The organism is Streptomyces sp. col6 (assembly GCF_008042035.1).
Taxonomy (GTDB): domain Bacteria; phylum Actinomycetota; class Actinomycetes; order Streptomycetales; family Streptomycetaceae; genus Streptomyces.
The window spans coordinates 205,673-251,076 of sequence record NZ_RDBL01000013.1 but is presented as its reverse complement, the minus strand read 5'-3'; the positions used below and the strand labels follow the sequence as shown (position 1 = coordinate 251,076).

General features: G+C 71.2%; 35 protein-coding genes and 2 tRNA genes. 6 read left to right on the top strand and 31 right to left on the bottom strand.

Annotated features, from left to right (window positions below):
* Positions 1 to 55 precede the first annotated feature (55 nt).
* The gene (locus EAO73_RS17710; protein WP_147972517.1) at positions 56 to 2,053 is read left to right on the top strand and encodes a hypothetical protein; all 1,998 of its coding nucleotides are present in this window, start codon (positions 56 to 58) and stop codon (positions 2,051 to 2,053) included.
* 91 nt (positions 2,054 to 2,144) lie between these two features.
* Here EAO73_RS17710 and galE read toward each other — a convergent pair whose 3' ends face one another.
* Positions 2,145 to 3,116, bottom strand: a complete 972-nt coding sequence (galE, locus tag EAO73_RS17705; protein ID WP_147972516.1) for a UDP-glucose 4-epimerase GalE — start codon at positions 3,114 to 3,116, stop codon at positions 2,145 to 2,147.
* A 189-nt stretch (positions 3,117 to 3,305) separates the two neighbouring features.
* On the opposite strand from galE, the gene EAO73_RS17700 reads away from it, so the two are divergent.
* Positions 3,306 to 5,528 (top strand): bifunctional glycosyltransferase/CDP-glycerol:glycerophosphate glycerophosphotransferase, encoded by a 2,223-nt coding sequence (locus tag EAO73_RS17700; protein WP_147972515.1) that lies wholly within the window; start codon positions 3,306 to 3,308, stop codon positions 5,526 to 5,528.
* A 93-nt stretch (positions 5,529 to 5,621) separates the two neighbouring features.
* On the opposite strand, the gene obgE is transcribed toward EAO73_RS17700, so the two are convergent.
* The 20 genes from obgE to EAO73_RS17600 all read right to left on the bottom strand — a co-directional run bounded on the left by obgE (position 5,622) and on the right by EAO73_RS17600 (position 32,723).
* Positions 5,622 to 7,061 (bottom strand): GTPase ObgE, encoded by a 1,440-nt coding sequence (gene obgE, locus EAO73_RS17695; RefSeq protein ID WP_147972514.1) that lies wholly within the window; start codon positions 7,059 to 7,061, stop codon positions 5,622 to 5,624.
* Between the two features lie 138 nt (positions 7,062 to 7,199).
* Positions 7,200 to 7,457, bottom strand: a complete 258-nt coding sequence (gene rpmA / locus EAO73_RS17690) for a 50S ribosomal protein L27 (RefSeq protein ID WP_018103204.1) — start codon at positions 7,455 to 7,457, stop codon at positions 7,200 to 7,202.
* A gap of 14 nt (positions 7,458 to 7,471) precedes the next feature.
* Complete coding sequence (rplU, locus tag EAO73_RS17685; RefSeq protein WP_014045903.1) at positions 7,472 to 7,792, bottom strand: 50S ribosomal protein L21; 321 nt, start codon at positions 7,790 to 7,792, stop codon at positions 7,472 to 7,474.
* Between the two features lie 196 nt (positions 7,793 to 7,988).
* Positions 7,989 to 9,050, bottom strand: coding sequence for an iron-containing alcohol dehydrogenase family protein (locus EAO73_RS17680; RefSeq protein ID WP_147972513.1), 1,062 nt, complete (start codon positions 9,048 to 9,050; stop codon positions 7,989 to 7,991).
* Positions 9,038 to 9,790 carry a sugar phosphate nucleotidyltransferase gene (locus tag EAO73_RS17675; protein WP_147972512.1) on the bottom strand — a complete coding sequence of 251 codons (753 nt, stop codon included), beginning with the start codon at positions 9,788 to 9,790 and terminating at the stop codon, positions 9,038 to 9,040. Before EAO73_RS17675 ends, EAO73_RS17680 begins: the two co-directional genes overlap by 13 nt.
* 64 nt (positions 9,791 to 9,854) lie before the next feature.
* Complete coding sequence (gene galU / locus EAO73_RS17670; RefSeq protein ID WP_147972511.1) at positions 9,855 to 10,745, bottom strand: UTP--glucose-1-phosphate uridylyltransferase GalU; 891 nt, start codon at positions 10,743 to 10,745, stop codon at positions 9,855 to 9,857.
* A 102-nt stretch (positions 10,746 to 10,847) separates the two neighbouring features.
* A complete protein-coding gene (locus EAO73_RS17665; RefSeq protein WP_147972510.1) occupies positions 10,848 to 15,026 on the bottom strand; it encodes an Rne/Rng family ribonuclease in 4,179 nt (1,392 codons plus the stop codon).
* Positions 15,027 to 15,258: 232 nt separating this feature from the next.
* Positions 15,259 to 16,041: a TIGR03936 family radical SAM-associated protein gene (locus EAO73_RS17660; protein WP_147972509.1), complete on the bottom strand. Its 783-nt coding sequence runs from the start codon at positions 16,039 to 16,041 to the stop codon at positions 15,259 to 15,261.
* Positions 16,042 to 16,162: 121 nt separating this feature from the next.
* Positions 16,163 to 17,386: a hypothetical protein gene (locus EAO73_RS17655; RefSeq protein ID WP_147972508.1), complete on the bottom strand. Its 1,224-nt coding sequence runs from the start codon at positions 17,384 to 17,386 to the stop codon at positions 16,163 to 16,165.
* 88 nt (positions 17,387 to 17,474) lie between these two features.
* Complete coding sequence (locus tag EAO73_RS17650; RefSeq protein WP_147972507.1) at positions 17,475 to 19,400, bottom strand: TIGR03960 family B12-binding radical SAM protein; 1,926 nt, start codon at positions 19,398 to 19,400, stop codon at positions 17,475 to 17,477.
* Between the two features lie 82 nt (positions 19,401 to 19,482).
* A complete protein-coding gene (locus tag EAO73_RS17645; protein WP_147972506.1) occupies positions 19,483 to 20,997 on the bottom strand; it encodes a CYTH and CHAD domain-containing protein in 1,515 nt (504 codons plus the stop codon).
* A gap of 32 nt (positions 20,998 to 21,029) precedes the next feature.
* Positions 21,030 to 22,220: a rod shape-determining protein RodA gene (gene rodA / locus EAO73_RS17640; protein WP_147972505.1), complete on the bottom strand. Its 1,191-nt coding sequence runs from the start codon at positions 22,218 to 22,220 to the stop codon at positions 21,030 to 21,032.
* Positions 22,220 to 24,385: a penicillin-binding protein 2 gene (gene mrdA, locus EAO73_RS17635; protein ID WP_147972504.1), complete on the bottom strand. Its 2,166-nt coding sequence runs from the start codon at positions 24,383 to 24,385 to the stop codon at positions 22,220 to 22,222. The genes rodA and mrdA overlap by 1 nt, the downstream gene beginning before the upstream one ends.
* Positions 24,386 to 24,434: 49 nt before the next feature.
* Positions 24,435 to 25,100 carry a rod shape-determining protein MreD gene (gene mreD / locus EAO73_RS17630; protein WP_018103193.1) on the bottom strand — a complete coding sequence of 222 codons (666 nt, stop codon included), beginning with the start codon at positions 25,098 to 25,100 and terminating at the stop codon, positions 24,435 to 24,437.
* A gap of 11 nt (positions 25,101 to 25,111) precedes the next feature.
* Positions 25,112 to 26,140 carry a rod shape-determining protein MreC gene (gene mreC / locus EAO73_RS17625; protein ID WP_147972503.1) on the bottom strand — a complete coding sequence of 343 codons (1,029 nt, stop codon included), beginning with the start codon at positions 26,138 to 26,140 and terminating at the stop codon, positions 25,112 to 25,114.
* A gap of 99 nt (positions 26,141 to 26,239) precedes the next feature.
* On the bottom strand, positions 26,240 to 27,259 hold the full coding sequence (locus EAO73_RS17620; RefSeq protein ID WP_147972502.1) for a rod shape-determining protein: 1,020 nt from the start codon (positions 27,257 to 27,259) through the stop codon (positions 26,240 to 26,242).
* A gap of 294 nt (positions 27,260 to 27,553) precedes the next feature.
* Positions 27,554 to 27,967, bottom strand: a complete 414-nt coding sequence (ndk, locus tag EAO73_RS17615; protein ID WP_018518173.1) for a nucleoside-diphosphate kinase — start codon at positions 27,965 to 27,967, stop codon at positions 27,554 to 27,556.
* Positions 27,968 to 28,083: 116 nt separating this feature from the next.
* Complete coding sequence (locus EAO73_RS17610; protein WP_147972501.1) at positions 28,084 to 28,440, bottom strand: DUF4233 domain-containing protein; 357 nt, start codon at positions 28,438 to 28,440, stop codon at positions 28,084 to 28,086.
* Positions 28,441 to 28,443: 3 nt separating this feature from the next.
* Positions 28,444 to 29,964, bottom strand: a complete 1,521-nt coding sequence (gene folC, locus EAO73_RS17605) for a bifunctional tetrahydrofolate synthase/dihydrofolate synthase (RefSeq protein WP_147972500.1) — start codon at positions 29,962 to 29,964, stop codon at positions 28,444 to 28,446.
* Between the two features lie 110 nt (positions 29,965 to 30,074).
* Positions 30,075 to 32,723: a valine--tRNA ligase gene (locus EAO73_RS17600; RefSeq protein ID WP_147972499.1), complete on the bottom strand. Its 2,649-nt coding sequence runs from the start codon at positions 32,721 to 32,723 to the stop codon at positions 30,075 to 30,077.
* Between the two features lie 139 nt (positions 32,724 to 32,862).
* Here EAO73_RS17600 and EAO73_RS17595 point away from each other — a divergent pair, with 139 nt between their 5' ends.
* Positions 32,863 to 33,858, top strand: a complete 996-nt coding sequence (locus EAO73_RS17595; protein ID WP_147972498.1) for a hypothetical protein — start codon at positions 32,863 to 32,865, stop codon at positions 33,856 to 33,858.
* Between the two features lie 79 nt (positions 33,859 to 33,937).
* Here the strand turns inward: EAO73_RS17595 and clpX are convergent, their stop codons facing one another.
* From clpX to EAO73_RS17570, 5 genes are all read right to left on the bottom strand, one after another.
* Positions 33,938 to 35,236, bottom strand: a complete 1,299-nt coding sequence (clpX, locus tag EAO73_RS17590) for an ATP-dependent Clp protease ATP-binding subunit ClpX (protein WP_018103185.1) — start codon at positions 35,234 to 35,236, stop codon at positions 33,938 to 33,940.
* A 156-nt stretch (positions 35,237 to 35,392) separates the two neighbouring features.
* Positions 35,393 to 36,076, bottom strand: a complete 684-nt coding sequence (locus EAO73_RS17585) for an ATP-dependent Clp protease proteolytic subunit (RefSeq protein WP_018518168.1) — start codon at positions 36,074 to 36,076, stop codon at positions 35,393 to 35,395.
* Positions 36,077 to 36,153: 77 nt separating this feature from the next.
* Complete coding sequence (locus EAO73_RS17580; RefSeq protein WP_191134184.1) at positions 36,154 to 36,759, bottom strand: ATP-dependent Clp protease proteolytic subunit; 606 nt, start codon at positions 36,757 to 36,759, stop codon at positions 36,154 to 36,156.
* Between the two features lie 266 nt (positions 36,760 to 37,025).
* Positions 37,026 to 38,414, bottom strand: a complete 1,389-nt coding sequence (gene tig, locus EAO73_RS17575) for a trigger factor (RefSeq protein ID WP_147972496.1) — start codon at positions 38,412 to 38,414, stop codon at positions 37,026 to 37,028.
* Positions 38,415 to 38,565: 151 nt separating this feature from the next.
* Positions 38,566 to 38,642, bottom strand: a tRNA-Pro gene (locus EAO73_RS17570).
* Between the two features lie 154 nt (positions 38,643 to 38,796).
* Between EAO73_RS17570 and EAO73_RS17565 the strand changes: the two genes are divergently transcribed.
* A tRNA-Gly gene (locus tag EAO73_RS17565) sits at positions 38,797 to 38,870 on the top strand.
* A gap of 76 nt (positions 38,871 to 38,946) precedes the next feature.
* Here the strand turns inward: EAO73_RS17565 and EAO73_RS17560 are convergent.
* Entirely contained in the window at positions 38,947 to 39,141 is a 195-nt protein-coding gene (locus EAO73_RS17560) for a hypothetical protein (RefSeq protein WP_147972495.1), read from the bottom strand.
* 489 nt (positions 39,142 to 39,630) lie between these two features.
* Here EAO73_RS17560 and EAO73_RS17555 point away from each other — a divergent pair, with 489 nt between their 5' ends.
* Entirely contained in the window at positions 39,631 to 40,782 is a 1,152-nt protein-coding gene (locus EAO73_RS17555) for an acyltransferase family protein (protein WP_147972494.1), read from the top strand.
* Between the two features lie 68 nt (positions 40,783 to 40,850).
* Here the strand turns inward: EAO73_RS17555 and EAO73_RS17550 are convergent, their stop codons facing one another.
* Positions 40,851 to 41,336 (bottom strand): HD domain-containing protein, encoded by a 486-nt coding sequence (locus EAO73_RS17550; protein WP_147972493.1) that lies wholly within the window; start codon positions 41,334 to 41,336, stop codon positions 40,851 to 40,853.
* Between the two features lie 145 nt (positions 41,337 to 41,481).
* On the opposite strand from EAO73_RS17550, the gene EAO73_RS17545 reads away from it, so the two are divergent.
* The gene (locus EAO73_RS17545; RefSeq protein ID WP_147972492.1) at positions 41,482 to 42,666 is read left to right on the top strand and encodes a cation:proton antiporter; all 1,185 of its coding nucleotides are present in this window, start codon (positions 41,482 to 41,484) and stop codon (positions 42,664 to 42,666) included.
* On the opposite strand, the gene EAO73_RS17540 is transcribed toward EAO73_RS17545, so the two are convergent.
* The 3 genes from EAO73_RS17540 to EAO73_RS17530 form a co-directional block, all read right to left on the bottom strand.
* Positions 42,652 to 43,797, bottom strand: coding sequence for a PP2C family protein-serine/threonine phosphatase (locus EAO73_RS17540; RefSeq protein WP_147972491.1), 1,146 nt, complete (start codon positions 43,795 to 43,797; stop codon positions 42,652 to 42,654). The two genes, EAO73_RS17545 and EAO73_RS17540, sit on opposite strands and share 15 nt — an antisense overlap.
* 105 nt (positions 43,798 to 43,902) lie before the next feature.
* On the bottom strand, positions 43,903 to 44,712 hold the full coding sequence (locus EAO73_RS17535; RefSeq protein ID WP_147973501.1) for an Fpg/Nei family DNA glycosylase: 810 nt from the start codon (positions 44,710 to 44,712) through the stop codon (positions 43,903 to 43,905).
* 74 nt (positions 44,713 to 44,786) lie between these two features.
* Positions 44,787 to 45,275, bottom strand: coding sequence for a ribose-5-phosphate isomerase (locus EAO73_RS17530; RefSeq protein WP_147972490.1), 489 nt, complete (start codon positions 45,273 to 45,275; stop codon positions 44,787 to 44,789).
* Positions 45,276 to 45,404 lie beyond the last annotated feature (129 nt).

Sequence of the window (45,404 nt, the reverse complement as noted above, 5' to 3'; positions counted from 1 at the left end):
GGCCAGCAGGAGCAGATGAGGGACGACGGCCGCCGCGAAGGCCCTCCCCCTCGTCCTGCTGGCGGTCTCCTTCACCGTCCAGGCCGCGGCGGCCGTCGTCCCTCATCTGCTCCTGCTGGCCCTGGCGACCGCGGGCGTCCTGGGCGCGGAAGCCGCCCTGCACCGGTGGCTGCCCGGCCAGGTCGCCCTGCTCGCCAAGGTGCGCGCCGACACCATGACCCGCCGCCTGACCTGCGACTTCCTGTTGCTCTTCGGGATGGCCCGGCTGCCGGGACACCAGCGCGAGGCGGTCTATCTCCCGCTCGTCCTCGGTCTGCTCCTCTGTTACGCCCTGCACTTCGCCCTCCACGCGGCGGCGATCCGGGTGCGCCAGTCACGGACCCTGCCCCTGCTCACCCGGAACATCGACGCCTCCGCGCTGCGCATCACCCCGGCGCCGCCCGCCCTGCTGACCCGCCGCCACGGGCCCCGGCTGCTGCTGTTCGGGCTGCCGGCCACCGCCGGACTGCTGGTGACCGCCGCGACCGACCGGCCCCAGTACGCCGCGACGGGCATCGCGGTGACGGCCGGCCTCGCGGCGGTGGCCCTCGGCGAACTGGTGCGGTCGCTCGTACGCCGCCGGCCCGCCGGGCCCGACGAGGTACAGGAGTGGTTCGACGCCTGGCTCGACGCCTACCGGCCCACCGTCGGCATGTACTTCTCGGGCGGCGCCTCCTCCGCGTACCAGGCGAACATGTGGCTGGAGGCGCTGGCCTCGCTCGGGGAACGGCCGGTCGTCATGGTGCGCGAGCGCTTCATGATGCAGCGCATCGGCGTCACCGACCTCCCCGTCGTCTGCCTCCCGAAGGTCGCCCAGCTGCTGCGCCTGGAGCAGTCGGCCCTCAAGGTGCTGATCCACCCGGCGAACTCCGGCAAGACGTCCCAGGTCCTGCGCATCCCGACGATCAAGCACGCCTTCGTCAACCACGGCGAGAGCGACAAGCTCTCCAGCTGCAACCCGTACGCGAAGGCGTACGACGAGGTGTGGGTCGCCGGCCCCGCCGCCCGCGAGCGCTACGCCCTGGCCGACGTCGGGGTCCGGGACGCCGATGTCGTGGAGATCGGCCGCCCGCAGCTGGCGCCGGTCGCCCCGTACGCGGGCCCGCCCTCCGGCCCGTACACGACCGTGCTCTACGCCCCCACCTGGGAGGGCTGGGACGGCAATCCCGGCAACACCTCGGTCGTCCTGGCCGGCGAGAACATCGTCCGGGAACTGCTCGCCGACCCCGGCGTCCGGCTCCTGTACAAACCGCACCCCATGACCGGCTCGGTGGACCCGCGCGCGGGCGCCGCCGACGCCCGCATCCGGGACCTGATCCACGCGGCCAACCGCGCCCGCACCGGCCCGCGCCCCGCCGCCGGGGCCGCCGAGGAGCTCGCCCGGCGCACCGCCGAGCTGGACGCCCTGACCGCGTCCGCCTTCCGCCCCGACGCGGACGACGCCGAACGAATGCTGTCCCAGGGCGCGCCGGAGGCCGGGCGGGCCGCCGCGGTCGAGGCGGGGACGGCGGCCTGGGAAGCGGCGTACTGGGCGTCCCTGCCGGCCGGGGAGCACCGGATCGTCACGGCGGCGCGGCCCGCGCTGTACTCCTGCTTCAACGCCTCGGACCTCCTGATCAGCGATGTGTCGAGCGTGATCGGCGACTACCTGGCCGGCGAGAAGCCGTACGCCGTGGCCAACACCAGCGGCCTGTCCGACGCGGTGTTCCGCGCCACCTTCCCGACGGTCTCGGCGGCGACGGTCCTCACCCCGGACGCGGCGGGCGTCCCCGCCCTCCTCGCGGCCGTGCGCGACCCCGGGGGCGACGGGCTCGCCGAGGCGCGGGCGGCCCTGAAACTCCGGCTGCTCGGCCCGTCCGACCCGCCGTCCCCGGTCCGGTTCGCTCAGGCGGTGCGGGAGCTGTGCGAGGCCGCGGACACGCACCGGCTGCGGATGACGGACCGGCTGCTCCCCGGCATACCGGCCCAGCGCAGCCCCGTCCCCGAGAGCAGGGGCCTGGACCTGGAGGCCTGAGGACGTACGAAGGGCCCGGCACCGCTCGACGGGGAGCGATGCCGGGCCCTTCGTCCGTCCCCTTACGGGTGGCGCACCTTCGTACGGCCCCTTACGGGTGGCGCAGGCGCCAGCCCTGCCAGGCGGACTCGATCATCTCGTCCACGCCGTACCGCGCCGACCAGTCCAGCTCCTCGCGGATGCGGTCGGCGGCGGCGACCACGCGGGCCGGGTCGCCGGGGCGGCGGGCGGTGACCGCGGCGGTGGTGTCCTCGTTGCCCGTGACCTTGAGGATGCGGTCGACCATCTCGCGCACCGAGCTGCCCTCGCCGCGGCCGATGTTCAGGGTGAGGTCCGTGCCGGCCGCGGCGGACTCCAGCCGGCGGGCGGCCGCGAGGTGGGCGGAGGCGATGTCCTCGACGTGGATGTAGTCGCGGATGCAGGTGCCGTCCGGGGTCGCGTAGTCGTCGCCGAAGATGCGCGGGGCCTCGCCGGCCTCCAGGCGCTCGAAGACCATCGGGATCAGGTTGAAGACCCCGGCGTCGGCCAGCTCCGGCTCGGCCGCGCCCGCCACGTTGAAGTAGCGCAGCGAGGCACAGCGCAGCCCGTGGGCCCGAGCGGCGGCGTGGATCAGCCACTCGCCGACGAGCTTGGTCTCGCCGTAGGGGCTCATCGGCGCGCACGGCGTCGTCTCGGTGACGAGATCGACGTCGGGCATGCCGTAGACGGCGGCCGAGGAGGAGAACACCAGCCGGTCGACGCCCGCGGCGACCATGCTCTCCAGCAGGACCTCCAGGCCGGTGACGTTCTCCTTGTAGTAGTAGAGGGGGCGCTCGACGGACTCGCCGACCTGCTTCTTGCCCGCGATGTGCACCACGCCGGTCACCCCGTGCTCGCGGATCGCGGCGTCGAGGGCCTGGCGGTCGAGCACGCTGCCGGTCACCAGGGGAACGCCCGCAGGCACCTTCTCCGCGCTGCCGGTCGACAGGTCGTCGAACACGACCACCCGCTGACCGCCCGCGAGCATCGCGCGCACCACGTGCGCACCGATGTACCCCGCCCCGCCCGTAACCATCCAGGTCATGTCGTGCGTCTCCTGTCAGATGCTGAACCCTGTCGGCGTTCCACCCTACGCGGACGCCCCGAGGCACCCCCCTGGGACGGCCGGGGCGATCAATTACGCTGTCCGGGTGCCGGACGCCGACCACAGTCGCACGGTCCGGCCGCGCCCCTCGTACAACCCCTGCGGACAGCCCTCTGGAACTGGTGGACGATGCCTCGACTGACACTCATCGTGCCTGCGTACAACGTGCAGGGGTACATCGGGGAGTGTCTGGACTCCGTGCTCGGGCAGGACTTCACCGACATCGAGGTCATCGGCGTCGACGACTGTTCCCCCGACGGCTCCGGCGCGATCCTCGACTCGTACGCGGCACGGGACTCCCGGCTGCGTGTGCTGCACCTCACGGAGAACGTGGGCCTGGGCCGCGCGCGCAACGCCGGTCTGGACGCGGCGACCGGTGACTACGTCCTGTTCCTGGACAGCGACGACACCCTGGCGCCGGGCTCGCTGGCGGCCGTCGCCGCGCGGCTCGACGCGACGGACGACCCGGACATCCTGGTCTACGACTACACCCGGACCTACTGGGACGGGCGGTTGCTGCGCAACAAGCGCTCCGCCCTGCTGAGCGAGGACGGCCCGGACGTCTTCTCGCTCGCGGAGCGCCCGCAGCTGCTGGATCTGCTGCAGATCGTGTGGAACAAGGCCTACCGGCGCGATTTCGTCATCCGGCACGGATTCCGTTTCCCGCCCGGTTATTACGAGGACGCCCCCTGGACGTACAGCTCGATGATCGCGGCGGAACGCATCGCGGTGCTGGACCGTTCCTGTGTGCTGTACCGGCAGCGGCGTGAGGGCGGCAACATTCTCGGTACGGTCAGCCGGAAGCATTTCGATGTCTTCGACCAGTACGACCGGGTCTTCGCCTTCCTGGACGAGCGGCCCGAACTGGATGTATGGCGTCCGGCGCTCTTCCGGAAAATGGCCGACCAATTCCTGACCGTGCTGGAGAAGCCGGGCCGGCTGCCGCGCAACGCGCGCGCCGAATTCTTCCACCGGGCGGCCGAGCACTACCGCGCGCGCCTTCCGGAGGGCTTCGAACGGCCGCCGGGCGGGCGCGGCTACAAGTACGCGCTGCTCGGCATGGACTCGTACTCCGCGTTCTACGGCCTGACCCGCGCCAACAACGTCCGCCACCGCGCCCGGCTGGGCGGGCGGGCCCGCGTCGGCCGCGCCAAGCGGGCCGCCCTCGGCATGTTCTACCGCTCGCAGCTGCGGATGCCGCTGGACGAGAACCTCGCGGTGTTCTCCGCGTACTGGGGGCGCGGCTACTCCTGCAACCCGGCGGCCATCGAGGCCGAGCTGGGCCGGCTCGCGCCGCACATACGCCGCGTCTGGGCCGTGCGCTCCGAGCACCGCGACCGGGTGCCCAAGGGCGTCGAGAAGGTGATCGTCGGCTCGCGCGAGTACTGGGCGGTCATGGCCCGCGCCACGTACCTCACCAACAACGTGAACTTCGGCGACACCATCGTGAAGCGCGAGGGGCAGATCCACCTCCAGACCCACCACGGCACCCCGCTGAAGACGATGGGGCTCGACCAGGCGCGGTACCCCGCGTCCACCGACATGGACATGGAGAAGCTGCTGCGCCGGTGCGACCGCTGGGACTACAGCCTGTCGTCCAACCGGTTCACCACCACCGTCTGGGAGCGGGTCTACCCCTGCCGGTACACCACGCTGGAGACCGGCTACCCGCGCAACGACGTGCTGGTCAACGCCACCGCGGCGGACGTCGTGCAGGCGCGTCGGGAGCTGGGCCTGGCCGACGGCACGACCGCCTTCCTGTACATGCCGACCCACCGCGAGTACGAGAAGTCCTTCGCGCCCCGGCTCGACCTGTCGAAACTGGCCGAGGACCTGGGCCCGGACGTCACCCTGCTGGTGCGCGGGCACTACTTCTACAAGCCCACCGGCCGGCTCGCCGAGCTCCAGGCCGGCGGCCGGATCATCGACGTCTCCGGCCACGGCAACGTCGAGCAGCTGTATCTCGCCTCCGACGCCCTGATCACCGACTACTCCTCGGCGATGTTCGACTACGCCAACCTGGACCGCCCGATCGTGATCCACGCGGACGACTGGGACACCTACCGGGTGGTGCGCGGCACCTACTTCGACCTCATGGCCGAACCGCCGGGCGCCGTCGCGAGGACCCAGGAGCGGCTGACCGCGATCCTGGGCTCGGACGAGTGGCGCGACGAGAAGGCGGCGGCGCTGCGCACGGCGTTCCGGAAGCGTTACTGCGACTACGACGACGGGCGGGCCGCCGAGCGCGTGGTGCGCAGGGTGTTCCTGGGCGAGGAGACCCTGCTGCCGGTCGTCCCGCTCGCCGAGCGCACCCCGGCCCCCTCCCCCGCCGAGGCGTCGGCCCGGACCTGACGGACCTCGCACGACGACCGCGGTCCCGGCCCCTTCCGGTGTACGGAGAAGGGGCCGGGACCGCGGTCGTCTCTTCGGTGAACGCCGCCCGCTCTACGCGAACGGGTCGAAGTCCTGGTACTCCTTGACGGCCTCGTCGCGCTCGGCCTCGCGCTCGCGGCGGCGCTGGGTGGCCGGACGCTGCTCCTCCAGGCGGTGGTCCTCGCCCCGGCGGCCGAGCATCTCCGCACCGGCCGACACGGTCGGCTCCCAGTCGAAGACGACCGCGTTGTCCTCGGCGCCGATGGCCACGCCGTCGCCCGCGCGGGCCCCGGCCTTGCGCAGCTCGTCCTCGACGCCCAGCCGGTTCAGCCGGTCCGCGAGGTAACCGACGGCCTCGTCGTTGTTGAAGTCGGTCTGGCGCACCCAGCGCTCCGGCTTCTCGCCGCGCACCCGGTAGATGCCGTCCTCCTCCAGGGTGACGGTGAACCCGGTGTCGTCCACGGCCTTGGGCCGGATGACGATACGGGTCGCCTCCTCCACCGGCTTGGCGGCGCGCGCCTCGGCGATGACGCCGGCCAGGGCGAAGGACAGCTCCTTGAGCCCGGTCCTGGCGACGGCCGACGCCTCGAAGACGCGGTAGCCGCGGGCCTCCAGGTCGGGACGGATCATGTCCGCGAGGTCCTGGCCGTCCGGGATGTCGATCTTGTTGAGGACGACGATGCGGGGCCGGTCCTCCAGACCCCCGTACAGCTTCAGCTCCTCCTCGATCATGTCGAGGTCGGAGACGGGGTCGCGGTCGGACTCCAGCGTCGCCGTGTCCAGTACGTGCACGAGCACCGAGCAGCGCTCGACGTGGCGCAGGAACTCCAGGCCGAGGCCCTTGCCCTGGCTGGCACCCGGGATCAGGCCCGGGACGTCGGCGATGGTGTAGACGGTGCTGCCCGCGGTGACCACGCCCAGGTTCGGGACGAGGGTCGTGAACGGGTAGTCCGCGATCTTCGGCTTGGCGGCCGACAGGACCGAGATCAGCGAGGACTTGCCGGCGCTCGGGTAGCCCACCAGGGCCACGTCGGCGACGGTCTTGAGCTCCAGGACGATGTCCCGCGCCTCGCCGGGCTCGCCGAGCAGCGCGAAGCCGGGGGCCTTGCGGCGGGCGGAGGCCAGCGCGGCGTTGCCGAGGCCGCCGCGGCCGCCCTGGCCCGCGACGAAAGCGGTGCCCTGGCCGACGAGGTCGGCGAGCACGTTGCCCCGGCGGTCGAGGACGACGGTGCCGTCCGGGACGGGCAGGACCAGGTCCTGGCCCTCCTTGCCGGTGCGGTTGTCACCCGCGCCGGGCTGGCCGTTGGTGGCCTTGCGGTGGGGGTGGTGGTGGTATTCGAGGAGCGTGGTGACGGACTGGTCGACGACCAGGGTCACATCGCCGCCGCGGCCGCCGTTGCCGCCGTCCGGGCCGCCGAGCGGCTTGAACTTCTCACGGTGAACGGAGGCACAGCCGTGGCCTCCGTTACCCGCGGCGACATGCAGTTCGACGCGGTCCACGAAGGTGGTCATGGGTGGAACCTCCAGTTGCATACCTGCGGAAAAACTTCGCTCGCCCCCGTAGGGACAACACGCGAAAGGCGGACCCACTTCCCTTCACAGGAAGTGAGGTCCGCCTCCACGTCATACCGCTCGACGAGCGCCGGGAATTCAGCCGGCGATCGGAACGATGTTCACGACCTTGCGGCCACGGTGCGTGCCGAACTCGACCGCACCGGCGGCGAGGGCGAACAGCGTGTCGTCGCCGCCACGGCCGACGCCCGTGCCCGGGTGGAAGTGGGTGCCGCGCTGGCGGACCAGGATCTCACCGGCGTTGACGGCCTGGCCGCCGAAGCGCTTCACGCCGAGCCGCTGAGCATTGGAATCGCGCCCGTTCCGGGTGGACGATGCGCCCTTCTTGTGTGCCATGTGTTCTCAGTCCCTTACTTCGCAGCCGCGGGAATGCCGGTGACCTTGATCGCCGTGTACTGCTGACGGTGACCCTGACGACGGCGGTAGCCGGTCTTGTTCTTGTAGCGAAGGATGTCGATCTTCGCGCCCTTGTGGTGGTCCACGACCTCGGCCTGGACCTTGATGCCGTCCAGCACCCACGGGTCGCTGGTCACGGCGTCGCCGTCGACAACGAGCAGGGTAGAGAGCTCTACCGTGTCGCCAACCTTGGCGGTGGAAATCTTGTCAACCTCAACGATGTCGCCGACAGCAACCTTGTGCTGGCGACCACCGCTGCGCACGATGGCGTACACGCGGATCTCACTCTCACTCGAAGCGGAAACCTCTGATGCCAGCCGCTCACACGGGTCCGGGGACCCATGACGATCCGGAGTGGACGAGCGGCCTCTCCCGTACGAGCGGGAGGTCGGTGCTCAGAGGTGTGGCGAACAAACGCCGACGGTCAAGGTTACGGGGCCCGGCACAGCCGGTCAAACCGGGCCCGGCCCCTCAGACCGCGGCGCTTCTCACGTACTCGGCGTAGGCGTCCCTGATCCCGTCCTCGGACAGGTTCAGGTGCTCCAGGATCGTGTAGCGGCCCGGCCGGGTCTTCGGCGCGAACGCCACCACCCGTACGAACTCCTCCACGTCGAAGCCCATGTCCTCGGCGGTCACCGCCAGCCCGTGGCGCCGCAGCACCTCGGTCATCCGGACGGACTCCTGGACGGCGCCGCGCAGATGCATGGCGAACGCCGCGCCGAGCCCGCACTGTTCGCCGTGGCTGGCGGCCCGCTGCGGGAAGAGCAGGTCGAAGGCGTGGTTGATCTCGTGGCAGGCGCCGGAGGCCGGGCGGCTGTCACCGGCCACCGACATGGAGATCCCGGTGAGCACCAGGCCCTCGGCCAGCACCTGGAGGAACGCGTCGTCGTCCAGGCCGCCGGGGTGGCGCAGCACGGCCTCGCCGGCCTGCCGGGCCATCGCGGCGGCCAGGCCGTCGATGTCCTCGCCGTTGACCCGGTGGGCCAGCTCCCAGTCCGCGACGGCGGAGATGTTGGAGAGCGCGTCCCCGATGCCGGACCGCACGAAGCGGGTGGGGGCCTCGCGGATGACGTCGAGGTCGATGACCACGGCGATCGGGTTCGGCACTCCGTACGAGCCGCGGCCCGCGTCGTTGTCGAGCGTCGCCACCGGGGAGCACAGGCCGTCGTGGGACAGGTTCGTCGCCACGGCGACCAGCGGCAGCCCGACGCGCGCCGCGGCGAACTTGGCGCAGTCGATGATCTTGCCGCCGCCGAGGCCCACCACGGCGTCGTACCGTTCCGACTTCATGGCCTCGGCGAGCTTGACGGCGTCGTTCAGCGTGCCGCCGCCCACCTCGAACCAGGAGGCGCCGGGCAGGCTGTCCGAGAGCCGTTCCCGCAGGGCCCGGCCGGAACCCCCGCTGATCGCGACCGCCAGCTTGCCGGAGCCGGAGATCCGCTGGTCGGCGAGGACGCCCGCCAGATCCGCGAGAGCCCCGGCCCGGATGTCGACGACGACCGGCGCGGGTATCAGCCGGGTCAGTACTGGCACGCGATCTTCCTGCCCTTGGCCAGGTCCTCGTGGTTGTCGATCTCGACCCACTTCACGTCGCCGATCGGCTCCACGTCGACCTTGAAGCCGCGGTTGACGAGCTCCTGGTAGCCGTCCTCGTAGTAGAGGTCCGGGTCGCGCTCGAACGTCGTCTTCAGCGCGTCGGCCAGCTCCTCGGCCGCCTCGCCCTCGATGAGCGTGACGCCGATGTACTCACCGGTCGCCTCGGCCGGGTCCATCAGCTTGGTGATCCGGCGGACACCCTTGCCATCCTCCACGACGACCTTCATCTCCTCGTCGGCGAGGCTCTTCACCGTGTCGAGGGCGAGGATGATCTTCTTGCCGTCGCCGCGCGCGGCAAGCAGCGTCTTCTCGACGGAGACCGGGTGCACGGTGTCGCCGTTGGCGAGGATCACGCCGTCCTTGAGGGCGTCCCGGCCGCACCACAGGGAGTAGGCGTTGTTCCACTCCTCGGCCTTGTCGTTGTCGATCAGCGTGATGCTGACGCCGTACTTGGCCTCCAGCGCCGCCTTGCGCTCGTACAGGGCCTCCTTGCGGTAGCCCACGATGATCGCGACCTCGGTCAGGCCGACCTCGGCGAAGTTGCCGAGCGTCAGGTCGACGACGGTCAGGCTCTCCTCGTCGCCCTCGGGGCCGACGGGCACCAGGGCCTTGGGGAGCGTGTCGGTGTAGGGGCGCAGACGGCGGCCGGCGCCGGCCGCCAGAATCATGCCGATCATGGGGTTCTCCTCGGTGCGGTGGTACGGGTGTCGGGGATCAGGAGTACGGGGCCCGGCGGGCGGGTCAGAGTTCCGCCGCCACATAGGCGCGCAGCCAGGTGCGGAAGTCCGGGCCCAGGTCCTCGCGCTCGCAGGCGAGACGGACGATGGCCCGCAGGTAGTCGCCGCGGTCGCCGGTGTCGTAACGGCGGCCCCGGAAGACCACGCCGTGCACCGGACCGCCGAGCTTCTCGTCGGCGGCCAGCTGCTGCAGCGCGTCGGTCAGCTGGATCTCGCCGCCCCGGCCCGGCTCCGTCTCGCGCAGTACGGCGAAGACGGCGGGGTCCAGGACGTAGCGGCCGATGACCGCCAGGTTGCTGGGGGCGTCGCCCGGCTCCGGCTTCTCGACCAGGCCGGTCACCCGGACGATGTCGCCGTCCGGTGTGCCCTCCACGGCCGCGCACCCGTAGAGGTGGCTCTGTTCGGGCGCCACCTCCATCAGCGCGACGACGCTGCCGCCCTCGCGCTCCTGGATCTCGGTCATCCGGGTGAGCAGCGGGTCGCGCGGGTCGATCAGGTCGTCGCCGAGCAGCACCGCGAAGGGTTCGTCCCCCACATGGGGCTCCGCGCACAGGACGGCGTGGCCGAGGCCGCGCGGGTCGCCCTGGCGGACGTAGTGCATGGTCGCGAGCTCGCTCGACTCCTGGACCCGGACCAGCCGCTCGGCGTCGCCCTTGCGGGTCAGCGCCGACTCCAGCTCGTAGTTCCGGTCGAAGTGGTCCTCCAGCGCCCGCTTGTTGCGCCCGGTGACCATCAGCACGTCGCTCAGCCCCGCGGCGGCGGCCTCCTCCACGACGTACTGGATCGCCGGCTTGTCGACGACCGGCAGCATCTCCTTGGGGGTCGCCTTGGTCGCCGGCAGGAACCGGGTGCCGAGCCCGGCGGCCGGTATGACGGCCTTCTGGATCTTGCGCATGTGGGGGCTTTCGTGTCGGGAGCGGGGCGGCCCGGCGCCGCGACGCGGCCGGCCGGCCCCGGAAGGGACCGGCCGGACCGCGTCACGCACGGTACGAGGGGGTCAGGCCTCGTCGGCCGTGGCCGTGACGGACGGGGCGGACTGCTCCGCGGCCACCGTCTTCTTCGCCGCCGCCTTCTTGGCCGTCGTCTTCTTCGCGGCCGTCTTCTTGGCCGCCGTCTTCTTGACGGCCGCCTTCTTCGCCGTGGCCTTCTTGGCGGTCTTGCGGGCCGCCTTCTTGGCCGGAGCCGCCTCGGCGCCGGCGTCGGCCTCCGCCTCGGGGGCCTCCACCACGACGACCGCGGCCTCCTCGGCCCCCGCCGGGGAACCGGCGGGCGCGCTGACCTTGCGGGTGGCGCGGCGCCGGACACGCGGCGGCGCGGCGGGCTCCTCGGCCGGGGCCTCGGCGTGCGACGCCTCGACGACCGGGTCCTCGGCGGCCACCGGGTCGGGGCCGGCGGCCGGCTCCTCTGCGGCGGCGGGCGCGGGCTGCTCCGCCGGGGCCGGCTCGGTCACGACCGTGTCGGCCGGGGCCGGCTCGGTCACGACCGTGTCGGCCGGGGCCGGCGAACCCGCCGGTGCGGTCGCCTTACGGGTGGCCCGGCGGCGCGTACGGCCCTGAGGCGTCTCGGCGGACACCTCGGCCACCGGCTCCGGGGCCACGACGGGCTCCGGCTCCGCGACCGGCTCGGCCACGATCTCCGCCGCCGGGGCGGGGGCGGACTTCGGGGCACCGGCCGGGGCCGATGCCTTACGGGTCGCCCGGCGCCGGCCACGGCCGCGCGAGGCGGCCGCCTCGGCCTCGGCCGCGCTGCTGTACAGCTCCTCGTCCGGAACGAACTCCGGCTCGGGCAGGGCCACCGGCGCGGCGACCTCCGCCGCCACCTCGGCCTCGGTCTCGGCCTCCGCCTCGACGGCGTGGTCGTGGTCGTGTTCGTGGTCCTGGCCGGCACCGCCGCGGCGCTTCTTGGAGCGCTTGCCGCCACCGCCGCCGCCCGTCGAGGAGGGCTGCTCCATGTGCACGATGACGCCGCGGCCGTTGCAGTGGACGCAGGTCTCGGAGAAGGACTCCAGCAGCCCCTGGCCGACCCGCTTGCGGGTCATCTGGACCAGGCCCAGCGAGGTGACCTCGGCGACCTGGTGCTTCGTACGGTCCCGGCCCAGGCACTCCAGCAGGCGCCGCAGCACCAGGTCCCGGTTGGACTCCAGCACCATGTCGATGAAGTCGACGACCACGATGCCGCCGAGGTCGCGCAGCCGCAGCTGGCGCACGATCTCCTCGGCCGCCTCCAGGTTGTTCTTGGTGACGGTCTCCTCCAGGTTGCCGCCCTGGCCGGTGAACTTGCCGGTGTTGACGTCGACGACGACCATCGCCTCGGTCTTGTCGATCACCAGCGAGCCGCCGCTCGGCAGGTAGACCTTGCGGTCCAGCGCCTTCATGAGCTGCTCGTCGATCCGGTACGTCGCGAAGATGTCGACCTCGGAGGTCCACCGCGACAGCCGGTCCGTCAGGTCGGGCGCCACGTGCGAGACGTAACCGTGGATGGTCTCCCACGCGTCGTCGCCGCTGACGATGACCTTGGAGAAGTCCTCGTTGAAGATGTCCCGGACGACCCGGACGGTCATGTCCGGCTCGCCGTACAGGAGCGTCGGCGCGTTGGAGCTGCCGGTGCTCTTCGACTTCTTCCGGATCTCTTCCCACTGGCCCTGCAGCCGCTCGACGTCGCGGCGCAGCTCGTCCTCGCTCGCGCCCTCGGCGGCGGTACGCACGATGACGCCCGCGTCCTCGGGAACGATCTTCTTGAGGATGGTCTTCAGCCGGGCGCGCTCGGTGTCGGGCAGCTTGCGGCTGATCCCCGTCATCGAGCCCTCGGGGACGTAGACCAGGTAACGGCCGGGCAGCGAGACCTGGCTGGTCAGGCGGGCGCCCTTGTGGCCGATCGGGTCCTTGGTGACCTGGACCAGGACGGACTGGCCGGACTTGAGCGCGGTCTCGATACGGCGCGGCCCGTGGGCCATGCCGAGCGCCTCGAAGTTGACCTCGCCCGCGTACAGCACGGCGTTGCGGCCCTTGCCGATGTCGACGAACGCGGCCTCCATGGACGGCAGCACGTTCTGGACCTTGCCCAGGTAGACGTTGCCGACGTAGCTGGTGGCCTGCTCCTTGTTGACGTAGTGCTCGACGAGCACGTTGTCCTCGAGGACGCCGATCTGGGTGCGCTCGCCGCTCTGGCGGACGACCATGACGCGCTCGACGGCCTCGCGGCGCGCCAGGAACTCCGCCTCGGTGATGATCGGCACCCGGCGGCGGCCCTGCTCGCGGCCTTCGCGGCGGCGCTGCTTCTTGGCCTCCATACGGGTCGAGCCCTTGATGGACTGGACCTCGTCGAAGCCGGTGCCGGGCTCCCGCTCCTCCTTCTTGCGGGGCTCACGGACCTTGACGACCGTGCGCTCCGGGTCGTCCGAGCCGTTCTCGGCCTCGGACGCGGCGTCACCGCTGCGACGACGGCGGCGACGGCGACGGCGGCTGCTGCTCGTGCCGGAGGCGGACTCGTGCTCGTCCTGCTCCTCGTCGCCCTCGTCCTCGGGCTCCTGGGCGGCCTCGTGCTCGTCCTCGGCGTGGCCGGCCTCGTCCGCGTGCTGCGGCTCGGCGGACTCGTCCTCGGCGGCCTCGCCCCGGCGGCGGCGACGGCCGCCCCGGCGACGGCGGCGCGACGGGCGGTCGCCGTACTCGTCGGAGTCGTCGCCGTCCTGCTCGGCGTCGGCGGCGGCCTCCGGCTCCTGCTCGTCCTCGGCCTGCTCCGGGGCGGCGGCCACCGGCTCGGCGGTCTCCGCCTCGGCGGCCTCACCACGACGGCGGCGACGGCGCCGCGAGCCAACCTGCGACGCGGCCTCGGAGGCGGCCTCGGCGGGCGCGGCCTCGGCGGTCCGCTCCTGGACCGGGGTGATCTCGTCCTCGGGCTCCTCCTCGTGGGAGGCGGCAGCCGCGGCGGCCGCCGCGGTCTCCGGGGTCTGGAACATCGGCTCGGCGAAGACCGGCGCCTGGAAGACGGCGACGGCCGGGCGCGTCGCCCGACGGCTGCGGCGCGCGGGCTCCTCCGCCTTGGCGGTGAACTCGGGGCGGCCGGCGGCAGAGGTGGCCCGGCGGCGCTGACGGCCGCGCGGGGCGGCCTCCTCGACCTCGACGGGCTCGGCGGCGAGCTCCTCCACGGCGGCCTCGGGCAGGCTCTCGCCGGTCTGGACCTCGGCCGGCTGCTCGTCGGCGGGCTTCGGCGCACCGGCCGGGGACGTCGCCTTGCGGGTCGCGCGGCGGCGGCCACGCGGCGCCTCGACGGGCGCCTCGGCGGGCGCCTCCTCGGTCTCCGCCGGCTGCTCGTCCTCATCGGTGACCTCGTCGACGGGCTGCGCGGCGGCGGCCTGCGGGGCACCGGCCGGGGCGGAGGCCCTGCGGCGGGTGCGGCCGCGCGGGGCCTCGGCGGGCTCGGCTGCGGGCTCGGCAGCGGCCGGCTCGGGGGTCTGCGCGACCTCCGCCACGATCTCCACGGGCTCGGCGGCCTTCGGCGCACCGGCCGGGGACGTGGCCTTGCGCACCGCGCGACGACGCGGGCGGGCCGGGGCAGCGGAATCGGCTGCCGGTTCGGGGCTCTCCGCCACGGGGGCCTCCTCGACGATCTCGACCGGCTCGGCGGCCTTCGGCGCACCGGCGGGGGACGTGGCCTTGCGGACGGCACGGCGGCGGGCGCGCGGCGCCTCGGGCTCGGCGGCCGGCTCGGGGGTCTCGGCCACGGGGGCCTCCTCGACGATCTCGACCGGCTCGGCCGCCTTCGGCGCACCGGTGGGCGACGTGGCCTTGCGGACCGCGCGGCGGCGGGCGCGCGGGGCCTCGGCGGCGGGCTCCGCCACGGGCTCGTCCGCGACCGGCTCGGGGGCGGGGGCGGGCGCGGCGCTCTCGGCCGGCTCGGCGGCCTGCGGGGCGCCGGCCGGGGCGGTGGCCTTGCGGACCGCGCGGCGGCGCGGGCGGGCCGGGGCGGCGGTGTCGGCGGCGGGCTCGGCGGCCTGCGGGGACTCTGCGGCGTCAACGGCCGGTATGGCCGAGGCGTCGGCGGCGGCCCGGTCGCCCGTGGACGGCGGGCCGGCGGGGCGGGAAGCGGCGCGGCGCCTGCGGCGCGGCGGCAGCTTGTCCCCGGGGGTGTTGTTGTCTTCTGCGTTTCCGGCGGTGCCGGATTCGTTCGGCTGAGGCATGCGGGCGTTTCTCCCGTCGCGCTCCCGGGCGCCGCACCTGGTTCCGGTCCGGCTCGGTCCGCGTGGTGGCCGCGGCACCGCCGTCCGGGGCGCGGGCGCCGCACGGGAGCTGAATGTCTGGCTCGCCGGTTCCGTACGCGGTCTGCGCACGGCCTGGCGAAAGTCTTATGGGTCAGTGCGCGGCCCGGCCCAGGTGGCTCCCGAGCGCGAGGGCTGCGCTACAACGACCGCCTTACGCGGAACCTGCACCTTCCGGCGCCGTCGCGACGGCGGTCCCGGTGGCCGTGGTTGATGCGGCCGGGGCTGCCTCGCGGTCGGGCGCGAGCGGGTCGGTCACCGTGCCGGACTCCTCGTCGAAGAGCCCCTGCGCCAGCCTGGTCACCGCTGCGGGGACCGGCGGCGCCAGGTCGGCCACAACGCGGAGACCGGACAGGACGTCGTCAGGCCGTACGGCAGGTGTCACGTGCCGAACAACCAGGCGCAGTATCGCACAGGCCCTGTCACCGGACCTATCAGGCGGAAGATCAAGGGTCTGGAGGTCGACCACGGCGGAACGGGCGTCGAAGGTCCGCATGCCGTTCTTCGTACGGCGCTCGACCTCGACGGTCTCGGCCGCGTTGAACGCCGACACCGCCTTCTCCGCGTCCTCGGGGGTCACCCCGTCGAGGCGGATCTCCCAGACGGAGGCGGTCAGCCGGTCGGCGAGACCCGAGGTGCGGGCCTCGACGGCGTCCGTGATGTCCAGGCCGTCCGGCATCGAGTCGTTGAGCAGCTCACGCAGGACGCCCGGGTCGCGGGCCTCGGTGAGGGCGATCTCCAGGAACTCGGCCTCGCTGCCCGTACCGGTGGGGGCGGCGTTGGCGTACGACACCTTGGGGTGGGGGGTGAAGCCCGCCGAGTAGGCCATGGGCACCTGGGAGCGGCGCAGCGCCCGCTCGAAGGCACGCTGGAAGTCACGGTGGCTGGTGAACCGGAGGCGGCCGCGCTTGGTGTAGCGCAGTCGGATGCGCTGCACCGCCGGTGCGGGCGGCGGGCCTTCGGGCTGTCGCTTGCCCAGTGGTTCTTCTCCTCGGTGCGGGGCGGGCGCGGTGGCGCGCCGCCCACGAAATACGGGTGGCCCGGGGGCCCGGACCGGCTCACCCCTGCGGTGCGGATTTCTCCGGAAGCGGGGCGAACTCGGGTACGGGCGCCGCGCTGGGCACGGTCGTTGCACTACCCAGAGTACGCGCAAGGGGGCTTCCGAGTTCCCCGGGCTCGGAAGGGGCGGGCCCGCCGACCAGTGCGCGCCAGGCGTCGCGCCTGGCGCGGCGGATCGTCTCGCGGGCCGTGCGCAGCGTCTGGCGGGCCGTGCGGCCCACCGCCCGCAGCCCCCGCCCGACGGGCGCGAGGACGGCGTCCCGTACGAAACGGCCGACCGGAACACACACTGTGCGGTACGCCCAGCGCACCGGCGCGGCGATCAGGTTCCGGGCGAGCCAGGCGAGCGCGCGGCCGACCGCACGGGAGACGAATCCGGCGACGCGCCAGGCGATGCCGAGCGCGGCGGCAATCTCCCGGCCCACCGGAACCAGGACGTGCCGGTACATCCAGACGACGGGCACCACGAGCAGCGTGACGACGAGCCACCGCAGGGCGATGCCCAGCCCCCGGAAGAACGCCTCGATCCCCCGGATCAGCAGATCCAGCGCCCAGGCGATGCCGTGGCCCACCGGGGTGAGCACGTTCCGGTACGTCCACACGAGCGGGACCACGACCAGGTACCGGACCAGCCAGGCCGCGGCCAGCCCGACGGGCACCAGGACGTACCGCCACAGCAGCACCACCGGCACCACGAACACCGCGGTGAGCAACCACTTCAGGCCAGTGCCCACCCACCGCGCCACCGGCACCAGCACCTCGCGGTACATCCACCGCAGCCCGTGTCCGAGCGGGGTGAGCAGGTGCGCGTACGCCCATTGGAGCGGCAGCACGATCGCGTACCGCACCCCCGGCACCACGACGTAGCGCCAGAGCGCGACCCAGGGCCAGACGAACACCGCCCGCGCCAGCCACACCAGCGCGTGTCCCAGCGGGACGCAGACGTACCGCCACAGCCACCCCGCCGGGGTCACCACCAGCACGTCGAACAGCCAGGCCAGGGCGCGGCCGAGCGGCCGGAACAGCACGCGTTCGGCGGCGCGCACGGTGACGACGAGGGCGTCCCACAGCATCCGGACCGGCAGGACGACGAGGAACACCACGATCCGTACCGGGATCCGGATCACCGTGGTGAGGCAGCCGTCACCGCCCTCGTAGTGCGCGGGCGCCTGATGGGCGCCGTACTCCGGCCGTACGGGCGCCCGGTGCTTTCCCTGTTCCATGCACCACATGACGCGAAGGCCCGGCCCGGGGTTTCCCCGGACCGGGCCTCGTCACCGAGCTGTCACACGCCCGCGATCACTTCGCGGCTCACTTCACGACGGTCAGCGGCAGGAGCTTCTTGCCGGTCGGGCCGATCTGAATGCTGGTGTCCATCTGCGGGCACACCCCGCAGTCGAAGCACGGCGTCCAGCGGCAGTCCTCGACCTCGGTCTCGTCGAGCGAGTCCTGCCAGTCCTCCCAGAGCCAGTCCTTGTCGAGGCCCGAGTCCAGGTGGTCCCAGGGCAGGACCTCCTCGTAGGTGCGCTCGCGGGTGGTGTACCAGTCGACGTCCACGCCGAAGTCCGGCAGCGTCGCCTCGGCGCTCTTCATCCACAGGTCGTAGCTGAAGTACTCGCGCCAGCCGTCGAACCGGCCGCCGGCCTCGTAGACCGCGCGGATGACGGAGCCGACGCGGCGGTCACCGCGCGAGAGCAGGCCCTCGACGATGCCGGGCTTGCCGTCGTGGTAGCGGAAGCCGATCGAGCGGCCGTACTTCTTGTCGCCGCGGATCTTGTCCCGGAGCTTGCCGAGCCGGGCGTCCGTCTCCTCGGCGCTGAGCTGCGGCGCCCACTGGAACGGGGTGTGCGGCTTGGGCACGAAACCGCCGATGGAGACCGTGCAGCGGATGTCGTTCTGCCCGGAGACCTCGCGGCCCTTGGCGATCACGTTGACCGCCATGTCGCCGATCTGGAGGACGTCCTCGTCGGTCTCGGTGGGCAGCCCGCACATGAAGTACAGCTTCACCTGGCGCCAGCCGTTGCCGTACGCGGTGGCGACCGTGCGGATCAGGTCCTCCTCCGAGACCATCTTGTTGATGACCTTGCGCATGCGCTCGGAGCCGCCCTCGGGGGCGAAGGTGAGACCGGAGCGGCGGCCGTTGCGGGTCAGCTCGTTGGCCAGGTCCACGTTGAACGCGTCGACGCGGGTGGACGGCAGCGAGAGGCCGATCTTGTCCTCGGTGTAGCGGTCCGCGAGGCCCTTGGCGATCTCACCGATCTCGGTGTGGTCGGCGGAGGAGAGGGAGAGCAGGCCCACCTCTTCGAAGCCGGTCGCCTTGAGGCCCTTCTCGACCATCTCGCCGATGCCGGTGATGCTTCGCTCCCGCACGGGGCGCGTGATCATGCCGGCCTGGCAGAAACGGCAGCCGCGGGTGCAGCCGCGGAAGATCTCCACGGACATCCGCTCGTGGACGGTCTCGGCGAGCGGGACCAGGGGCTGCTTCGGGTAGGGCCACTCGTCGAGGTCCATGACCGTGTGCTTGGACACCCGCCACGGCACGCCCGACCTGTTCGGTACGACGCGGCCGATACGGCCGTCCGGGAGGTACTCCACGTCGTAGAAGCCGGGGACGTACACGCCGCCGGTCCTCGCGAGGCGGAACAGCACCTCCTCGCGGCCGCCGGGGCGGCCCTCGGCCTTCCAGGCGCGGACGATCTCGGTGATCTCCAGGACCGCCTGCTCGCCGTCGCCGATGACCGCGCAGTCGATGAACTCCGCGATCGGCTCCGGGTTGAACGCGGCGTGGCCGCCGGCGAGCACGATCGGGTCGTCGATGTCCCGGTCCTTCGCGGCCAGCGGGATGCCGGCCAGGTCCAGGGCGGTGAGCATGTTGGTGTAGCCCAGTTCGGTGGAGAAGCTGAGCCCGAAGACGTCGAACGCCTTGACCGGGCGGTGGCTGTCCACGGTGAACTGGGGCACCTTGTGCTCGCGCATCAGCGCTTCGAGGTCCGGCCAGACGCTGTAGGTGCGCTCGGCGAGGACGCCCCGGCGCTCGTTGAGCACCTCGTAGAGGATCATGACGCCCTGGTTGGGCAGCCCGACCTCGTACGCGTCCGGGTACATCAGTGCCCAGCGGACGTCGCACTCGTCCCACGGCTTGACGGTGGAGTTCAGCTCACCGCCGACGTACTGGATGGGCTTCTGCACATGCGGGAGCAGAGCTTCGAGCTGTGGGAAGACCGAATCGACAGACATCGCGAACTTTCGAGAGCCGGCAGGGGTGACCATCCAGCGTACCTCGGTGCCCGGACTGCCCGCGCCCGCCGGAGTACGCCGCTCAGCTCCCGGGCCGACGCCGGATACGGGCCTGGTGCGCCCGGTGCCACACCCGGGGCAGCTCGCGCTCGGCCGCGGCGGCCGCCGCCTCCTCCCGCCCGTACACCAGTCCCCAGGCGAACGACGGCTCCCCCGCCGCGTGCGCCTGTACGGCGAGGGCGCGCAGGGTCTCGCGGGCGACCACGCCGTCCTGGTGGCCGCCGAGGAGGCTCTGTACGGCCTTGAGCCGCTTGGCCGCCTTCTTCGCGGGCTTCCCGAGGGCGGGGCGGGCAGCCTCCGCCGCGTACCGGGCCCTCTTCGCGGCCTTGCGGGCGCTGTGCAGAGCGGCGTCCCGGTCCGGTCCGGGCTCCAGCTCCAGGGCGTGCGCGATCCGCCGGGCGAGGCGCTTGTGGTCCTTGCGGACGGCGCGGGCCAGCTCGTCGCCGGGCGGGGCGTCCGCCCCGGGCAGCAGCGGCGGACCGGCGAGCAGGGCTTCCAGGGCGCGCAGCAGGTCCAGGTAGCGCGCGGAGTCCAGGACGGCGGTCGTGCGCCGGCGCGAACCGCTGCGGCCCGCCGTCGACCAGAGCCGCAGCCGCGCCTTGACCGGCCCGATGACCAGGGTGCGGGGCAGCTCGTCGAGCCGGGCGCGCAGCCGGGCGTCCAGCACCTCCTGGTCCCGGTCGACGCCCAGCTCCCCCGCGAGCCACTTCAGCTCGGTGCCGAGGGGGCGGGTGGCGTCGCGGTCCAGGACGCGGCGGTATGTGCGCAGGGCGCTGCGCAGCCGCCGGGTCGCGACGCGCATCCGGTGCACGGAGTCGGGCAGCCCCCGCCGCACGGCCGGGTCGAGCGCGACGATCGCCTCGGCCTGCCGGCGTACGTAGCGCAGGACGTGGTCGCCGGCGGTGCGCGGTTCGTCCTCCCGGGGACGCGCGGCCCCGGGCGCCGTCTCCTCCAGCGCGCGGGCAAGCTTGGAGTGGGCCGCGGAGAGCCGGATGCCGGACTCCTCCAGCGCGCGGCCGACGGTGTCGAGGAAGGCGGGGTCCCCGCCGTCGGCCAACTCGACCTCGATCTCGGTCCAGGCCGCGGTGCGGTCGCCGCCGTGCAGCCGCTCCGCGCGGACCTTGTCGACGCTCAGCTCGGCCAGCGGTGTGCCGTCGGCGCCGGTGAGCACATGGACGTCGCGGGCGGAGACCAGGCGGACCACGGGGACGACGGGGGCGTCCAGGACGCGGGAGCGGATCAGGGCGGTGAGGCGGGCCGGCACGGCGTCGGAGAGCGGGGCCCGGATCTCGTCGCGGACGCCGGGGGCGACGGGGAGCTTCAGGTGCCAGCCGGCGTCCGAGCCGCCGGTGCGGCGGCGGAGGGTGATGTCTCCGGCGGCGAGGCGGAGGTCCTCGGTGTCGTAGTAGACGGCGTCGAGTTCCATGACGCCCTCGTGCTCGGCGGACCCGACCCCGGCCACCCGGCCCAGGTCGGGCAGCCGGGTGGCGTCCGTGGCCTCGTACTTCCGCTCGATCTCGCGCTTGGTGTCCGCCATGTACCGAATCTAACGCGCCGCCGGGCGCGTGCTCAGGCCGTTATCGGCCGCTGCACCCGGATCGACTGGAGCAGGCCGATGGCCACCCAGACGGCGAACATCGAGGAGCCTCCGTAGGAGACGAAGGGCAGCGGGAGTCCGGCGACGGGCATGATGCCGAGCGTCATGCCGATGTTCTCGAAGGACTGGAAGGCGAACCAGGCGATGATCCCGGCGGCGACGACCGTGCCGTACAGCTCGGTGGTCTCGCGGGCGATGCGGCAGGCGCGCCACAGGACGACGCCGAGCAGGACGAGGATGAGCCCGGCGCCGAGGAAGCCCAGTTCCTCGCCGGCGACCGTGAAGACGAAGTCGGTCTGCTGCTCGGGGACGAACTGCCCGGTTGTCTGGGTGCCCTGGAAGAGGCCGGTGCCGTGCAGGCCGCCGGAGCCGATCGCGATGCGGGCCTGGTTGGTGTTGTAGCCGACTCCGGCCGGGTCGAGCGCCGGGTTGGCGAAGGCGGCGAAGCGGGCGATCTGGTAGTCGTCGAGGAGCCCGAGCTGCCAGATGGCGACCGCCCCGGCCACGCCCGCGCCGAGGAGTCCGAAGACCCAGCGGTTGGACGCGCCGGAGGCCAGCAGCACCCCGAGCACGATGACGACCATGACCATCACGGAGCCGAGGTCCGGCATCCCCATGACGACGAGCATCGGGAGCGACGCCAGGGCGAGGGCCTTGGCCACGGTCCGGTGATCGGGGTGCACCTGGTCGCCCGCGTCGACGCGGGCGGCGAGCAGCATCGCCATCCCCAGGATGATGGTGATCTTGGTGAACTCGGAGGGCTGGAGGGAGAACCCGCCGGGCAGCAGGATCCAGGCGTGGGCGCCGTTGACGGTGGCGCCCAGCGGGGTGAGGACCGCCATCACGAGGAGGACGGACAGCCCGTACAGGACCGGTACCGCGCCGCGCAGGGTGCGGTGGCCGAGCCAGATGGTGCCGATCATCAGGGCGATGCCGATGCCGGTGTTGAGGGCGTGCCGGAACAGGAAGTAGTACGGGTCGCCGTGGGTCAGGGAGTCGCGTCCCCGGGTCGCCGACCAGACCAGCAGCGAGCCGATGAAGGAGAGCGCGATCGCCGAGCCGAGGAGCGGCCAGTCGAGCCGGCGTACGACGGAGTCGCGTGCCATGAGCCGGCCCCAGGTGGACCGCTCGGGGGCGTAGCGCTGGACGGAGAAGCCGGCCATCAGTCGCGCCTCCCCAGGACGGCGGCGAGCGTCTGCTCGGTGGGCGGCTTCTGCGAGGCGGGGTCGTAGGGCTTGATCTTCGGGGCGTCGATGGTGCCGTCCGTCTGGACCTTCGGCAGGCCCTTCTGGGGGGTCGGCAGGAGGGCCTTCTTGAGGTCCTGCTTGCCGGTGGCGTCGAGCCCGTAGAGCGCGTTGTAGATGTTGCGGACGGCGGGCCCGGACGCGCCGGAACCCGTACCGCCCTGGGAGATCGTCATGACGATCGAGTAGTCCTTGGTGTACGTGGCGAACCAGGAGGTCGTCTGCTTGCCGTAGACCTCGGCGGTACCCGTCTTGGCGTGCATCGGGATCTTGTCCTGCGGCCAGCCGCCGAATCGCCAGGCGGCCGAGCCGCGGGTCGCGACACCCGCGAGGGCTTCGTCTATCTCGTTGCGCGTCTTCCTGGTGAAGGGCAGCTTGCCGTGCGACGTGGGATCGATCTCCTGGACGGTCTTGCCGTCGCCGCTGACGATCGCCTTGCCGACGGTGGGGTCGTAGAGCGTGCCGCCGTTGGAGATGGCCGCGTAGATGGTGGCCATCTGGATCGGGGTGACGAGGGTGTCGCCCTGGCCGATCGAGTAGTTCACCGAGTCACCGGCGCGCATCTTGTCGCCTTCGAGGCAGTTCTCGTAGGCGATCTTCTCGACGTACGTGCCGTCCTTCTTGCCCTGCTTGCACCAGGCGTCGTGGTTGGCCTTGGCGAAGTTCTTCTTCCACTCGCGGTCGGGGACGCGGCCGCTGACCTCGTTGGGGAGGTCGATGCCGGTCTCCTTGCCGAGGCCGAACTGGTGGGCGGTCTTGTAGAACCAGTCCTTGGGGTTCTTCTTGGGGCTGTTGCCGCCGTCCTTCTGCCATTCCTTGTGCGCGATGCCGTAGTACACGGTGTCGCAGGAGACCTCCAGGGCGCGGCCGATGGTGATGTCGCCGTAGCCCTGGGACTCGAAGTTCTTGAAGGTCTGCCCGCCGATGGAGTACGAGCTGGGGCAGGGGTAGTGGCCGTCGAAGGGGTATCCGGCGTTGACCGCGGCGGTCGAGGAGATGACCTTGAAGATGGAGCCGGGGGCGGCCTGGCCCTGGATGGCCCGGTTCAGCAGCGGGAAGTTGGACTTCTTGCCGGTGAGCTTGGCGTAGTCCTTGGCGGAGATGCCGCCGACCCAGGCGTTGGGGTCGTAGTTGGGCAGCGAGGCCATGGCGACGACCCGGCCGGTCTTGGCCTCCATGACGACGACCGCCCCGGAGTCGGCCTTGTAGTTCTCGCCGGTGTTGGTGTCGAACTCCTGGCGGGCCTTCTTCATGGCGTCGTTGAGTTCGTACTCGGCGACGGCCTGGACGCGGGCGTCGATGGAGGTGACGACGCTGGAGCCGGCTTCGGCCTCGTCGTTCTTGGCCTGGCCGATGACCCGGCCGAGGTTGTCGACCTCGTAGCGGGTGACGCCGGCCTTGCCGCGCAGCTCCTTGTCGTACGTGCGCTCCAGGCCGGACCGGCCGACCATGTCGGAGCGCAGGTACGGCGAGTCGGTGTCCTGGGCCTTGGTGATCTCCTCGTCGGTGACGGGCGAGAGGTAGCCGAGGACCTGGGCGGTATTGGCCTTGCCGGGCGCCGCGTAACGGCGGACGGCGGTGGGCTCCGCGGTGATGCCGGGGAAGTCCTCGGCGCGCTCGCGGATCGTCAGGGCCTGCTGGGTGGTGGCCTCGTCGGTGACCGGGATCGGCTGGTAGGGCGAACCGTTCCAGCAGGGCTGCGGCGTCTTGGCGTCGCAGAGCCGGACCTTGTCGAAGACGTCCTTCGGCTTCATGTCGAGCACGTCGGCGAGCCGGGTCAGCACGGCCTTGCCGTCGTCGGCCATCTTCATCAGGTCGGTGCGGCTGGCGGAGACCACGAGGCGGGTCTCGTTGTCGGCGAGCGGCACACCGCGTGCGTCGAGGATGGAGCCCCGGGCGGCGGGCTGGACGACCTGCTGGACGTGGTTGTTCTTCGCCTCGTCGGAGTACTCCTGGCCGTTGCGGATCTGGAGGTACCAGAGGCGGCCGCCGAGGGTGAGCAGCAGCGAGAAGACGAGGACCTGGATGACGATGAGCCGGATCTGGACGCGCTGGGTCCGGCCGGTCTCGGGGATGTTGCTCACGGGGCGCCCCCGGTGGTGGTCCGGGGCCGGGGCCCGGAGGAATGCAGCCTCACAGTCGCTTGACTCCCTTGATCCGTCCGGCGCGTGCCGCCCGGTTGCGGGCCGCCTTCACGCGCAGCCCGCCGCGCTGGCTGCCGATCCGCAGCCCGGTGCCCGCCGCGAGCCAGCCGGCCGCCACGTCGCCGCGGCCCGAGGAGGACTCGGTGACGGGGTCGTTCACCGTACGTCTGGCGAGCGCCATGATCAGCGGCACGGTGAACGGCGCCAGGAGCAGGTCGTAGACGGCGGCGGTGAACAACAGGCTGCCGAGGCCCACGTGACGGGCCGCCGTGTCGCCGACGAGCGCGCCGACGCCCGCGTACAGCAGGGTCGACCCGATCGCCGCCGCGACGACCACGGCCATCGGCAGGAAGGCGGACTTCAGCTGCCCGTTCTCCGGCCGGGCGAGGCCCGCGAGGTAGCCGATGACGCAGAGGACCAGGGCGTAGCGCCCGGCGGCGTGGTCGGCCGGGGGCGCCAGGTCGGCGAGGAGTCCCGCGCCGAAGCCGATGAGGGCGCCGCTGACGTGTCCGTACACGAAGGCCAGGCCGAGGACGACCATGAGCAGCAGGTCGGGCACGGCGCCGGGGAGCTGGAGGCGGGCCAGGACGGACACCTGGACGACGAGGGCGAAGACGACCAGAACGATGGAGAGCAGGGTCCGGTTGACGTGCATGGGGATCAGCTCTACCTCTGTTCGTTGACCGCGTTGTCGGCGTTCGGAGTGGCGTTCCCGCTGAGGTTGGGGCTCTCGTGGATGTTGCCGACCACGTTGCCCTCGGTGTCGACGATGTCGCCGTTGGGCGAGATGGTGACGGTGACGGTCGGGGTGGGCTTCGGCTTGGCGGGCGCCTTCGGCTTCTTCGGCAGGACCATGTCGCGGGGGTCCTCGCGCGGGGCCTGGACGACGATGCCGACGATGTCGAGCTTGGTGAAGCCGACGTAGGGGCGGACGTAGACCGTACGGGTCAGGTCGCCGCCCGACGGGTCGACGCGGACGACCTCGCCGACCGGGACGCCGGGCACGAACGGCTTGTCCTTGCTGGAGCCGAACGTGACGAGGCGGTCGCCCTTCTTGACCTTGGCCTTGCCGTTCAGGAACTGGACCGCCAGCGGACGGGAGCCCTGCCCGGTGGCGAAGCCGAGTTCGTCGGTGGACTCCATCCGGGTGCCGACGGTGAAGTCGGGGTCGTTGGCGAGGAGCACCGTGGCGGTGTCCGGGCCGACGGTGGTGACGCGGCCGACGAGCCCGTCGCCGTTGAGGACGGTCATGTCGCGCTTGACGCCGTCCTTGGAGCCCGCGTCGATGGTGACCGTCCAGGAGAAGCCCTGGGCCGCTCCTATGGCGATGACCTCGGCGGCCTTGATGCCGTACTGGCCGGTGGCCGACTTCTTCAGCATCTCGTCGAGCTCACGGACCCGGCTGCGGTTGCGGTCGTCGCTGCCGAGCTTCGCCTTCAGCTCGGCGTTCTGCTTCTCCAGCGCGGCGATCTTGTCGTGGCGGGTGCCGGAGGCGCGTACCGCCCCTATGGCGTTGCCCACCGGGTCGACCGCCGACGCCACGCCGTTCTCCACGGGTCCGAAGACCGTGGCGGCGGCCTGCCGGGCGCCGTCCACCGGTGACGCCTCACCGCCGCGGATGTCCACCGTGATCAGTGCGAACGCGATGGCGATCAGCAGCACCAGGAGCAGCCGGCTCTCTCGTGTGTCCCTCACAGTGCGGCGGCCGTGCCTTCCTCGTAGGAATGATCGTGCCTGTATATCAACGATCCCCCGCGCGGAGCGGCAGCGTCCGCGCGGAGGGTCGTGGGGTGACTACCGTCGGGGCTGGGCGTCCAGCACCTGCTGGAGCGCCTCGAACTCCTCGACGCACTTGCCGGAACCGAGCGCCACCGAGTCCAGTGGGTCCTCGGCGATGTGGATCGGCATGCCGGTCTCGTTGCGCAGCCGCTCGTCCAGTCCGCGCAGCAGCGCGCCGCCGCCGGTGAGGACGATGCCGCGGTCCATGACGTCGCCGGACAGCTCGGGCGGGCACTTGTCGAGCGTCGTCTTGACCGCGTCGACGATCGCGTTGACCGGCTCCTCGATGGCCTTGCGGACCTCGCCGGCCGAGATGACCACGGTCTTGGGCAGGCCCGAGACAAGGTCGCGGCCGCGGATCTCGGTGTGCTCGTCCTTCTCCAGTTCGTACGCGGAGCCGATGGTGATCTTGATCTGTTCGGCGGTGCGTTCCCCGAGGAGGAGCGAGTACTCCTTCTTGATGTGCTGGATGATCGCGTTGTCCAGCTCGTCGCCGGCCACCCGGATGGACTGGGCGGTGACGATGCCGCCGAGCGAGATGACCGCGACCTCGGTGGTGCCGCCGCCGATGTCGACGACCATGTTGCCGGTGGCCTCGTGGACCGGGAGGCCCGAGCCGATGGCCGCCGCCATGGGCTCCTCGATGATGTGCACCTGGCGGGCGCCGGCCTGCGTCGAGGCCTCGATCACGGCGCGTCGCTCGACCCCGGTGATGCCGGAGGGCACACAGACCACGACCCGGGGGCGGGCCAGGTAGCGGCGCTTGTGGATCTTCAGGATGAAGTAGCGGAGCATCCGCTCCGTGATCTCGAAGTCGGCGATCACGCCGTCCTTCAGGGGCCGTACGGCGACGATGTTGCCGGGCGTACGGCCGATCATCTTCTTGGCCTCGGCGCCGACCGCCAGAATTCCGCCGGTGTTGGTGTTGATGGCCACGACGGACGGCTCGTTCAGGACGATGCCGCGCCCCCTGACGTACACCAGCGTGTTGGCAGTCCCGAGGTCGATAGCCATGTCACGGCCGATGAACGACATTGAGTTCCCCTTGTTCCCCATGAGGATGCGTCGGGCCTTCCCAAGCAAAAGCGTGGATGGCTTGTTTTGGTAGGCGAGAGTGGGCGCTGCGGGCGTGGAAGGTTCCATCGTAGTGCCGGATGCACCGACACAGCGCGAGGGTACGCCGCCTTGCTGGGCAGAACGGGTGGCCGTTCCACTCATGGTGACGTTACGTCGGGGGGATGCGTTCCCGCGATCGGACACCCTATGCCGAAGGGCGACCGAATTAATTCGGTCGCCCCAGGTCATGAGCGCTGTTCGGCTGAGTGCGGTTCAGGAGAGGCCCGGGAAGAACAGCTTCATTTCCCGCTCCGCGGACTCCTCGGAGTCCGAGGCGTGGATGAGGTTCTCCCGGGTGATCGTGCCGAAGTCACCGCGGATCGAGCCGGGCGCGGCGGCGATCGGGTCGGTGGGTCCTGCCAGGGCGCGGACGCCCTCGATGATCCGCTCGCCCTCGGCCACCAGGGCGACGACCGGACCCGACTGCATGAACTCGACCAGCGGCTCGTAGAACGGGCGGCCCACGTGCTCGGCGTAGTGCTGCTCCAGCGTGGCGCGGTCCAGGGTACGCAGCTCCAGCGCCGTGATCTTCCAGCCGGCCTTGCGCTCGATGCGGCCGACGATCTCGCCGACCAGTCCGCGGCGTACGGCGTCGGGCTTGAGAAGAACGAGGGTGCGCTGGGTCATGTGCGGCTCCTTGCAGGCATACGGGTGCGGTGAGGCGACATTACAGGGGCCCGGCGACGGGCCCGCCGCCGGGTTTGCCGCGGTGGGCGCGGGCGGGCGCGCCGGGGCGGCGCCGCTCAGCCGGCGGCGGGCGATTCCGCCTCGGCCTGGGCCGCCCAGCGGGCCTTCACCTCGTCGATCCGGCGTCCGTAGTGCACCGAGGCCCACCACAGCGCGCCGAAGGCCACGCCCAGGATGAACATGACCGGGATCACGAAGCCGCTCGCGACCAGCGCGACCTGGAGGGCCCAGCCGAGCTGGATCCCGCCGGGCCGGGTGATCATGCCGCAGAGCAGCACGGAGAACAGCATGCCGATGCCGCACACCGTCCAGACCGTGGCGTTCGACAGGTCGTCCGACTTCATCGCGACGAGTCCGGCGAACCCGATCACGAAGAACTCGCCGATCAGCGTGGATGCACAGAGCGTGCGCATGGGTCAGCGCCTTCCCAGGAGCAGCCGGGCCTCGCCGACCGTGATCACGGAACCGGTCACCAGGACTCCGGCTCCCGCGTACTCGTCCTCTTCCTCGGCGAGGGTGATCGCCGCCTCCAGCGCGTCGTCGAGCCGGGGTTCGACCTGCACCCGGTCGTGGCCGAAGACCTCGACGGCGACGGCCGCGAGGGCGTCGGCGTCCATGGCGCGCTCGGTGGAGTTCTGTGTGACGACGACCTCGGCGAAGATCGGCTCGAAGGCCTCCAGGAGCCCTCGCACGTCCTTGTCGCCGCTGGCGCCGACCACGCCGATCAGCCGGGAGAAGCCGAACGCCTCGGACAGGCCCTCGGCGGTGGCGCGGGCGCCGGCCGGGTTGTGCGCGGCGTCCAGGACGACGGTCGGGCTGGACCGGACGACTTCGAGGCGGCCGGGCGAGATCACCGAGGCGAACGCGGCGCGCACGATGTCCGCGTCCAGCGTGCGGGGCTGCTCGGCGCCGATGCCGAAGAACGCCTCGACCGCGCAGAGCGCCACCACCGCGTTGTGCGCCTGGTGGGCGCCGTACAGCGGAAGGAAGATGTTGTCGTACTCGCCGCCGAGGCCCCGCAGGGTCAGCAGCTGGCCGCCGACCGCGATCTCCCGGGAGACCACGCCGAACTCCATGCCCTCGCGGGCCACGGTCGCGTCGACCTCGACGGCCTTCTTCAGCATGACCTGGGCGGCGTCGACGGGCTGCTGGGCCAGGATGACCGTGGCCCCCTGCTTGATGATCCCGGACTTCTCGGTCGCGATCTCGCCCGGCGTGTTGCCCAGGCGGTCGGTGTGGTCCAGCGAGATGGGGGTGACGACGGCGACCGAGGCGTCGATGACGTTGGTCGCGTCCCAGGTGCCGCCCATGCCGACCTCGACGACGGCGACATCGACCGGCGCGTCGGCGAAGGCCGCGTACGCCATGCCCGTGAGCACCTCGAAGAAGGACAGCCGGTAGGGCTGCTGGGCGTCGACCATCTCGACGTACGGCTTGATGTCCTCGTACGTGGAGATGAACCGCTCGGCGTCCACCGGGGCGCCGTCCAGGCTGATCCGCTCGGTGATCGACTGGACGTGCGGCGAGGTGTAGCGGCCGGTGCGCAGGTCGAAGGCGCCGAGCAGGGCCTCGATCATGCGGGCTGTGCTCGTCTTGCCGTTGGTGCCGGTGATGTGGATCGAGGGGTACGCGCGCTGCGGCTCGCCGAGCACGTCCATCAGGGCGGCGATGCGCGTGACGGACGGCTCCAGCTTGGTCTCGCCCCAGCGGCCGGCGAGCTCCTGCTCGACCGCGCGCAGCGCCTTGTCCACCTCGGGGTCGGCGGGGCGGGCGGGCAGCTCCTCGGCGCGGGGCGGCCCCGAGGCGGCGCGCAGCGTGCGGCTCCCGGCCTCGATCACCGCCAGGTCGGGGTCGCGCTGGGTCGCTTCGTCGACGATCTCCTCGAAGGTCTCGTCGGGATCGGACGCGTCGGGCCGGTCGGGGCGGGGCTCACTCACGGGCCCCAGTCTACGGATGGCCACGGACATCGCGCGCAGCCGCCCGGGGGCGGACACGCGGGAGCCCCCGCGCCCCTCGGGTGAGGGGTGCGGGGGCTCCGGGCGTCGTCTCAGGCCTGCGGCAGGGCGGCCAGCTGGCCGCTGATCCGCTCGATGTCGGCCTCGGCCTTCGCGAGCCGGCCGCGGATCTTGTCGACCACGTTGTCCGGGGCCTTCGCCAGGAACGCCTCGTTGCCGAGCTTGCCGGTCGCCTGCGCCTTCTCCTTCCGCGCGGCCTCCAGGTCCTTCGTGAGGCGCTTGCGCTCGGCCGCCACGTCGATCGTGCCGGACAGGTCCAGCGCGACGGTCGCCCCGGCGACGGGCAGCGAGGCGGTGGCGTGGAAGCCGTCACCGGCCGGCTGGAGCCGGAGCAGCTGCCGCATGGCCGTCTCGTGCGGGGCGAGCGGGGTCCCGGTCAGGGTCAGCTCGGCCGGGACCTTCTGGCCGGGCTGGAGGCCCTGGTCGGAGCGGAAGCGGCGGACCTCGGTGACGACCTGCTGGACGAGCTCGATCTCCCGCTCGGCGGCGTCGTCGCGGAAGCCGCCCGGCGCGTCGGCGCCAGGAACGACCGCAGCCTTCGGCCAGTCCGCGATGACGATCGACTCGCGGCCGGTGAGGGCGGTCCACAGGGTCTCGGTGACGAAGGGGACGATCGGGTGCAGGAGGCGCAGCAGCTTGTCCAGGACCTCGCCGAGGACCCGCGCGGAGACCCTGGCCCCGTCGCCGCCCGCGAAGAACGTCGTCTTCGACAGCTCGACGTACCAGTCGAAGACCTCGTCCCACGCGAAGTGGTAGAGGACGTCGGCCAGCTTGGCGAACTGGTAGTCGTCGTAGTACGCGTCGGCCTGGGCGACGACCTTGTTGAGGCGCGAGAGGATCCACCGGTCGGCCGCCGACATCTCTTCGGCGGACGGCAGTTCGCCCTGGACCGTGGCGCCGTTCATGAGCGCGAAGCGGGTCGCGTTCCAGATCTTGTTGGCGAAGTTGCGGGACGCCTTGACCCAGTCCTCGCCGATCGGGACATCCGCGCCCGGGTTGGCACCGTTGGCCAGCGTGAAGCGGACGGCGTCGGAGCCGTACGCGTCCATCCAGTCGATCGGGTCGACCGCGTTGGGGTTGGACTTCGACATCTTCTTGCCGAACTCGTCGCGCACCAGGCCGGTCAGCGCGACCGTCCTGAACGGGACCTCCCCGTCCATGGCGTACAGGCCGAACATCATCATCCGGACGACCCAGAAGAAGATGATGTCGTGGCCGGTGAGCAGGACGTCGGTCGGATAGAACTTCGCCAGGTCCGGCGTCTCCTCCGGCCAGCCCAGCGTGGAGAAGGGCCACAGGCCGGACGAGAACCAGGTGTCGAGGACGTCCTCGTCCTGGGTCCAGCCCTCGCCGCTCGGGGGCTCCTCGCCGGGACCGACGCAGACGACCTGGCCCTCGGGGCCGTACCAGACCGGGATGCGGTGTCCCCACCACAACTGGCGCGAGATGCACCAGTCGTTGAGGTTGTCGACCCAGTCGAAGTACCGCTTCTCCATCTCCTTGGGGTGGAGCGCGACACGGCCGTCGCGGACCGCGTCGCCGGCGGACTTGGCGAGCGTCTCGACCTTGACCCACCACTGGAGGGAGAGCCGCGGCTCGACGGTCGTCTTGCAGCGTGAGCAGTGGCCGACGGCGTGCGTGTACGGGCGCTTCTCGGAGACGACGCGTCCCTGGTCACGCATGGCCTCGACGATGGCGGACCGGGCCTCGAAGCGGTCGAGTCCCTGGAATGGGCCGGGAACGGTGATGATGGCCCGCTCGTCCATGATCGTGAGCATTTCGAGCCCGTGCCGCTGCCCGATGGCGAAGTCGTTCGGGTCGTGGGCCGGGGTGACCTTGACCGCGCCGGTGCCGAACTCCGGGTCGACGTGGGCGTCGGCGACGACCGGGATGGTCCGGTCGGTCAGCGGCAGCTTGATCCGCTTGCCGATGAGGTGGGCGTAGCGCGCGTCGTCGGGGTGGACGGCGACGGCCGTGTCACCGAGCATCGTCTCGACGCGGGTGGTGGCGACGACGACGGTCTCGTCGCCCTCGCCGTACTTCAGCGAGACCAGCTCGCCGTCGTCGTCCTGGTAGTCGACCTCGATGTCGGAGATCGCGGTCAGACAGCGCGGGCACCAGTTGATGATGCGTTCGGCGCGGTAGATCAGCCCGTCGTCGTAGAGGTTCTTGAAGATCGTCTGGACGGCCTCGGACAGGCCCTCGTCCATGGTGAAGCGCTCGCGCGACCAGTCCAGACCGGCACCGAGGCGTCGCAGCTGGCCGAGGATCCGGCCGCCGTACTCCTCCTTCCACTGCCAGGTCTTGGCGACGAAGGCCTCACGGCCGATGTCGTGCCGGGACTTGCCCTCCTCGGCGAGCTGCTGCTCGACCTTGTTCTGCGTGGCGATGCCGGCGTGGTCCATGCCGGGCAGCCACAGCGTCTCGTAGCCCTGCATGCGCTTGCGGCGCGTGAGGGCGTCCATGAGCGTGACCTGGAAGGCATGGCCCAGGTGCAGGGCTCCGGTGACGTTGGGCGGCGGGATGACGATGGTGAACGGCGGCTTCTCACTCTTCGCGTCCGCCTCGAAGTACCCGCGTTCTACCCAGCGCTCGTACAGCTTCCCCTCTACCTCGGCCGGCGTGTACTGGGTCGGCAGTTCGGGGTTGCTGGCTGGCTGCTGCGCTGGGTTCTCGGTCACGCGGACAGTTTAGAGCCGTTACAGGAGTGCCCCGAAACCGGTTTGTTCCGTAACGGTGTGCCTCCCGGTGGTCCGCGCGCGCGGGGCTTCCGTCAGGATGTTCGCAACGCGTAAGTATCACGAACAGGGGACACCGCAGATGAGCTACAACCAGCCGGGTCCGTACGGTGGCCAGCCGCCGCAGGGCCAGCCCGGACCGTACGGCCAGCAGCCGGGCCCGTACGGCGGTCAGCCGCCGCAGGGCCAGCCCGGCTACGGCTACCCGCAGCAGGCCCCCCAGGGCGTCCCGCCCCAGCAGCAGCCGCAGCCCGGTTACGGCTACCCGCCGGCCCAGCAGCCGGGCCCGTACGGCCAGCAGCCGCCCACTCCTCCGTACGGCGGCCAGCAGGCGTACGGCCAGCAGCCGGGCTTCCCCCCGCCGGCCCCCGCGAAGAAGAAGACGGGGCTGATCGTGGGCGCGGTCATAGTGGCCCTGGCGGTCATCGGCGGCGGGGTGTACTTCCTGACGTCGGACGGCGGCAGCGGCTCCGTCGCGTCCTCCACCAAGGGCTACAAGCTGACGCCGCCGGACGCAGTCGGCGAGTACAAGAAGAGCAACGACTCCTCCGACAACAAGACCGGGCCGCTGACGGGCAAGGACAAGACCGAGGCCGAGGCGATGGGCATGAAGTCGCCCACCGAGGCGAGCGCCGGCTACACCAGCGGGGACATGGAGAAGAACCCGCTCACGGCGAAGATGCTCATGCTCAAGGGTCTGTGGGGCGAGGTCGACGACCCCGCGAAGGCGGTCGACGCGGCCTTCGCGAGCGCCAAGGAGGAGATGGGCAAGGACGAGGGCGACGGCGACAGCGAGGTCTCGCTCGTCGGCTCCCCCGAGACCGCCGAGCCCAAGGGCTTCGACGGCGCCCTGATGAAGTGCCAGGTGCTCAAGAGCATCAACAAGGACGCCGACGGTTCAGTCGCGAAGGGCCCCAAGGAGCTCAACACGCCCGTTTGCATCTGGGCCGACTACAGCACCGTCGGCATCGTCTTCGCCGTCGACGTCGGCGCGGCCATGACCGGCAAGAGCATGGCCACCGACGAGGTCGCCGACCTCGCCGCCAAGCTCTACAACACGTCCCGCACCAAGATCTGACCGCGGCGACGCGAAGGGGCGCCCCGGCCGGTTTTCCGGCGGGGCGCCCCTTCGTGTGTGTGCGGGCTAGCGCACCGCGTTACGCGGACTTCTCGTGGCGGCCCTCGTCGCCCTTGCCGATCGTGCGCGGCTCGCGCGGGACCAGGGTCGGGTTGACGTTGTTGCGGACCACGTCGGCGGTGATGACCACACGGGCGACGTCCTTGCGGGAGGGGACCTCGTACATCACCGACTGGAGGACCTCCTCCATGATCGCGCGCAGGCCGCGGGCGCCGGTCTGGCGCAGGATCGCCTGGTCGGCGATGGCCTCCAGGGCCTCGCGCTCGAAGTCCAGCTCCACGCCGTCGAGTTCGAAGAGGCGCTGGTACTGCTTGACCAGGGCGTTGCGCGGCTCGATGAGGATCTGGAGCAGGGCCTCGCGGTCCAGGTTGTGGACCGAGGTCAGGACGGGGAGACGGCCGATGAACTCGGGGATCATCCCGAACTTCACCAGGTCCTCCGGCATGACCTCCTGGAACTGGTCGCTCGCCTGGATCTCCCGCTTGGAGCGGATCGTGGCGCCGAAGCCGATGCCCTTGGCGCCGGCCCGGGACTCGATGATCTTCTCCAGGCCGGAGAACGCGCCGCCCACGATGAACAGGACGTTCGTCGTGTCGATCTGGATGAACTCCTGGTGCGGGTGCTTGCGGCCGCCCTGGGGCGGTACGGAGGCGGTGGTGCCCTCCAGGATCTTCAGCAGGGCCTGCTGGACGCCCTCGCCGGAGACATCGCGGGTGATCGACGGGTTCTCGCTCTTGCGGGCGACCTTGTCGATCTCGTCGATGTAGATGATCCCGGTCTCGGCCTTCTTGACGTCGTAGTCCGCCGCCTGGATCAGCTTCAGCAGGATGTTCTCGACGTCCTCGCCGACGTAGCCGGCCTCCGTCAGCGCCGTCGCGTCCGCGATGGCGAACGGGACGTTGAGCATGCGGGCCAGGGTCTGCGCGAGCAGCGTCTTGCCGGAGCCCGTGGGGCCCAGCAGCAGGATGTTGGACTTGGCGAGTTCGATCGCGTCGTCGCGGCCCGCCCCGCCGCCGTTCTCGCCGGCCTGGACCCGCTTGTAGTGGTTGTACACAGCGACCGAGAGGGCCTTCTTCGCGGGCTCCTGCCCGACGACGTATCCCTCCAGGAACTCGTAGATCTCGCGAGGCTTGGGAAGCTCCTCCCAGCGGACCTCGCTCGTCTCGGCGAGCTCCTCCTCGATGATCTCGTTGCAGAGATCGATGCACTCGTCGCAGATGTACACACCGGGACCCGCGATGAGCTTCTTCACCTGCTTCTGGCTCTTTCCGCAGAACGAGCACTTGAGCAGGTCGCCGCCATCACCGATGCGTGCCACGAGGTGCTTCCCCTTCGCCTGGGAGACGCCTGGTTCAGCGGCTCCTGTGCCTCTATCCGACGGTACCTTGCCTGGCCCCCCATGCGGGCCCCCCTTGGCACGGTTCACACGGCCGGAGCCGGGTGCCGCCGCCGTGCCAAGGGGCTCGGGCGCAGGTCAGGCGAGCGCGCCGGCCGCGCTCTTGCGGGTCGACACGATCTGGTCGACGAGACCGTAGGCGAGGGAGTCCTCGGCGGTCAGGATCTTGTCGCGCTCGATGTCGTCGCGGATCTTCTCGATCGGCGTGGTGGAGTGCTTGGCGAGCAGCTCCTCCAGCTGGGTCCGCATGCGCAGGATCTCGTTGGCCGCGATCTCCAGGTCGGAGAGCTGCTCACGGCCGGTCTGCGAGGACGGCTGGTGGATCAGCACACGGGCGTTCGGGAGCGCCATGCGCTTGCCCGGGGTGCCCGCGGCCAGCAGCACCGCGGCGGCGGAGGCCGCCTGGCCCATGCAGACCGTCTGGATGTCCGGCTTCACGAACTGCATCGTGTCGTAGATCGCGGTGAGCGCGGTGAACGAGCCGCCGGGGCTGTTGATGTAGATGGAGATGTCCCGGTCCGGGTCCATCGACTCCAGGCACAGCAGCTGCGCCATGACGTCGTTGGCGGACGCGTCGTCGATCTGCACGCCGAGGAAGATCACGCGCTCCTCGAAGAGCTTCGCGTACGGGTCGTACTCGCGCACGCCCTGCGAGGTGCGCTCCACGAAGCGCGGCACGATGTAGCGGTTGTCCACCTGCGGGCCCGTGTAGAGGCCGCTCGCGGAGGCGCCGGGGAAGTTGTTCATGTGGGTGTTCACCATCCTGGTGGCGTTCTGTGGCTGGGTGTCTCGGCGTACGAGAGATGCGGTGCGGTACGGGCGCTGTCCGGGGGTCCGGATCAGGCGCCGGTGCCGCCGCCGCCCGGAACGCCCGATGCGATCGAGATGATCTCGTCGATGAGGCCGTAGTCCTTGGCCTCCTCCGCGGTGTACCAGCGGTCGCGGTCGCCGTCGCGGATGATCGTCTCCACGGTCTGGCCGGAGTGGCGGGCGGTGATCTCCGCCATGCGCTGCTTGGTGCGCAGCAGGTACTGGGCCTGGATCTTGATGTCCGAGGCCGTACCGCCGATACCGGCCGAGCCCTGGTGCATGAGGATGTCGGTGTTCGGGAGCGCGAAGCGCTTGCCGGCGGTGCCGCCGGTGAGCAGGAACTGGCCCATCGAGGCCGCCATGCCCATGCCGATGGTGACGACGTCGTTCGGGATGTACTGCATGGTGTCGTAGACCGCCATGCCGGCCGTCACCGAACCGCCGGGGCTGTTGATGTAGAGGTAGATGTCCTTCTCCGGCTCCGCGGCGAGGAGAAGCAGCTGCGCGGTGATCTTGTTGGCGATGTCATCGTCGACCTGCTGACCGAGGAAGATGATGCGCTCGCCGAGCAGCCGGCTGTAGACCTGGTCACCGAGGCCTCCACCGAGGGACGGCTCTCCGGCGGCGTAGGGCATCAGATTCGTCACGTATCCACCTGCTCGTCTCTGACGGCTCCGGCCGTCTCAGCGTCTTCGTACCGGGTGGGCCGGGACTACCCGACCCTTCCTCTTCATGGACCCTAACGCGCAGGTGGAACAACGCCATCCCGCTTCCGCGACTGTTCGCTGGGAGCGCAAGGTCCGCAGCCCGCACGCGGGTTGTGGCGAAACGTCCGCCGGTACGACGACGGGCCCCGGACGCGGTGGCGTCCGGAGCCCGTCGTACCGGGTCAGCGCGAGGCTCAGGCCTCGGTCTTCTCCTCGGCGGCGGCCTCGGTGGCCTCGGCGGCGGCCTCGGTGGCCTCCTCCGCTGCCTCCTCGTCGTCCTCCAGCTCGACAACCTCACCGTTGGTGTCGACGACCTTGGCGGCCTCGACCACGACGGCAAGCGCCTTGCCGCGGGCGACCTCGCCGACGAGCATCGGCACCTGGCCGCCCTCGACGACGGCCTGGGCGAACTGGTCCGGGCTCATGCCGGAGGAGGCCGCACGCCGCATGAGGTGCTCGGTGAGCTCCTCCTGGTTGACGTTCAGCTTCTCCTTGTTGACGAGCTCGTCCAGGATGAACTGGGTCTTGATGCCCTTGACGGCCTGCTCGGACGTCTCGGCCTCGAACTCCTCGGCGGTCTTGCCCTGGATCTCCAGGTACTTGTCGAGGGTGAGACCCATCTGACCGAGCTGGTGGTGCTCCAGGTTGTGCTTGCGGGTCTGGACCTCGTCCGCGAGCAGCTTCTCCGGGATCGGGACCTCGGCGAGCTTCAGCAGCTCCTCCAGGACGCGCTCCTGGGCCTGGGTGGCCTGGTCGTACTGCTTGGTGTTCTCCAGGCGCTTGCGGCTGTCGGCCTTCAGCTCCTCCAGCGTGTCGAACTCGCTGGCCATCTGGGCGAAGTCGTCGTCCAGCTCGGGCAGCTCGCGGGCGGCGACGGCGGTGACCTTGACGGTGACCTCGGCCTCCTTGCCCTCGGCGGAGCCGCCCTTGAGCTCGGAGGTGAAGGTGGCCTCGCCACCGGCCTCCAGACCCGTCACGGCCTCGTCGATGCCCTCCAGGAGCTCGCCGGAACCGATGGTGTACGAGACACCGTCGGCCACGCCGTCCTCCAGGACCTCGCCGTCGACCTTGGCCTGCAGGTCGATCGTGACGACGTCGCCCTCGGCGGCGGCGCGCTCGACCGGGTTGGTGGAGGCGAAGCGGCCGCGCAGCTGCTCGACGGCCTGGTCGACGTCCTCGTCGGTGACCTCGATGGCGTCGACGGTGACCTCGATGCCGGAGTAGTCCGGGATCTCGATCTCGGGGCGCACGTCGACCTCGGCGGTGAAGGCCAGCAGCTCGCCGTCCTTCAGCTCCGTGATGTCGACCTCGGGCTGGCCGAGGACGTTCAGCTCACCCTCGTTGACGGCCTCGGTGTAGAACTTCGGGAGCGCGTCGTTGACGGCCTCCTCCAGCACAGCACCACGGCCGAACCGCTGGTCGATGACCCGGCTGGGGATCTTGCCCTTGCGGAACCCCTTCACCGTGACCTGCTGGTTGATCTTCTTGTACGCCGCGTCGAGGCTGTCCTTGAGCTCCTCGAAGGGCACCTCGATGCTGAGCCGAACCCGGGTCGGGTTCAGGGTCTCCACGGCGCTCTTCACGGTTCGGTCTCCTTGGTGGCTGACTTCTTGGGGTTCTGCTCCGCCGCACGGGGGGCGGCTTCGCGGACCGAGCCCGGTACATCAGACACACGGGCACGCATTTTGCATAGTAACGGCAAGGGGGAGAACTCCCGCAATGCGATCTTGCCGGTGGTCGGGGTGGCCGGATTCGAACCGACGACCTTCCGCTCCCAAAGCGGACGCGCTACCAAGCTGCGCCACACCCCGTCGGTGCGACACGTAGGGTACATGCAGCAGGGCACCGGGCCCCCCGCTTTGCACGCGCCGCCGCGCGGCCGGGGGAAGGGGTGTGCGGGCGGCGCCCGCGACCCGCTACGATGCTTGTCGTGCCGCGGTCGTCGTGACCTGCGGCGCCGTCTCTGCGGGCGTAGCTCAATGGTAGAGCCCTAGTCTTCCAAACTAGCTACGCGGGTTCGATTCCCGTCGCCCGCTCCATCGCGAAGGGCCCGGTCCGGTGGACCGGGCCCTTCCGCGTCCCGCCGGCTCCGCGGCCCGGAGGCCGCCCGGCGGCTCAGAAGCTGATCTGGCTGATCGAGTCGATGATCGAGTGCATGAACCTGTTGATCGACGGGCCCATGCCCGTCGGCGCCAGGAAGAAGCCGAAGAGCGCCGCGACAACCGCGGGCCCGGCCTTGATCGAGCCGCTTCGGATCATGACGACCAGGATGATCCCCAACAGAAGCACCACAGACAGCGAAATGGCCACGACTGCTCACACCCTCGGTCGGTCCGCCTTGCCGGCCCGGAGATGTGCGGCCGTGCACCCTCCGTCGCTTCCATCGTGCCACCAACTCCCCCCGGGTTGTTGCCCGGTGACGTATCGACCTGTCGATATCGCGCCATCTTGCGCCCCTTGCGCCCCCTGTGCGCCGGGTCACAGCGGAACCGCGTGACCCTGCGGCGCCCGCCGCTCCGGGCCGTCGCCACCAAGGCCGCCCGTTCCTTCACGACCGCAGTTCGGGGCGATATGCAACGGTGATCGTTTCTGTATCCACACAGTTTATTCACAGGCAAATTCGACGCCGAACGCGAGGTAATTCACTTCGGTCAACTGCCTGACGGTTTGCCCCATTTGATGCGGATGAAAACGTACATAACGGTCAGATTCCATTGGTTTGGCATTTGATATGCAGGGAAGACGCGCTATTCAACGGCGGTTTTACGAATGGCAATCGAGACGTCTAGGGTGCCTGAGATGTTCCACGCTCCGAACGCAATGCAGAGGGCCGCGCTCCCCCCGGCGACCAGGGAGTCGGAGCCCAGACACCCTGCGCAGACGGCGGTGCGGGAGGCCCCCGCCCCGATGGCGGACCGGCCGGCTCGGGGCGGCCCGGCCAAGAAGCGTGACCCCTTCTTCGACAACGCCAAGTACCTCGCCATCGTGCTCGTCGCGGTGGCGCACTCGTGGGTCCCGGTCATGGACGGCAGCCGGACCGCCCGCGCGCTGTACATGGTCGTGTACACGTTCCACATGCCCGCCTTCATCCTCATCTCGGGTTATTTCTCCCGGTCGTTCGACCTGAGCGCCACCAAGGTGAAGCGGCTGGTCACCGGTGTCGCCGTGCCGTACGTGGTGTTCGAGACGGCGTACTCACTGTTCCGGCGGTACGCCAACGACCAGCCGGACGCCGCGATCAGCCTGCTGGAGCCCTGGTACCTGACCTGGTTCCTGGCCGCCCTGTTCATCTGGCGGCTCACCACGCCGATCTGGCGCAACCTCCGCCACCCGCTGGCGATTTCCCTCGTGATCGCCGTCCTCGCCTCGCTCGCCCCCAGCATCGGTGACGACCTCGACCTGCCGCGCGTCCTGCAGTTCCTGCCGTTCTTCGTGCTCGGACTCCAGCTGAAGCCCGAGCACTTCGAGCTGGTCCGCCGCCGGGAGGCACGGCTGCTGGCGCTGCCGCTGTTCGCCGGCGCGCTGGTCTTCGCGTACTGGGCGGCGCCCCGGATGCAACTGGGCTGGTTCCTGCGGGACTCCAGCGCCCAGGACATGGGGGCGCCCTGGTGGTCGGGCGCGGTGATGACCCTGGCGCTGTTCGGCTGCGCGACGCTGCTGACGGCCGGGTTCCTGGCGCTGGTCCCGCGCCGCCACATGTGGTTCACGGTGCTCGGCGCCGGCACGATCTGCGGCTACCTGCTGCACGGCTTCCTGGTGAAGGGCGCCGACTACGCGGGCGTCTTCGACGACCACACCTGGCTGGTCGGCCCGGCGGGCCTGGTGATCGTGACCGTGGTCGCCTCCACCGCCGTCACCCTGCTGTGCACGCCGCCGGTGCGGCGGGTACTGCGCTGCGTGACCGAACCGGACATGGACTGGGCCTTCCGCCGGGACGCCGCCCGGATCTGACCCCTCCGCACGCACCCCGCGAAGCCCGGCCCCCGCGGCCGGGCTTCGTCGTGCTCACCGGTGTTGGCTCAATCCCGACGCTCCGGGGGCGCGTCCGGCACGGTGAGCCCCAAGAGCTCCCGCACCCGCGCATACTTCGCGGTCAGCCGGGTACGGGTGGCCGGCTCCAGCACCGCGAGGCGGGCAGGGTCGGCGTTGTGCGCGAGGTCCGCCTCCTTGACCAGCAGGGCGCCGGGCGTCGCCAGGATGCGCCGGGCGTACGCCTCCGGCTCCTCGCCGGCCCGCTTGGTGACCGCGAGCACCATGTCCTTGACCTCCTGCGGCAGTGCGGCTCCGGCCAGCCACTCGGCCGACAGCGCGTCGTCCTCCACCGCGTCGTGCAGCCAGGCCGCGGCGATCTGCTGGTCGCTGCCCCCTCCGATCCGTACGCCTTCCGCGACGGCCGCGAGGTGCTCCGCGTAGGGGCGGCCGGCCTTGTCCCGCTGGGCGGCGTGGGCCTCGCGGGCGAGGGCCTCGACCTCGGCCAGGGTCAGTTGGGCGTGTGATGCGGTCATGGCGAGGACTCTAGAACGTACCTCGTCCCCCGGCCGGAGAGTTGCAAGGTCAATCGTTCGGTAAACTAACTGCTGACGATTCCTTGACGATCTCTTGACTCTTCGAAAGGTCAGGCTCATCGGACACGCAGACACGCTCATCGCCATGGGCGGTGCCTTCCTCGCCGCCGCGGTCCTCGCCCGCGCGGGCAGCCGCATCGGACTGCCCACGATCCCCCTGTTCATCCTGGCCGGAATCCTGCTCGGCCCGCACACCCCCGGCATCGTCCTCGTCGCCGACCCGCACGACCTGGAAATGCTCTCCGCGCTCGGCCTGGTGCTGCTCCTCTTCTACCTGGGCCTGGAGTTCCACCTCGACGACCTCAAGGCGGGCGGCCGCAAGATGGCCGTCGCCGGAGGCACCTATCTCGCCCTGAACGTCGGCGCCGGGCTCGGCTTCGGCTTCGCGCTCGGCTGGGGCACCTCCGAGGCGCTGGTGCTCGCCGGGGTGCTCGGCATCTCCTCGTCGGCCATCGTCACCAAGGTGCTGGTCGACCTCGGCCGGATCGGCAACCCGGAGACCCGGCCCATCCTCGGCATCATCGTCGTCGAGGACGTCTTCCTCGCCCTCTATCTGGCGGCCCTGCAACCGATCCTCTCCGGCGCCGACAGCCTCGCCGCGGCGGCGGTCGACGGCGGCAAGGCCTTCGGCTTCCTGCTGCTGCTCGCCCTCGCCGCCCGGTACGGCACCCGGGTCGTCGGGAAGCTGATCGGGACCCGGGACGACGAACTCCTGGTCATCTCCTTCCTCGGCGCCGCCGTCCTGGTGGCCGGGATCTCGGAGTGGTTCGGCGTCGCGGACGCGATCGGCGCCTTCATGGTCGGGCTCATGCTCGGCAGCACGTCGTCGGGCGAGCGCATCCTCAAGCTGGTGCACCCGCTGCGCGACGCGTTCGGCGCGATCTTCTTCTTCGCCTTCGGGATCTCCATCGACCCGGGCGACCTGCCGACCGTGCTGTGGCCGGTGCTGGCCGCCGTCGCGGTCACCCTCGCGATGAACGTCTGCGCCGGGATCGCCGCCGCCAAGGTGTACGGCTTCGGCCCGCAGGCCACCGCGAACATCTCGACCACCCTGGTGGCGCGAGGCGAGTTCGCCCTGATCCTCGCCACGATGGCGGCGGGCGCCGGGCTCGACGAACGGCTCTCCCCGTTCATCGCGGGCTATGTACTGGTCCTCGCCGTCCTGGCCCCGCTGGCGGCCGGGCGCTCGCACTGGCTGGCGCGCTTCCTGCCGGGCGGACCGAAACCGGCGCTCCCCGAGCCCGTGCGGGCCGGCTCAGGACTTCCGTGACAGGAGCAGCAGCGCCCGGTCGTCGTTGACGTCCTTGGCGCAGGCCTCGATCAGGTGCCAGGCCGCGCCCTCGAAGCCGGTGCTGACATAGCGGTCGGCCTCGCCGGTCAGCCGGTCGATGCCCTCCGCGATGTCCCGGTCCGCCGCCTCCACCAGCCCGTCGGTGAAGAGCATCAGCACGTCGCCGGGGGCGAGATGGCCCTTCACCGCGTCGAACTCGGCGCCGTCGTACACCCCGAGCAGCGGGCCCTCCGCCGCCTTCTCCTCCCACTGGCCGCTGCCGGCGTGGAGCTGGAGGGCGGGCGGGTGGCCCGCCGAGAGGAGTTCGTAGTCGCCCGTCTCCAGGTCGAGGACCAGGTGGATGGAGGTGGCGAAGCCCTCGTCCCAGTCCTGGCGCAGCAGATATCCGTTGGCGGCGGGCAGGAAGCCGTGCGGCGGCAGGGAGCCGAGGAGCCCGCCGAAGGCGCCGGACAGCAGCAGGGCGCGGGAGCCCGCGTCCATGCCCTTGCCGGAGACGTCGGTGAGGACGGCTTCCAGGGTGCGGCCGTTGTGGGTGCGGGCGGCGACGACGAAGTCCCCGGAGAAGGACTGCCCGCCGGCCGGGCGCAGCGCCATCTCGCGGTGCCAGCCCTGCGGGAGCCGGGGCAGCGAGCTCTGGACCCGGATGCGTTCGCGCAGGTCGAAGAGCATGGTGCCGCCGCGCCGCCAGGGCACGCCGACCCGGGCGCGGAACTGGGCGAGGATCAGCCCGAAGAACCCGCAGGCGGCGACGGTGAGCACGGTGCCCGGGGTGACCCTGGCCGGGCCGTCCTCGTAGGGTCCGAGCCAGATGGACTCGACGATGAGGGCGGCGGCGGCCGCCGCGTACAGGCCGAGGAGGCTGGCGGGGCGCAGCAGCAGTCCGCCCGCGACGATCGGCAGGACGAGCATGGTGGGCGCGCACCAGACCGGGTCGGCCAGGGTGACGCAGGTGATGGCCGGGATGAGGAGCAGCAGGCCGGCCAGGGCGATCCAGTCGGAACCGTCGCCGCGGAAGTAGTCGACCCCGGACCGGCGCAGCGTGCTGTAGACCCGGTGCGCCGATTTCCGCCATCGGGCCGGGTACGTCTCTGCTCCTGCGCGTCGGGCCATTGCGGGGACCTTATCCACCCGGCGGCCTCCGGTGCAGGGGGACCCCGTGACAATGTGTTCGAAATCGGCCCGGCCGATGTTGTACTGACGGGTAGGGCGTCGGCCCTAGACGGACTGGCAGCCCGGACACCAGAAGAGGTTGCGGGCGGCGAGGTCGGCGGTGCGGATCTCGGTGCCGCAGATGTGGCAGCCCTGGCGGGCGCGCCGGTAGACGTAGACCTCGCCGCCGTGGTCGTCGACGCGCGGCGGGCGGCCCATCGCCTCGGGCAGGTGCTCGGGGCGGACGGTGTCGATCCGGTTGTTCCGTACGCCCTCGCGCATCAGCTCGCCCAGGTCCGCCCAGATCGCGTCCCACTCCCGGCGGGTGAGGTCCCTGCCCGCCCGGTACGGGTCGATGCCGTGCCGGAACAGCACCTCGGCGCGGTAGACGTTGCCGACGCCCGCGATGACCTTCTGGTCCATGAGGAGGGCGGCGACGGTGATCCGGCTGCGGGAGATCCGCTGCCAGGCCCGCTCGCCGTCCTCGCCGGTGCGCAGCGGGTCGGGGCCGAGCCGGTCGTGTATCGCGCGCTTCTCGGCGTCGGTGATCAGGGCGCAGGTGGTGGGGCCGCGCAGGTCCGCGTGGTGTGCGTCGTTCACCAGACGCAGCCGGACGGTGTCGGTGGGCGGCGGGGCCGGCACCGTACCGAAGTTCAGCTTGCCGAAGAGGCCGAGGTGGATGTGGACCCAGCCGGTGTCCGGGAAGCCGAGGAAGAGGTGCTTGCCGTGGGCGTCCGCCGTGCCGAGGACCCGGCCGTCGAGCAGGGCGGCGCTGTCCGCGAACTTCCCCTGCGGACTGCTCACCCTCACCGGCCGGCCGGCGAAGCGCTCACGGTGGTCGTCGGCGAGGCGGTGGATCGTGTGTCCCTCGGGCACGGTGGCGGGTCTCCTGATGGTGCGGGGGCCGGACATGGCTGTGCCGCCGGAAGGACCGGCGGCACAGGAAGCGGTCAGCCCTGCTGCGGGTGGTGGGCCGGGATCGGGGGGAGCTCGCCGGTGTTCTCGTACGCCGTGAGCATGTCGATGCGGCGGGTGTGCCGCTCCTCGCCGGAGTACGGGGTGGCGAGGAAGATCTCGACGAACTTGGTGGACTCCTCGACCGTGTGCATCCGGCCGCCGATGGAGATCACGTTGGCGTCGTTGTGCTCGCGGCCGAGCGCGGCGGTCTGCTCGCTCCAGGCGAGTGCGGCGCGGACGCCCTTGACCTTGTTGGCGGCGATCTGCTCGCCGTTGCCGGAGCCGCCGATCACGATGCCGAGGCTGTCCGGGTCGGCGGCCGTCTTCTCCGCGGCCCGGAGGCAGAACGGCGGGTAGTCGTCCTGGGCGTCGTAGACGTGGGGACCGCAGTCGACGACTTCGTGGCCCTGTGCCTTGAGCCACTCGACGAGGTGGTTCTTGAGTTCGTAACCGGCATGGTCGGATCCGAGGTACACGCGCATGGGAGGAGTGTGGCACGAGCGGCGCCGGGCGGCCGACGACGGGGGGTTCGGGCGCGCGGCGATACCTGACAGTGGATGTCGTGTAGGGCGGGGAGGCTGGGTGCGCACCTGATCGAGCGAGCGACTGGA

What these genes read in the sequence shown, in the direction of transcription:
- galE (WP_147972516.1), bottom strand. Translation starts at nt 3,116, where the DNA reads ATGACCTGGATGGTTACGGGCGGGGCGGGGTACATCGGTGCGCACGTG.
- EAO73_RS17700 (WP_147972515.1), top strand. Translation starts at nt 3,306, where the DNA reads ATGCCTCGACTGACACTCATCGTGCCTGCGTACAACGTGCAGGGGTAC.
- obgE (WP_147972514.1), bottom strand. Translation starts at nt 7,061, where the DNA reads ATGACCACCTTCGTGGACCGCGTCGAACTGCATGTCGCCGCGGGTAAC.
- rpmA (WP_018103204.1), bottom strand. Translation starts at nt 7,457, where the DNA reads ATGGCACACAAGAAGGGCGCATCGTCCACCCGGAACGGGCGCGATTCC.
- EAO73_RS17675 (WP_147972512.1), bottom strand. Translation starts at nt 9,790, where the DNA reads ATGATCGGCATGATTCTGGCGGCCGGCGCCGGCCGCCGTCTGCGCCCC.
- galU (WP_147972511.1), bottom strand. Translation starts at nt 10,745, where the DNA reads ATGCGCAAGATCCAGAAGGCCGTCATACCGGCCGCCGGGCTCGGCACC.
- EAO73_RS17665 (WP_147972510.1), bottom strand. Translation starts at nt 15,026, where the DNA reads ATGCCTCAGCCGAACGAATCCGGCACCGCCGGAAACGCAGAAGACAAC.
- EAO73_RS17655 (WP_147972508.1), bottom strand. Translation starts at nt 17,386, where the DNA reads ATGGAACAGGGAAAGCACCGGGCGCCCGTACGGCCGGAGTACGGCGCC.
- EAO73_RS17650 (WP_147972507.1), bottom strand. Translation starts at nt 19,400, where the DNA reads ATGTCTGTCGATTCGGTCTTCCCACAGCTCGAAGCTCTGCTCCCGCAT.
- EAO73_RS17645 (WP_147972506.1), bottom strand. Translation starts at nt 20,997, where the DNA reads ATGGCGGACACCAAGCGCGAGATCGAGCGGAAGTACGAGGCCACGGAC.
- rodA (WP_147972505.1), bottom strand. Translation starts at nt 22,220, where the DNA reads ATGGCCGGCTTCTCCGTCCAGCGCTACGCCCCCGAGCGGTCCACCTGG.
- mreD (WP_018103193.1), bottom strand. Translation starts at nt 25,100, where the DNA reads ATGCACGTCAACCGGACCCTGCTCTCCATCGTTCTGGTCGTCTTCGCC.
- EAO73_RS17620 (WP_147972502.1), bottom strand. Translation starts at nt 27,259, where the DNA reads ATGTCGTTCATCGGCCGTGACATGGCTATCGACCTCGGGACTGCCAAC.
- ndk (WP_018518173.1), bottom strand. Translation starts at nt 27,967, where the DNA reads ATGACCCAGCGCACCCTCGTTCTTCTCAAGCCCGACGCCGTACGCCGC.
- EAO73_RS17610 (WP_147972501.1), bottom strand. Translation starts at nt 28,440, where the DNA reads ATGCGCACGCTCTGTGCATCCACGCTGATCGGCGAGTTCTTCGTGATC.
- EAO73_RS17595 (WP_147972498.1), top strand. Translation starts at nt 32,863, where the DNA reads ATGAGCTACAACCAGCCGGGTCCGTACGGTGGCCAGCCGCCGCAGGGC.
- EAO73_RS17585 (WP_018518168.1), bottom strand. Translation starts at nt 36,076, where the DNA reads ATGGTGAACACCCACATGAACAACTTCCCCGGCGCCTCCGCGAGCGGC.
- EAO73_RS17580 (WP_191134184.1), bottom strand. Translation starts at nt 36,759, where the DNA reads ATGCCCTACGCCGCCGGAGAGCCGTCCCTCGGTGGAGGCCTCGGTGAC.
- EAO73_RS17555 (WP_147972494.1), top strand. Translation starts at nt 39,631, where the DNA reads ATGTTCCACGCTCCGAACGCAATGCAGAGGGCCGCGCTCCCCCCGGCG.
- EAO73_RS17550 (WP_147972493.1), bottom strand. Translation starts at nt 41,336, where the DNA reads ATGACCGCATCACACGCCCAACTGACCCTGGCCGAGGTCGAGGCCCTC.
- EAO73_RS17545 (WP_147972492.1), top strand. Translation starts at nt 41,482, where the DNA reads ATGGGCGGTGCCTTCCTCGCCGCCGCGGTCCTCGCCCGCGCGGGCAGC.
- EAO73_RS17540 (WP_147972491.1), bottom strand. Translation starts at nt 43,797, where the DNA reads ATGGCCCGACGCGCAGGAGCAGAGACGTACCCGGCCCGATGGCGGAAA.
- EAO73_RS17530 (WP_147972490.1), bottom strand. Translation starts at nt 45,275, where the DNA reads ATGCGCGTGTACCTCGGATCCGACCATGCCGGTTACGAACTCAAGAAC.